Below are 57,671 nucleotides of genomic sequence, written 5' to 3'. Positions count from 1 at the left end.
CGACGATTTCCTTGACAGTCTTGTCTTCGTCCAGCTCCGGTTCCTGTGGCAGGTAACCGACGTTGATGCCCGGCTGAGGGCGGGCTTCGCCGATGTAATCCTGGTCCACGCCCGCCATAATACGCAGCAGGGTGGATTTACCGGCACCGTTCAGACCCAGTACGCCGATCTTGGCGCCCGGGAAGAAGCTCAGGGAAATGTCCTTGAGAATTTCACGCTTGGGCGGAACCACCTTGCCCACGCGGTTCATGGTGTATACGTACTGGGCCATAACTGGCTGTGTCCTCTGTTAAATTCGGAGGTAATAAAAGGTTACTTGCAGATTAGCCACGTAAGGTAGCGAAACAGGCTCGCTATAGCAATTGAGGAGAAACCGAAGATTGCGATGTGACGGTATCTGCGGACGGTTTAAAGGATGATTTTTCACCCGATTTCAAGATAGAATAGCGGCCCAATTTTTCCGGGCCACCGGCATCTTGTCCTCGCGGGCAGGACGCCGGGCCAGCAAAGCACACAGAGGCAGCACATCCATGTTTAATCGTGATATGAAAATCGCCGGCTACGACGACGAACTCTGGACCGCGATGGAAGAGGAGCGCAAGCGTCAGGAAGCGCACATCGAGCTGATCGCATCCGAGAACTATACCAGCCCGCGGGTGATGGAAGCCCAGGGCAGTGTGCTGACCAACAAGTATGCCGAAGGCTATCCCGGCAAGCGCTACTACGGTGGCTGCGAGTTTGTCGACAAGGCCGAGGTGCTGGCCATCGAGCGCGCCAAAGAGCTGTTCGGCGCCGCCTACGCCAACGTGCAGCCGCACTCTGGTTCCCAGGCCAATTCCGCGGTGTTCATGGCTCTGCTCAAGCCGGGCGACACCGTGCTGGGCATGAGCCTGGCCCACGGTGGTCACCTGACCCATGGTGCCAGTGTCAACTTCTCCGGCAAGATCTATAACGCGGTGCAGTATGGCATCAACAACGAAACCGGCCTGATCGATTACGACGAGATCGAGCAACTTGCGGTCGAGCACAAGCCGAAGATGATCATTGCCGGCTTCTCTGCCTACTCACAGGAACTGGACTTTGCCCGCTTCCGCGCGATCGCCGACAAGGTTGGTGCGTACCTGTTCGTGGACATGGCTCACGTGGCTGGCCTGGTCGCCGCTGGCGTCTACCCGGATCCGGTCCCCCATGCCCACGTGGTGGCAACCACAACCCACAAGACCCTGCGTGGTCCCCGTGGCGGCCTGATCCTGGCCTGTGACGACGAAGACCTGCAGAAGAAGCTGAACTCCGCCGTCTTCCCGGGTGGTCAGGGCGGTCCGCTGATGCACGTGATTGCCGCCAAGGCTGTGTGCTTCAAGGAAGCCATGAGCGACGAGTTCAAGGCCTACCAGCAGCAGGTGGTGAAGAATGCCTCCGCCATGGCTGAGGTGTTTGTCGAGCGTGGTTACGACGTGGTTTCCGGCGGCACCAAAAACCATCTGTTCCTGGTCAGCCTGATCAAGCAGGACATCACTGGTAAGGATGCCGATGCAGCGCTGGGCCGTGCCCACATCACCGTTAACAAGAACGCAGTTCCCAACGACCCGCGTTCCCCGTTCGTTACTTCCGGTCTGCGGATCGGCACCCCGGCCGTGACCACCCGTGGTTTCGGTGAGTCCGAGTGCCGTGATCTGGCTGGCTGGATGTGCGACATCCTCGACAACCTGGAAGACGATGCCGTCAATGCCCGTGTGCGCGAGCAGGTCGAAGCCCTGTGCGCCCGCTTCCCGGTCTACGGCTAAACTTCAGGCAAGACCCTGCCGGGCCGGCAGACTGATAACCGGCCCGGCTCCTCTCCGGAGTTCCCGATTATGCATTGTCCTTTCTGTGGTGAAGCAGATACCAAGGTGATTGATTCTCGGCTCGTGGCCGAGGGGGATCAGGTGCGCCGCCGCAGGGAGTGTCTGTCCTGTCACGAGCGTTTCACGACCTTTGAAACCGCCGAGCTGGTGATGCCTCGCGTGGTCAAGCAGGATGGAACCCGTCAGCCTTTTGATGAGGACAAGCTGCGTGCCGGTCTCATGAAGGCGCTGGAGAAACGGCCTGTCTCCATCGAGGAGATCGATGCGGCGCTGAATCGGATTAAATACCGCCTGCGGGCTACCGGCGAGCGGGAAGTCAAGTCCATGCAACTGGGTGAAGAAGTGATGACCGAGCTCCGGCAGCTGGACAAGGTCGCCTATGTTCGGTTTGCGTCGGTCTATCGCAGCTTCCAGGACATCAATGAATTCAAGGAAGAGATTGAGCGGCTCTCCGCCAACAACGGTGAGAACGCCGTGGATGTGGCCAAGGCACTGGCGGACAATCACTCCCGGAAAGGCAAGTCATGACCGACGTCCGTGACCGGGCAATGATGGCCCGCGCCGTTCAGTTGGCTTGGAGGGGGCGTTACTCGACCCATCCGAATCCGCGCGTTGGCTGTGTTATCGCCCAGGGCGATCGTATCGTGGGCGAGGGCTGGCATGAGCGTGCCGGTGAGGCCCATGCGGAAATCCGGGCATTGAGCCAGGCTGGTGCAGAGGCAAGGGATGCAACCGCCTATGTGACCCTGGAGCCCTGTAGTCACTTCGGTCGGACGCCGCCTTGTGCGAGGGCGCTCATCGAGGCCGGGGTGGCCCGTGTTTTTGCCGCTACCAAGGACCCCAATCCGTCGGTTTCCGGGCGCGGCCTGGATATGCTTCGGGAAGCGGGAATCCGGGTAACCGAGGGCCTGCTGGCGGATGAAGCTGCCCGGTTGAACCCTGGCTTCATGAAACGCATGAATACCGGGCGTCCCTGGGTGCGCCTGAAAATGGCGGCAAGCCTGGATGGCCGGACCGCGATGGCCTCCGGCGAAAGCCAGTGGATCACCGGCCCCGCAGCGCGACGGGATGTCCAGCGCCTCAGGGCAATGAGTGATGCCATCCTGACCGGTGTTGGCACCGTGTTGGCGGACGATCCGTCCATGACCGTCCGCCGGGAGGAATTGGGCGACATTGGTGATGCCACCGAGCCGTCCCGTCAGCCACTTCGGGTGATTGCCGACCGGGATGCGCGCACACCGCCGTCTGCCACCATCCTCCGGGGCGGCAACGTCCAGCTGTTCTGTGCATCGTCGGCCTTGCCCTCAGCGCCTGCCCAGGATCTGGCGGCCCTGGGAATCAGTCTCACCGGTGTGGCGTGGAAAGATAACGGCGTGGACGTGGCTGAATTGCTGGAATCGCTGGGTGAACTGGGTATTAACGAGCTGCTGGTTGAGGCAGGCCCAACCCTCGCCGGAACTTTCATCAGCGAGAACCTGGTAGATGAATTGTGGCTCTATCAGGCCCCGGTATTTCTCGGCAGTACCGGACGACCCACGGCAAACCTGCCACTGGAAACCATGGCGGACAAGGTACAATGGAACGTACTGGACCGGCGTCAGGTGGGCGAGGATCAGCGCCTGATCCTTACCCCGCGCTAATTCACTAAATTCATGGCCCGGGCAGGGTGGATGTCTGCCGGGAAGCCAAAAGGGTGCGACACCGTATGGCACTGAACAGCATTGAAGAAATCATCGACGATATCCGTCAGGGCAAGATGGTCATCCTGATGGATGATGAGGACCGGGAAAACGAGGGTGACCTGGTGATGGCGGCCGAACACTGTACCGCCGAAGCCATCAACTTCATGGCACGGTTTGGCCGTGGTCTGATCTGCATGCCGATGACCCGGGACCGCTGCGAACAGCTGGGCCTGCCGCTCATGGTGCAACAGAATGCCTCCGGGTTCGGAACCAAGTTCACCCTGTCCATCGAGGCCCGAGAAGGTGTAACCACCGGCATCTCAGCTGCCGATCGTGCCCGCACCGTACAGGCAGCGGTGGCGAAGAATGCCAAGGCGTCCGATCTGGTCCAGCCCGGCCACATCTTCCCGCTCATGGCGGATCCGGGTGGCGTACTCAGTCGTGCCGGCCACACCGAGGCTTCTTGCGATCTGGCCGCCCTGGCCGGTAGCGAGCCGGCCGGCGTGATCTGCGAGATCATGAACGATGACGGCTCCATGGCCCGCCGGGAGGATCTGGAGCGGTTTGCCGAGGAGCACGACCTCAAGATCGGCACCATTGCCGACCTGATCCATTACCGCACCATGAACGAACGGACCATCGAGTGCGTTGAGGAAAACGAACTCGACACTGAGTACGGTGTGTTCAAGCTGCGTACCTACCGGGACAACATCCAGGGTGCCACCCACCTGGCCATGGTTATGGGAGAGATCAGCCCGGAAGAGCCGGCTTTTGTGCGTGTCCATATCACCGATACGCTGCGGGACCTGCTCGGTGCGAGACGCAAGGATTCCCGGAGTTGGCCGCTGCACCATGCCCTTGAAAAAGTGGCCAACGAGGGGCGGGGCGTTGTGGTCCTGCTCAACAGTGCTGAAGACAGCTATAACCTCGAGGACAGGATTCACGAGTTCTTCGACGAAGGCCAGAAATCTGCCGGCAAAGGCAGCTCTGGCGTCTATTTCACCGTGGGGACCGGATCTCAGATCCTGCGGGACATCGGCGTCGGCAAGATGCGCCTGCTGAGTCCGCCCATCAAGTTCTCCGCTATTTCCGGCTTTGATCTGGAAGTGGTGGAGTACGTTCCCTACACCCCCGAATGAGAAACCCGGTCGTCCTGAAGGCTGGACGGCCAGTGAAGGAGCCATCGATGGCAGATATCAAGGTAATTGAAGGTGATTTTACCCAGTGCAGCGGCCGTTATGCCCTGGTCGTGGGTCGTTTTAACGGTTTTGTTGTGGAAAGCCTGGTGGAGGGCGCAGTGGACACTCTGCGCCGGCACGGAATTTCCGACGACGACATCGCCATTATCCGGGTGCCAGGCGCCTATGAAATGCCACTGGCGGTCAAGCGTGTGGCCGAGACCAGCGAGTATGACGCCATCATCGCGCTTGGCGCGGTCATTCGTGGTGGCACGCCGCATTTCGAATACGTGGCCGGTGAGGCCTCCAGCGGACTGGGGGCAGTCAGCCTGGACACTGACGTGCCGGTAACCTTCGGCGTTCTGACGGTCGATTCCATCGAGCAGGCCATCGAGCGCTCTGGCACCAAGGCTGGCAACAAGGGCGCCGAAGCAGCCATTACCGCGCTGGAAATGGTCAGCCTGTTCAAGAAGCTGGGTGAGTAATGAGCGAAACTGACGGCACCACACCTCAGCAGCCCGCCTCCGGGCAACCCAAGGCCGGTGACCGCCGCCGCGCCCGGGTGCTGGCGATGCAGGGTTTGTATCAGCGCCATTTCAGCAAGAGCTCGATCTCCGACATCGAGGCCGAGTTCATGGTCGATAACGACATGAGCAAGGTGGACCTGCTGTATTTCCGGGACCTGCTGCGTGGCGTGCACCGTGACCAGGGGGAACTCGATGGCTTGCTGGAACCCTACCTCGATCGCCCTCTGGACGAAGTGGATCCTATTGAGTTGGCCATCGTCCGCCTGGGTGCGTACGAGCTCAAGAACCGGCTGGACGTTCCCTATCGGGTTGTCATCAACGAGGGGATTGAGCTGGCCAAGCGGTTCGGAGGTACTGAAGGCCACAAGTTCGTCAACAGCATCCTCGACAAGCTCAGCCGTCGTCTCCGCCTGGCCGAGACGCGTCCTCGCTGAGTAATGGGTGAATTTGACCTGATCCGTCGTTATTTCCTGCCGGTGGCTGAGAAGGGGCACCACCCAGACCTCGTGTTGGCCCTGGGGGATGACTGCGCGATCCAGAGCGTTCCGCCGGATCAGGACCTGGTGTTTTCAATCGACACCCTGGTTGAAGGCGTTCACTTCCCGGCACACTACTACCCTGACTACACTGCCTGGCGGGCGCTGGCGGCCGCCGCCAGTGATCTGGCGGCGATGGGGGCAGCTCCGGTCTGCTTCACGCTGGCGTTGAGCCTGCCAGAGGCCGACGAAGCCTGGCTCGAGGGGTTTGGCCGAGGGCTGGCGCAGGCCGCTTCCCGGTTCGGGTTGGCCCTGGCCGGGGGCGATACCACCCGGGGGCCTCTGACCATCTCCATACAGGTTCACGGCACCGTTGCGAAAGGGCAGGGGCTGACGCGCTCCGGAGCCCGGACCAATGATCTGGTCGCGGTGTCCGGCACCCTGGGCGATGCCGGCGCAGCCCTGGATTTTCTTGATGTTCCCGAACCCGGCGAGGATGGGTGTGCGCTACTGGAGCGTTATCACCACCCCCAGCCCCGATTGGAATTGGGGCAGGCCCTGCGCGGGTTCGCATCCGCCTGCATTGATATCTCGGATGGCCTGCTCGCCGATCTTGGCCACATCCTCGAGCGTTCTGCGGTAGGCGCAACCATCAATCCGGAACTGCTTCCGTTGTCTGTGCCGTTGCAGCATTATGCCGGGGACCGTGCTCAGGACCTGGCGCTTTCGTCCGGCGATGACTACGAGTTGTGTATTACCATCAGCGAGGCCCTCTGGGAAAGGCTGCCAGCGGCAATAAAAAAACAGTTGACGGTAATCGGCTATATCGACCGGGGAGAGGGGATTCGGTTCACCGATGGCAAGGTAGCGGATTCAGGTGCGCAGGGCTTCGATCATTTCGGGAGTACTTCATGAGTCGTGAGCAAGATCTCGGTGAACCGGAACTGACGCAGGCGATTCTGCCGCCGGGTTTCCTCAAGCATCCCGTGCATCTGCTGGCGTTCGGGTTCGGCAGTGGCGCCGCGGCCCGGGCTCCCGGAACCTGGGGCAGCCTGGCTGCTATTCCGCTCTGGTATGGGATTGCCTGGCTTCCCGCAATGGCTTACTGGGCTGTGGTGGCGCTGGCCTTTCTTGTGGGCATCTGGTTGTGCGGAAAAACGGCGCAAGACCTGAAGGTTCACGATCATGGCGGCATTGTCTGGGATGAGTTTGTCGGCATGTGGATCGCACTGGGCTTGTTTCCCGACCAGATCTACGGGGTGCTCATGACCTTCGCGCTGTTCCGGTTATTCGACGTGGTCAAGCCATGGCCTATCGGCTGGCTCGACGAGCGCCTGCCGGGTGGTTTGGGCATCATGGTGGATGACGTCGTCGCCGGCTTTATGGCACTGGGCTGCCTTTATGCCATCGACCGCTGGTTGATGCCCATCATTATCTGACCGGGTCGGTCAGTGCAGTCTCTGCTCTTCCGGCAGCATCCGCACAACGTGCAGAAAACGCTTCAGACCGATTTCAGCCCGCTCCCGAGAGCTGAAAGGACCACTGTCAAAGCCTTCTCGGGTGGTAAAGTACCATTTGCTCCCGACGCAGAAGAATCGACTGCTGCGAAAGGGGACGGGCCCCGCTTCCCCGGACCTGGATTGAGTGTCCATGATATCTCCTGAGCCCGTTTCTGATTTTTTTCTGCCGGGCGCCATATAATTTCAGCCGATTGTTTAAAATTAATCCAATCGGGAACAAATTCAACATTTTTTTACATTTGTGGGTTTCCGCCCGCAGAAGCTGTTTCCGAAGCCCGGCCACTGACCTTATGGCTGTCTTGCGCTTGCAATGGCAGGGGGGCAGAATGCAGGACACCGAGTTCGGAGCCCAAACCCTTTTCTTTTCCCGCGATATCAAGGAGATTACATGAGAGTCGGTCGTTTATCTGCTGTCTTCAAGTCACTGCTGGCCAGTGTGCTTGTCCTTGCCCTTGCGGGCTGCGCGTCGAGCATCAGCCGGGTGGAAACCTGGGAAGGGGAGCCGAACAACGCCGGTGATGCCGCGACCCTGAAGGCACCAGGGGAAATCAAGGTCAGCCGCGTAAACGGGCGGTCGGTAACCAATTTCCTGATGGATGACCTCGCTCTTGATTTTGCCCTTCTGCCGGGTCAGAACGAGGTAGTGTTTACCTACAAGACCATCTGGGCAAAATCCGGTGTGGTCGAGAATGGTGAATCGAAAGTCCACGTTATTGAGAGCGAGCCACAGGTCGTCCGCTTTGAAGCCGCCCCCGGCTCGGTCTATCGGTTTGATTATGCCAAGCCGTCCAGCCTTGCAGAGGCCGAACGGATGATCGAGACATTCTCGGCAGCGGTTGTCACTGACAGTGGGCAGGAAATTGCCGTATCCACTGGCTGGGATCCCGGGCAAAGTGTGGCGGACCGCACTCCACTTCCGGATTCAGGGGCAGAGGGGGCTGCGGAGCCTGCTGCCACCGGCACGGCCCTGGAGCAGCTCAAGTCGATCTGGGCAACCGCCAGTGAGGAGGAGAAGCGCGCTTTCCTGCGCTGGGCGTTCGAGTAAACCCTCCCGCGCAAGACCCTCTCAGGCCCGGAACCGCTTCAGGGTCTTGCGCAGCACGCCCTCCAGAAAGGTCAGCGCCTCATCCGTCAGGCTTTGCCCTGTCACCTCTCCTGGTACCTCTCCATTTTCGGCGGGCTCAACTTGCGGCGCATTGGACTCGATGCTTGCCAGACTTCCTTCGACCAGGTCCGGAAGTGACACCCCGTCTGCCACCACATCAGGGCACAGCGTGAAGTTGAGGGTCAGCTTGCCCTGATAACTCACGGCCACAATCACCAGCCCCATACTGTCAAACAGCGGCGCTGTATTGTATTGACGTACCAGTCTTGCGCCCTGCAGGTACAGTGGTACCTGGGGCCCGGGCACATTGGTGATGGGCAGGTTGAAGACAGGTTGATAACGCTGGGCTATCTGCAATTCCGAGTACAGTCGGGCCGAAAGGGCCAGCATGGTAGACGGAAGCATCTCGGTCAGCCGGTCGGCCGCGATGGCTTCACGGTACGGCTCGGAGGCGACGGCATTCCAGTGAATCTGCCGGATACGCCGGGCCGGATCGGGTTCGTTCGTGGCCAGATCCAGCAGCATGGCAGACATCTGGTTGCCGGTTGCCCTGCGCAGGCTGCTGGAGCGGACTGAAATGGGCGTCATGGCTACCAGTGAAAGTCCGGTATCCGCGCGCTGGGTCACCAGATAGCGTCGCAGTGTCTCGGCGCACAAACCCAGAACAACGTCGTTCAGAGTAACGTCCCCGAGGGTAGCCTTGATTGCTTTCAGCCGGGAGAGCTCGACCGTTGCAGCCACAATCTGCCTGTTTGCGGTGATCTGGCGATTGAATGGACTGTGAGGCGCGGAGAACAGTGGCAGCGGTAAAGGCAGTTTGCGCAATTGCTTCTGGATCACCCCTCTGGCCGTTGCTTCGGCCGCCGTCATCGCCAGGGAGGTAACCTGCAACGGGGTGCGCAGCAGGTTCACACCTGCCTGAAGCATCACGCGTTCCTCCGATGGCTCGGGGCATGGCTGCCAGGGCTGAGGCGGCGTGATGGGGCGAGGCTCCGGTGTGTATTCAAGCAGCTTACCGATGATTTCTTCACCGCTGAAGGCATCGATGGCGGCATGGTGCAGCTTGACGATCAGGGCGAAGCCTTTTTTTCCCCTGGAGCCCTGCTCCTGGCGGTCCAGGTCGGGGTCAGAAGAAACCGTTCTTCTGACTCCATCCTCGTTACCTAGCGTAAAACCATCCACAAACGTGATGTGCCAGAGCGGCCGATCCCGTTTCAGCGGCTCTTCCAGTATCTTCGAAGCCAGCGCCATCAAATCCGACTGATGGCTGTGTTCCGCTAGATTCACATACGCCAGGTGGCGCTCGATGCTGAAATCGGGGTCATCGATCCAGTAGGGTCGCCCGAGCCGGAGCGGGATTTCCTTCAGGCGCTGGCGGAACACGGGAACGACATGCAGGCGGCTGCGCAGGTAGGAAACAAAGGTGCTGAACGGGAGCGGTTCGTCCCGGTTGCTGGCATCGAACAGGTACACCCCGCCAATGTGCATGGGTGCAGTTTCCGATTCCAGATACAGGAACGAGGCATCGAGCTCGGACAGCTGCCGCATTATGAGACTCCCTTCGGCATGTTTTCTCCGCAGTATAAACGAATGGCCGGTCTATCCGGTTGACCATGGTGGCTGCCGCCCGCCGGTTCCGCGGCCCTAACAACGGGGTCAGAAGAAAGCTTTCTTCTGACCCCTTGTTCACCTCCCCCCCAGTTCCGCGACCCGGCACTCGGTCGGCATGCCAGTCTCAGTCCCTGAGCCAGGAGCGGATGTCGGTGTCGTCCTGCAGTCGGTCCCAGAACCACATCAGCGCCTTACCCTGATCTTCAGCATGGCGGGCAAGGTGCAACATGATCGGCTGGCGAGGTTCGTGGACCTCCTTTTCGATCAGGGTGCCGGTTTCCAACTGGCTGCGGATGCGGGCCTTTGGCAACCAGCCCACCCCCAGCCCGGACTCCTGGATCGCGATTTTCTGATCGATGTTGGCCACCGTCAGGGTGCGTTGCCGTCGGAATATACCGGCATGGCCCGGCGGTAAGGCCCGGGAGGTATCGGCGGCGACAGCAGCCGGGAAGCCGGAAATGTCCTCCTCCGAAAGTGGTTCGTCGGCACCCGCGAGAGGGTGGCCCGCGGCTACCGCGAATACGAACTCCATTTCGCCCAGGCTTCTGGTAGTGAAGTTGCCTGCCGGCTTGCTGAAGTGATCGGCGCCCACGACCAGGTCCACCCGCCGGCTTTGCAGTGCATCCCAGGCGCCGGCAAAAACCTCTTCGACAACCTGGACGTCGACGGGCACCCCGAGGTTGTAGAAGTCACGAATGGCGGAGAACAGGCACTGCGCCGGCAGCAACGAATTGAAGCCGATCTTCAGCCGGGTTTCCCAGCCCTGGGCCACCTGTTTCGTGGTGTGGGCCAGGTTCTCCGCGGCTTCCAGCAGCGCCCGGCCTTCCTCCAGCAGGTAGCGACCGGCGGGTGTCAGAATGGCCCGATGGCCGCTGCGATCGTAGACATCCACGTCCAGATCTTCCTCCAGTTTCTGGACGGTATAGCTGATGGCGGATGGAACCCGGAACAGTTCCGCCGCTGCACCGGCGAAGCTGCCCCTTCGGTCAATGGCATCAAGGACTTTCAGGGCGTCTATGGTGATGGCTGTATGCATGTTCGAAATATCTGAGGTAGTTGGCCAGAAATGCTTGTTTGAGAGGGTAGCAGCCGGGGCTTTATTCTTCCTTACAAATTATTGTGAAGGAGTTGATGATGGGGCTTCTGGTTGACGGCAAATGGCAGGACAAGTGGTACGACACCGACAAGACCGGCGGTAAATTCGAACGTGAAGCGGCCCGGTTCCGGAACTGGGTGACGGCAGACGGATCGCCGGGTCCGAGCGGCGAGGGTGGATTCAAGGCAGAAAGCGGCCGGTACCACCTGTACGTGTCCATGGCCTGCCCCTGGGCGCATCGGACGCTGATCTTCCGCAAGCTCAAGGGGCTGGAGAAACACATTTCCGTTTCCGTGGTCCACCCGGACATGGTGGAAAACGGCTGGGAATTCCGGCCCGGAAACGAGCAACATCGGGATCACCTGCACGATTTCCGGTTTATGTACGAGGTCTATACCAAGGCGGCTCCAGACTATACTGGCCGCGTGACCGTGCCGACACTATGGGATAAGAAGCGGGAAACCATTGCCAGCAACGAATCCGCCGAGATCATCCGGATGTTTAACTCGGCCTTCAATGAGCTGGACGGGGTCAATGCCGAGCTGGACTTCTACCCGGAGGCGCTGCGCCCGGAGATCGATGAGGTCAACGAGCGGGTTTACCACACCGTTAACAATGGCGTGTACAAGGCCGGTTTCGCCACCGCCCAGGACAAATATGAGGAAGCCTACCGTGCCTTGTTCGAGTCCCTTGATTGGCTTGAAGAGAGGCTGTCACGGCAGCGTTATCTGGCGGGGGCACAGCTGACCGAAGCTGACTGGCGCCTGTTCACCACCCTGATCCGGTTCGATGCGGTGTACTACAGTCACTTCAAATGCAACCGTCATCCGATCCGGGAATTCCCGAACCTGTCCGCGTACCTGCGGGACCTGTATCAGGTGCCGGGCGTGGCGGAGACAGTGGATATCGGCCAGATCAAGCGCCACTACTACGTGAGCCAGCGCACCATCAACCCGACCCAGATTGTGCCGGTCGGCCCGGAGCTGGATTTCGACGCGCCCCACGGGCGGGATAAATTCGGGGGCTAAGGTCCAGGAAGGGGTCAGATGAAAGCCTTCATCTGACCCCAATTTAAAGTCTAACCACAGGGGTCTGATGAAAACTTTCATCTGACCCCATGTTTACTCTCACTCAAAACCCGGGGTCAGAAGAGCGCGTTCTTCTGCCCCCTTCTTCCGATCAATTCACCCGAGCTACGGCAACCTCGGTCAACAATTCCAGGGCGTCCCTGTGCCCGGAATCCTCGACGCCGTCCAGGCAGCTTCGGGCCAGCTCCGCCTGCTCACGCGCCTTCGCCATGGTGTACTCGATCGCGCCGGAATCCCGCACGATCTGCAGGATGGCCGGCAGATCATCGAGTCCACCCTTACGAATCGCCTGGCGAATCAACTGCCGTTCCTCATCACCGCCATTGGCCATGGCATAAATCAGCGGCAGGGTAGTTTTGCCTTCGGCCAGGTCATCACCCACATTCTTGCCCATGGCTTCGGCATCGCCCTGGTAATCCAGCACGTCATCCACCAGCTGGAACGCCAGTCCCAGGTGCTTGCCATAATCCCGCAGGGCCTTTTCCCGGTTTTCATCCGCGCCGGCCAGCAGAGCACCGGTGTGGGATGCGGCCTCGAACAGCATCGCGGTTTTGTTGTGGATGACCTTCATGTACTGCTCTTCGGTCAGATCCGGGTTCTTCACGTTCATCAGCTGCATCACCTCGCCCTCGGCAATCACTGCCGTGGCGTGGGACAGCACATCCATGATCGCCAGGCTTTTCAGCTCCACCATCATCTCGAACGCGCGGGCGTAGAGGAAATCACCCACCAGAACGCTCGGTGCGTTGCCCCACTTGGCATTGGCGGTGCTTCGGCCCCGGCGCAGGTCAGAAGTGTCCACCACATCGTCATGGAGCAGGGTGGCGGTGTGCAGGAACTCGATCACGGCGGCGAGCTTGAGGTGATTGTCTTCGCCGTAGCCCAGGGCGCGGCTGGAAAGTAACACCAGAAGCGGCCGAAGTCGTTTGCCGCCGCTTTCAATGATGTATTGGGCGATTTTCTCCACCAGGGGGACGTCCGAGGCAAGCCGCTGGATGATCAGGTCATTGACGCGGCTGAAGTCATCCGCCACGGTGTCGTAGATACGCTGGGCTGTCATGGGGCTTGAGGGTCCCTTGCTGGTGTTTCTGTTGATATTTCGGGCAGGTCGCCGCAATGCTAGGTATTGGCGGGTATGGTGTCAACGTTAACGCGGCGAAGACGGGGTCAGAAGAAGGCTTTCTTCTGACCCCAGGTCCAATCTGGCCTCAGGGGCCTGAGGCAAACTCTCGGGGCTGATGCAGGCTCAGGGGTCTGATGAAAGCCGTCATCAGACCCCATCTTATGCCTCACTCCGGACTTGCCTGGTTCCACATCTTCCCGTACAATCACGCGCCCAACTCATCCCAACCTGCGCTCCCTGCTATAGGGTTGCCAGAGCGCTTCCCTTAGAACCAGGTGGATAAGAGCAGGGATGGGTCAATCGCGGAGACTAGTGAATGTACGCAGTTATTGTTAGCGGTGGTAAGCAGCACCGTGTAAAAGAAGGCGAAACTCTGAAGCTGGAAAAGCTGGAAGTTGAAACCGGTGGCACCGTCGATTTCGACCGTGTTCTGCTGGTAGCTGACGGCGATGACGTCAAGGTTGGCGCTCCGGTTGTTGAGGGTGCCAAGGTCACTGGCGAAGTCGTCAGCCACGGCCGTCACGACAAGGTTCAGATCATCAAGTTCCGTCGTCGTAAGCATCACATGAAGCGTCAGGGCCACCGTCAGTGGTTTACTGAAGTCAAGATCACGGGTATCAAGGGCTAAGCCCTGGAATTACCCCCTAGAGAAGGAGGCTGGTAATGGCTCATAAAAAGGCAGCAGGTAGTACCCGTAACGGTCGCGATTCCGAGTCGAAACGACTTGGTGTGAAGCGCTTCGGCGGTCAGACCGTATCTGCAGGCAGCATCATCGTTCGTCAGCGTGGCACCCGTTTCCACGCTGGTTCCAACGTAGGCATTGGCAAGGACCACACCCTGTTTGCGAAAGCAGACGGCCAGGTGAAGTTCGAAACCAAAGGCCCGCAGAGCCGTAAGTTCGTGAGCATCGTTCCGGCTGCGTAAGCAGCGGCGATCCGGTTCTGCAGAACCTTGGGTGGTCCTGATTTCCTGATATAGTCAGAAGTCAGAGCCATCCGGAGCCCCGCAAAGCTTCCTTGAGGCTGCGGGGCTTTTTAGTTTATGCGCAACGCGCAAAGGGTTGATAATGAAATTTGTAGATGAAGCCACCATCATTGTGGAAGCCGGCAAGGGCGGGCACGGTTGCCTGAGTTTCCGGCGCGAGAAATACGTTCCCAAGGGTGGCCCCGACGGCGGTGACGGCGGGGACGGTGGCTCCGTCTATCTGGAGGCGGACGGATCACTGAACACCCTGATCGATTACCGTTTCCAGCGTAAATACAAGGCCCAGAATGGCGAGCCGGGAGCCGGTCGAAACTGCACCGGTACCAAGGGTGAGGATCTGGTGTTGCCGGTACCGGTCGGTACTACCGTTGTCGACATGGATACCCATGAGGTTCTGGGGGATCTGACCCGTGAAGGTCAGCGCCTGAAGGTGGCCCAGGGCGGCTTTCACGGCCTCGGCAATACCCGTTTCAAGTCCTCGGTCAACCGGGCTCCGCGCCAGACCACCAAGGGTTCGGAAGGCGAAGCTCGTAACCTGCGCCTGGAGCTCAAGGTATTGGCCGATGTCGGGTTGCTCGGGATGCCCAATGCCGGCAAGTCCACGTTCATTCGTTCGGTCTCCGCCGCAAAGCCGAAGGTGGCGGATTATCCCTTTACCACGCTTGTGCCGAACCTCGGGGTGGTCAGCGTTCAGGCCCATCAAAGCTTCGTCATAGCCGATATTCCGGGGCTGATCGAAGGGGCCGCAGAAGGTGCTGGCCTGGGCATCCGCTTCCTGAAACACCTGGTGCGCACTCGCCTGTTGTTGCACCTGGTGGATGTGGCGCCGTATGACGGATCATCGCCCGCCGAAGCGGTCCGTGCCATCGCCCACGAACTGGAGAAGTTCAGTGAAACCCTGGCCAACCGCCCGCGCTGGCTGGTGCTGAACAAGGTCGATATGGTTGCGGAAGAGGATCGGGATGCCCATTGCCAGGCGATCATCGATGAGCTTGGCTGGGATGGGCCGGTTTTCCGGGTTTCCGCGATCACGGGTGAGGGCACCAGGCCCCTGGTTCAGGCAGTCATGCGCTGGATCGAGGATCAGGCCCAGGAAGAAGCCGAGAATCCGGAATTCGCCGAAGAAGAGGCGGCCCGCCGTCAGCGGATGGATGAAGAGGCCCGGGCCAAGATCGAGGCAGACCGGAAGGCCCGCCGTGCCGCGAGGCAGGATGAAGACGACGACGATGATTTTGACGACGACGATTATGACGTTGAAATCGTGTACGCACCGGAATAAACCGACAGCACAATCAAGAGACTGATTCACACATCATGAGCGAACGTGCCCAGTTGCGCCAGGCCCGCCGCCTGGTCATCAAGATCGGAAGTGCCCTGCTGACCAATGACGGCAAGGGGCTCGATGAGGTGGCCCTGGAGCGCTGGGTGGACCAGATTGCCGGTCTGATTAGCGATGGCGTTGAAGTGGTCATTGTCTCGTCCGGGGCGGTCGCGGTCGGTATGAGCCGGTTGGGCTGGCTGAAGCGCCCCGATCAGCTTCATGAGTTGCAGGCCGCGGCGGCGGTGGGGCAGATGGGCCTGGTGCAGTCCTGGGAAGCTCAGTTCAAGCGGCATGATATCCATACCGCCCAGATCCTGCTGACCCACGACGATCTCTCCGACCGCAAGCGTTACCTGAACGGCCGCAGCACGCTCCGGGCCTTGCTGGATGTTGGTGTCATTCCCATCGTCAACGAGAACGACACCGTGGTCACCGATGAGATCCGCTTTGGTGACAACGACACTCTCGGAGCCCTGGTGGCGAACCTGATCGAGGCGGACGGGCTGATCATTCTTACCGATCAGCTTGGTCTTTTTGACAAGGACCCCCGCAAGCACGCGGACGCCTGCCTGGTCACCGAGCGCAGGGCCAGTGATCATGAGCTCGATGCCATGGCTGGTGGCGGTGCCGGCGCCCTTGGGCGGGGCGGCATGCAGACCAAGCTTCGGGCAGCACGACTGGCGGCTCGCTCCGGTGCTTTCACGGTCATTGTCGGCGGCCGGATCGAGGGCGTGATGACCCGCCTGCGTCAGGGGGATGTCATCGGCACCCTGTTGTTGCCGGAGCAGGGCAGGGTAGCCGCTCGCAAGCAGTGGATTGCCGGTCACCTGCAGACCCGAGGCAAGCTCACCCTGGATGAGGGGGCGGTGCGGGTGCTGTGTCTGGGTGGTCGAAGCCTTTTGCCGGTGGGAGTAAAGGGCGTGAGCGGCCAGTTTCGGCGCGGCGAGATGGTGTCCTGCGTGGATGAAAAGGGTCGGGAGATTGCCCGGGGCCTGGTGAACTACGATGCTGATGAGGCTCGTGCCATTGCTGGCCGGCCCAGTCACCGGATAACCGAGGTGCTCGGCTACATCTCCGACGAGGAGATGATCCACCGGGATAACCTGGTGATTATCTGACTGATACAGCTGCTGGCGATGATCCAGGCACAAAAAAACCGGCTTGAAAGCCGGTTTTTTCAACTCCGGAGAACGCTTACGCGCTCTTCAGGGCCTTGATCTTGGCATTCAGGCGGGCCTTATGACGGGCTACCTTGCTCTTGGCGAAGATGCCTTTGTTGACCATGCTGTCCATAACAGGCTGCGCCTGCTGGAAAGCGGCCTGGGCTTCTTCGTAGTTGCCAGCTTCAATCTTGGACTGGACCTTCTTCATGTAGGTGCGCGCCATGGAACGCAGGCTGGCGTTGTGCTTGCGGTTCTTCTCGTTCTGACGAGCGCGCTTTTTGGCTTGCGGGGAATTTGCCACCGTAAAACTCCTGAAAATCTGAAATTCGTTACTGAATGAACTCGAGTGAATTCAAGATGAATTCGTACATCGCAGGCGCGCCAACTACCAGCGCGTCGAAATAAATGACGCGGAACTATGCCGCTGTACTCCTGAAATGTCAAGACTAAAACCCATTTCATGCGCTGTTGCCGCGGCCCTGTGCTAAACTCGCCGCTCGCTGACCGGAGCTATACGGGCCTTCCGCCTGTATGCGTAATTTCCGGTATGAATCGGCCCACTTACTGATCAGAGCCAGAATGTCGTCGGAACCGGATTCCCCTGCACCGAAAACCCCTGAATCCACTGCCCCCGGGTTGCTCCGCTCCTCCGGTGTTGTCGGGGTGATGACCATGCTGTCCCGGGTGCTGGGCCTTGTTCGCGATATGGTGATTGCCCGGTACTTCGGGGCAGGCGCCGGCGCGGACGCTTTCTTCGTCGCGTTCAAGATCCCCAATTTTCTTCGGCGTCTGTTTGCCGAGGGCGCCTTCTCTCAGGCGTTTGTGCCCGTATTGTCCTCGTATCGCGAGAACCGTGATATCTCCGAGGTGAAGCGGCTGGTGAATGCCGTGGCCGGCTCCCTCGGGCTGGTGCTACTGGGCGTTACCTTGGTGGCCATGCTCGGTTCGCCGGTGCTGACGGCGGTATTTGCGCCGGGCTTTTTTGACGACGACGTGAAGTTTGCGCTGACCAGTGACATGCTTCGCATCACTTTTCCTTATTTGTTGATGATTTCGTTGACGGCCTTTGCCGGCGGAATCCTTAACAGCTACGACCGTTTTGCGGTGCCGGCCTTCACGCCTGTGCTCTTGAATCTGGCGATGATCGGCGCGGCGATCTGGCTGTCGCCGGTGATGTCCGAACCGGTGATGGCTCTGGCCTGGGGGGTGTTCATTGCCGGTGCACTCCAGTTGTTCTTCCAGTTGCCGTTTCTGATGCAGCTCGGATTGACGCCCCGCCCGAAAGTGGATTACCGACACGAAGGTGTGCGGCGCATCCTCAAGCTGATGGCGCCGGCGCTGTTCGGTGTTTCGGTCAGTCAGATCAACCTGCTACTGGATACTGTGCTGGCGTCGTTCCTGCAGACCGGCAGTGTCTCCTGGCTCTATTACTCGGACCGGCTGTCCGAGTTGCCGCTCGGTGTTTTTGGTATTGCGATTGCCACCGTCATTCTGCCCAGTCTGTCACGCAAGCATGCGGCGGCTTCTGCCGACCAGTTCGCCGCGACCCTGGACTGGGCGGTGCGGGCGGTCCTGCTGATCGGCCTGCCGGCGGCCCTGGCGCTGGCGCTTCTGGCTGAACCGCTGATCGCCACCCTGTTCCACTACGGGGAGGTGACGGATCGGGACGTTACCATGGCTGCGCATAGTCTCCGTGCCTATTCGGCGGGTCTGCTGGCCTTCATGCTGATCAAGGTGCTGGCGCCGGGCTTCTTCGCCCGGGAAGATACCGCCACGCCGGTGAAGATCGGGGTCATCGCCATGGTGGCGAACATGGCCTTCAATCTTGCGCTGATCGTCCCTCTGGCCCACGCGGGGCTGGCGCTGGCGACTTCGCTCTCCGCCTGGCTCAATGGCTTCCTGCTCTGGCGTGGCCTGCGCAAGGAAGGGGCCTGGAAGAGTCAGCCGGGGTGGCCGGTGTTCCTGGTGCGTCTTCTGTTTGCCAACGCTGCGCTGGCCGCTGTGATCCTCTGGCTCAAGGCGCCGGTGGCAGACTGGCTGGCCGCCGGAGGCCTGGCTCGGGCGCGGGACATGGCTATTCTTGTGGCGGCTGGTGTCGGGGTGTATTTCGTCGCGCTGGCGGTGGCGGGTGTGCGGGTAAGACATTTCCGCCAGAGGTAAGGTATAATCGCGCGTTTTCTCACCAGTGCTCCTGTCGCGCAGGGGCGTTGAAAGCCAGCTGGCAACTGAAGGTTCGCATTACATGCGTCTGATTCGAGGCCTGACCAACCTGAAGCTGCTCTCGCGCCGGGCGGATTCGCCGTTGGCGCAGGGGTGCGTGGCAACCATTGGCAATTTTGATGGTGTTCACCTCGGCCACAAGACCATTATTGATCAGGTCCGGAGCAAGGCCCGGGAGCTCGGCGTGCCTTCATTGGTGGTGGTGTTCGAGCCGCAGCCCCGTGAGTTCTTCCAGGGAGATAAGGCGCCTCCCCGGCTGATGGGGTTCCGCCAGAAGTTCGAGGCCCTGCTGGCGGAAGGTGTCGACATCGTCCTGTGCCTTCGTTTCAACCAGGCCTTTCGCAGTTATTCCGCCATGGGCTTCATTGAAGACATCCTGATCCAGGGGCTTGGTGTCCGCCACCTGGTGGTTGGCGACGACTTCCGATTCGGCTGTGATCGTGCCGGCGATTTTGAGTTGTTGCAGAAGGTCGGCCGGGACGCGGGATTCACCGTCGAGAATACCCGGACCGTGACCCTGGATGGCGCACGGGTGAGCAGTACCCGTGTCCGTGACCAGCTTACCGTCAATGGCCTGGAAAAAGCGGAAGTATTGCTGGGCCATCCCTACCGTATCCGGGGGCGGGTGGTCTATGGGCGCCAACTGGGGCGCCAGATCGGTGCTCCGACTGCCAACATCCTGCTGCACAGAATGCCCGCCCTGCGGGGCGTATATGTGGTAAGCGGCAGGCTCGACGATGGCAGCGTCTACGACGGTGTGGCCAACATCGGCGTGCGGCCGACGGTCGACGGCAGGCGGCCATCACTGGAAGTGCACCTGTTTGACTTTGCTGGCACACTTTATGGCCAGCACCTTGAAGTCGTCTTCCGCCACGGCTTGCGGGACGAAGAAAAGTTTGATTCCGTCGAGGCCCTGAAAGATCAGATCGCGCGGGACATGGACAGCGCCCGGGCGTGGATCCGGGCCAACGGTTCGGCTCGCAGCACGCATTGAAAGCGCGGGCCCGAACCCCAAAAGTTTACTGACCAACACTGACCAAAGAGTGCGCACAGAAACCATGAGCGACTACAAGCATACCCTGAATCTGCCGGAAACCGCCTTTCCCATGCGCGGTAACCTGGCCAAGCGTGAGCCGGACATGCTCAAGCGCTGGCAGGACCTCGATGTCTACGGCACCCTGCGCAAGCAGCGCGAAGGCCGGGACAAGTTCATCCTGCACGACGGCCCTCCCTATGCCAACGGCAGCATTCACATTGGTCATGCGGTCAACAAGATTCTCAAGGACATGATCGTCAAGTCCCACAGTTTCAAGGGCTACGACGCTCCCTACGTGCCGGGCTGGGACTGCCACGGCCTGCCCATCGAGCATAAGGTCGAGCAGGAAATCGGCAAGGCCGGTGTCAAGGTGGACTACAAGACCTTTCGTCAGGCCTGCCGGGACTATGCCGCCAAGCAGATCGAAGGCCAGAAGGCCGACTTCATTCGCCTGGGCGTAATGGGTGAGTGGGACAAGCCCTATCTCACCATGGATCCCAAGGTGGAGGCAGGGATCGTCCGTGCCCTGGGCAAGATCGTGGCCAAGGGTCACCTGGTGCGTGGCTACAAGCCCGTCTACTGGAGTGTGGTAGGTCAGTCCGCACTGGCAGAGGCGGAGGTCGAATACCAGGACAAGGTCTCCACCCAGATTGATGTGCGTTTCACTGCGGTTGACCAGGCCCGGGCGCTGGAGTTATTCGGCACCGACAAGGGCGAAGGCGATGTGTCCGTGGTGATCTGGACCACCACCCCCTGGACCATCCCGGCCAACCAGGCGGTTTCTCTCGGCGCTGATCTGGAGTACGCACTGGTGCAGGTGGACGTCGGTCAGGGCCCTGAGCGCCTGATCCTCGCTACCGAAATGGTCGAGGGCATCATGGCACGCTGGGGTGTGGAAGATTACGAGGTTCTGGCGACGGTTGCCGGTTCCGCGCTGGAAAAACTTCAGCTGCACCACCCGATCTACGACAAGCAGGTACCTGTACTCCTTGGCGATCACGTGTCCACCGATGCCGGTACCGGCGCGGTTCATACCGCTCCGGATCACGGTATGGAAGACTTCGAGGTGGGCAAGGAATACGGCATCGACACCCTGAACCTGGTCAAGGCTGACGGCACCTATACCGAGGCTGCTGGTGAGTTTGCCGGGGTGCACGTCTACAAGGCCGACGAGCCGGTGTGTGCCGCCCTGGAACGGGAGGGCAAGCTGGTGCGTTCCGAGAAGTTCAGCCACAGCTATCCCCATTGCTGGCGGACCAAGACTCCGCTGATCTACCGGGCCACCCCGCAGTGGTTCATCAGCATGGACAAGCACAACCTGCGCGCCGACGCCCTGGAAGCGATCAAGGGCGTGCGCTGGGTGCCGGCGTGGGGGCAGAACCGCATTGAAGCCATGTTCGAGCAGAGCCCGGACTGGTGTATCTCCCGTCAGCGCACCTGGGGTGTGCCCATCACGCTGTTCATTCATAAAGAGACGCAGGAGCTGCACCCGGATTCCCAGAATCTGATCGAGAAGGTGGCTCAGGCTGTTGAGACCGGTGGTATTGACGCCTGGTATGAGCTCGACCAGAACGAACTGCTGGGCAGCGATGCTGATCAGTACGAGAAGGTACTGGATACCCTCGATGTCTGGTTCGACTCCGGTGTGACCCACGATTCGGTCCTCCGCGTGCGTGAGGAGCTGGGCCAGTTCCCGGCGGACATGTATCTGGAGGGCTCCGACCAACATCGTGGCTGGTTCCAGTCGTCCCTGAAGACCTCCATCGCCATGAACGGCGTGGCACCCTACAGGCAGGTGCTGACCCACGGCTTCACCGTCGATGGCAAGGGTCGCAAGATGTCCAAGTCCCTGGGCAATGTGATTGCGCCCCAGGAAGTCATGAACGAGCTGGGTGCGGACATCCTTCGCCTGTGGGTCGCCGCCACCGATTACAGCGGCGAGATGACCGTCTCCAAGGACATCCTGCGCCAGACCGCGGACGGCTACCGCCGCATCCGCAACACCGCGCGCTTCCTGCTCAGCAACCTGAACGGTTTCGATCCGGCACAGCACATGGTGGCGCCGGAAGAGATGATTGCTCTCGACCGCTGGATGGTGGACAAGGCCCTGCAGCTGCAGAAGGAGCTGGACGAGGATTATGGCAACTACGCCTTCCTGCGCATCTACCAGAAGGTCTACAACTTCTGTGAGGCGACCCTGGGTGGTTTCTATCTGGACATCATCAAGGATCGCCAGTACACCACCCAGGCCGACAGCCTGGCGCGGCGTTCCTGCCAGACGGCTCTGTATCACGTGGCCGAAGCCCTGGTGCGCTGGATCGCGCCGATCCTGAGCTTCACCGCGGACGAAATCTGGCAGCATCTGCCCGGCGAGCGCGGCGAAACCGTGTTCTATGAAACCTGGTACGACGGACTGACGGAACTGCCGGAGGACTCTGAGCTGGGCCGCGACTACTGGCGCGAGATCTACAGCGTGAAGGAAGCGGTCAATAAGTGCCTGGAAGAAGCCCGTGGCCGTGGCGAGATCAAAGGCTCACTCAGTGCCGAAGTGACCCTGTACTGCGAGGGTGAGCTGGCCGAGCGCCTGAAGCACCTGGGCGAGGAGCTGCGGTTTGTACTGATCACCTCCGAGGCGACCGTCAAGCCGGTGGCCGAGGCCGAGGGTGCGGAACAGACCGGCCATGAGGGCCTGCTGGTGCAAGTCAATCCGGCAACCCACGCCAAGTGCGAGCGCTGCTGGCATCACCGTGAGGACGTGGGCCGCAACGCCAAATACGACGACCTGTGTGGCCGCTGCGTGAGCAACGTGGAAGGCCCCGGCGAAAGCCGATCCTTCGCCTGATGGACGCTGCCATGACAGACAAGGCCGTCGGCTCGAAACTGAAGTGGCTCTGGCTGGCGGCGCTGGTCATTGCCATCGACCTGGGCACCAAGGCCATGGCCAGCGCCATGCTCACCTACGGTGACCCGGTGCCGGTGATGCCCATGTTCAACCTGACACTGCTGCACAACACCGGCGCAGCATTCAGCTTCCTGGCCCAGGCCGATGGCTGGCAGCGCTGGTTCTTTGTGGCCCTGGCGCTGGTAGTGAGTGTGGTGCTGGTGAGCTGGCTGCGAAAACTGCAGGCCCATGAAACCTGGACCGCCGTCGCCATCGTACTCATTCTCGGCGGCGCCCTTGGCAACGTCTATGACCGGGTGGTGCACGGCTATGTGGTGGATTTCCTGCATTTCTACTGGCAGGACTGGCACTTCCCCGCATTCAACCTGGCCGACACCGCCATCACCATCGGCGCCGGCATGATGATCCTGGATATATTCCGCAAACCCGCCGACGGCGGGGATGCCGAAAAGGAGTGAACGACACTCATGAAAGATTTGCCCGTAGACAAGGGAACCCGCGTAAAACTCCACTTCGCGCTCAAGATCAAGGGTGGCGACGTGGTGGATTCCACCTTCGAGAAAGCCCCTGCAACACTCGAAATCGGTGACGAGAACCTGCCGGAGAACTTCGAGGCCCTGATGATGGGCATGAAAGCCGGTGATCGTAAGACCTTTGAGGTCTCCCCCGAGAAGGGCTTCGGCCAGCACAACCCCAGCAACCTGCAGACCTTCAAGCGCCACGAATTCAGCGCCGACATGGTACTGGAGCCGGGCGTGGTGGTGTCCTTCGCGGACGCGCGCCAGCAGGAGCTGCCGGGCGTGATCAGCCGGGTGGAAGGAGATGAAGTGGAAGTGGACTTCAACCATCCGCTGGCAGGGCGTACACTGGAATTCGAAGTTGAAATCCTCGATGTGGAACCGGCTGGACAGACGCACTGACTATGCAAATCCGACTCGCTAACCCCCGTGGCTTCTGCGCCGGCGTCGACCGCGCCATCGAAATCGTCAACCGGGCACTAGATGTGTTCGGTGCGCCTATCTACGTGCGCCACGAAGTGGTCCACAACAAGTTCGTAGTGGACAACCTCCGCAACCGCGGCGCGGTATTCGTGGACGAGTTGGACGAGGTGCCCGACGACACCCTGGTGATCTTCAGCGCCCATGGCGTCTCCCAGGCCGTGCAGAACGAAGCTGCCCGCCGGGGCTTGAAGGTGTTCGACGCTACCTGTCCGCTGGTGACCAAGGTGCACATGGAAGTCATGCGCTACAGCCGCGACGGCCGCGAGTGCATCCTGATCGGCCACCATGGCCATCCGGAGGTGGAAGGCACCATGGGGCAGTACGACCACAGCAACGGTGGCGAAATCTATCTGGTGGAAAACGAGGAAGACGTGGCCAGGCTGGAAGTGAAAGACCCGTCCCGCCTGTCCTACGTCACCCAGACCACCCTCTCCATGGACGACACCGCCCGGGTGATCGACGCCCTGCGCGCCAAATTCCCCAAGATCCAGGGCCCCCGCAAGGACGACATCTGCTACGCCACCCAGAACCGCCAGGACGCCGTCAAACAACTGGCCGGTGACTGCGACCTGATGCTGGTGGTGGGTTCCCCCAACAGCTCCAACTCCAACCGTCTGCGCGAGCTGGCCGAGCGCATGGGCACGCCTGCGTACCTGATCGATGAAGCATCCCAGATTGATCCGCAATGGTTGGAAGGCAAGACCGACATTGGCGTGACCGCCGGTGCTTCCGCCCCGGAAGTGCTGGTGAATGACGTCATCGCCCGCCTGAGAGAGCTGGGTGGGGAAGAGCCTCAGGAAGTTGCCGGGCGGGAGGAGAACATCGTGTTCTCCATGCCCAGAGAGCTCCGGATTGATGCGGTCGAGGTTGAGTGACCTCGGCCTCGTTTGATCTCCGTCACATTTTGCTCGTCCTCCTCGCCGCTCATCTCCCGTAAAAGTCCGCTTGTCGCCAGAGCGTGGAAGCTCTGGTGAACGTTGTTTAATGTGCAGATACGTCATAATGGAAGTGGACTATGCCTGTGCGATCCAGTCGAGGCTTTACCCTCATAGAGCTCATTATCACCCTTGCATTGATTGCGATCATTGCAACCTTTGCCGTTCCATCATTTTCCCAACTGATAGCCAACAACCGGATTACATCTACAACCAATAACTTTATTGGCGTGCTCAATTATGCGCGAGCTGAATCGGTCAAACGGGGGCGATCCGTTGACGTGACGGCTTTGGCGTCTGCAGGAAATGGCGATGAATGGGGTGGCGGATGGAGAGTCTGGGTGGACGTCGGAACGGCCGGTTATCAAGCCGGAGAGGAAATCCGTGTGTTCAGTGACGTTCCTGACTCAGTCACGATTAACGGGCCTGATGGTGTGACCAATTTCCGGTTCCGCGCAAACGGATTTGTCGATCCATCTCCCGCGTCGGGCGCAGAGTATGGATTCCAGGTCTGTGATGACCGAACCGGTGAAACCGGGCGAATGGTTCAGATACATACCTCCGGGCGAATTCGCCATGAAACAGTTACCTGCGGATAGGAGTCGCTCGTGATCAGGTCACCGCACCGAGAAACCGGTTTTACGATGATAGAAGTGCTGGTAGCACTGATAGTTCTCGCTATCGGATTGCTGGGGGTTGCCGGGGTTCAGACTCTGGCGATGAAGCAGACTACCAATTCTCATGTTCGGTCACAGGTCAGCATTCTCGCCTACGACATGGTGGAGAGGATTCGTGCAAACCTCCCGGGGGCCGAGGGTGGTGAGTACAGCAATATTACAGCTGCGCCAACAGCTCCGAGTTGCACGACGTGTACGCCGGCGCAGGTGGCGGACATTGATGCGAGTCAGTGGTATGCCAGCCTCAACGGTTCAATCCCGGGGTTTACAGGAGCCTCGGTGACAGTTGCCAACGGCGTGGCGACTGTGACGATCAATTGGACCGAGCGCGATTTGGGAAACAACTCGGTCGCGCAAACCTATGAACTTGATGCCAGGGTTCTCCAATGAAACGGGTTTTCTCAAATCAAAGTAATCAACTCGGTCTCTCGTTAATTGAGGTGATGATTGCTCTGACTCTCGGGCTGATACTGACCGCGGGGCTAGTGCAGATATTCGTCAGTAATCAGCGCAGCTTTTCTCTGACCGCTGCAAGCGCAAGGGTTCTGGAAAGCGGGAGAATGTCAGCAGAGCTGCTGAACAGGGCTATCAGAAACGCGGACTATTGGGGATGTTCCGGGGGATTGGCTAACGCGGTGAACAACCTCGATCCATCCGGCTCCGGATTCGATACGGCGACCCTGGGTTTTGGTGAGGGGTTGGAAGGTACTGATAACCACAGCGGCTCTCCGACTACCGGAGAACCACCCGCGCTGGCAGGCACCGACAGCTTTATAGTGAGAGGTGTGGGCGGTGCAGCAGATATCAAGATCACCCAGGTTATGGTTCAGCCTTCTGCCGTCCTTCACGTCAATGACTCATCATCCATTGATCCTGGAGATGTCATCTTCATAACCGACTGCACGGGAGGGGATATATTCCAGGCTACAAACGTGAACAACAACGGCACTGTAGTCCACAACACCGGTAGCAATTCACCCGGCAATTACAATCCCGGTAACTGCACTAATAGCAGCGCCAATGCGCACTGTCTGTCCCAGGTCTACGACGAGGGTGCGGCCATCTATGTGCCCTATTATGAACAGTACTATGTGGGTAATGGTGCGAGCGGCGAGCCGGCCCTGTTCTTGAGAACAGGTCTGATGTCTGGTGCCAATGTTGGTCAGGTCTCCGATATTGAGTTGATCGAGGGCATAGAGAATATGCAGATTCTTTATGGGGAGGATTCGGATGGAGACGAGACTGCGGATCAATGGGGCGATGCATCGTCAGTCACGATGGAAGACGTCGTTGCCATGCGAGTGAGCCTACTCAGTCGATCGGTTGATGACAACGTTGCGCCAGATCAGTCCGATATAACGTTTGGTGGTGTCACCTACGGTGGCGATGGGCGTTTACGCCGGGTTTATACATTCACCTCGGCGATACGCAACAGGGTTGGAGGCTAACTGTCGTGACACCAAATATGCGACATCAAAGTGGAGCAGTGCTCCTGACCAGTCTGCTGATCCTGCTTGTCCTCACGCTCCTGGCGCTTTCGGGCATGCAAGGTGCGCAGTTGCAGGAGCGGATGACTTCTGCTGTGCGGGAAGGGCAGGTGGCCCTAGAGGCAGCCGAGTTTGCTGTTCGCGAAGGTGAGCAGTATCTGGAGGATCAAACGGTCACCCTGGGTAATTTCGGCACCAGTGGGGGGCTGTATACCCGCTCCGATGCACCGGATCCCATGGATGATTCGACCTGGGACAGCAATGCCAGCAACAGTATTGCTGTATCCGGTTTTCCGGGAACACTTGCTGAACAGCCTCGATTCTTCGTCGAATATATCGGGATTACGAGTTCCCAGGAGTCTCCAGGCGATCTTCAGATAACCAATTACGACGATTTTACCGGTGGTTCAAAGCCTCTGGGCTTCAGGATTGTAGGTTGGAGTTCCGGCAGAAGCGGTGAAACGCGCCGGATCGTGGAAGCTTACTATGGCACCGCAAAGTAATGCATAAGGAACAGACCATGCGTTTAAAGCTCAAAACTCTCGTCGGCTCGCTTGTTCTGGTGTTACCAACTGCGGGATACACCGCGCCTGTGGTGCCAGCCTCTCAGCCGCTATTTCTGACAGAAGCGGTCAAACACAACATTATGTTGGGCATTGACGACTCCTCCAGCATGGACTCTGAGGTCTTGTTCCCCAGCAACGATGGTGCGTTGTGGCTGAACGCTGATGGATCGTTTTCAAATCTTGACGGCACCTTTGTTAAAGGGCCAGATTTGCCCAAGTATACCTATCTCTTCCCCAATGGCGCTTCGTCGGATTACGTAAATGGTGCTGCTATAGTCGCGAATGATGGTCATTATGCGATTCCGCCGATACGGTCATACGCCTTTGCTCGTAGCTCGAGTTATAACCGCGCGTACTACGATCCGAATGAAACCTACAGGCCATGGCCCTCGTTTGGCAGCATCTCCTATCCAGAGTACCCCGGAACCCAGGCGCCTTTTGATCCAAACGAGTATGATGAAACCAACGCCGACACATACCTGAATTTGGTCGCGTCTGTTGATACCAGTCAGGAAGACACCCAATGGGATTTTGATATTCGCGACGAGGATATGGTTTGTGACAGCGCGGGTAATAGCAATTGCAGCGTTGGCGACAAGGACTACACCTATTGGCCGGCAACATACTGGGTTCTCGATGAAACTTCGGAATTCAGTTTTTCTCCCAGCCTTGTGAACGGCGAGTCCTTTCATGAGGACAACTCACGGCTGTTTGAAGCTGAGAATGCGACTTTCAAATCCAGTGGTAACGATTACTCCAAGGCGAGCACCAACAGTTCGGTAGCCCGGGGAGTCCTGGTTAACTCGGCATCGGCTGAGGATTACATCGCGACCAACGAGGGGGCGGCAAACGATGATCCAAGTCTGAGCTTGAGCTATGGTCAGGCCAGCTTCTCTTTCACCGTTCCCAGCAGCGGTGACTACCACATCTGGATCCGAAAGTTTTCCAAAGACGGCAACTCCGACTCCCTGTGGGTCAATCTGCAGGGGTATGGACCTTCCGATGATGTTGCGGTTAACCCCCTCACGATTTATGACGGGAATTCATTTGTCGAGTCTTCGGGAGAGTACTGGGTAAAGTGGTGGCAAGGTTTAACCCAGACGAATGATTGGTCCTGGGATAGGGTTGCCACAGGTAACCTCAGTGTTTCCACAACCTATACTTTGCGGATCAGGCCCCGAGAGTCCTATGTGCCCGTTGATCAGGTAATGATCACCAAGGTCGCTGACAAGTCGCCATCCGGCGCTTTGGCTCTTTTGCCAGCACCGCAGCCGGTTACACTCTCATGTTCTGGAAGTGCGCCAGGATACTACGACATTTTCAGGCGGTCTCCGGGAGCCTTCGACTTCCCGGGCGATTCTGAATCAGATTTTGCCCTCACTCCAGACGGAAAATGCCTCAAAAAGGTTGAGATAAGGAGCACAGTCACTTCTTATCCCTCTGGAAGAACCTATGCTGAGGAACTGCAGAACTTTTCGAACTGGTTCACCTATTACCGGCGCCGTCATCAGGCGATGCGTGGTGGCCTCGCGAGCGCGTTCCAGGGAATTGGGGGGATTCAAACCGGTGTTTTCTGGATTAATAACCAGAGAACGGTCGATATGTATGATCTTGATACAGTATCGGATCAGCAAGCGTTTCTCGGAGACATCTACAACCACGTGGGGAGCGGAGGCACCGCTCTGCGTTCTACCCTGAACCACGCGCGCACTCAGTTCCAGCGAACTGGCGAGAGCGCGCCAATCCAATACGAGTGCCAGAAGAATTTCACGTTACTCTTCACCGATGGGTATGCGACCGATACCGACTTCACCGGCGTGGCAAACGCCGACGGAAGTGCAGGTGCGCCATACCAGGATGCCTACTCGAATACCCTGGCCGACATTGCGTTCAGCATGTACACCGAAAATCCCAGGACAGATATTACGCCAACAGGGGCAGTTGCTGTCCCAGCCATTTGTGCCGATGAGACCCAAACTCCGCCGGCATCTGTCGACTGTAATGCCGATCTACACATTAACACTTACACTGTCGGTCTGGGCGCAAAAGGTACGATTTTTGGGCAAGACTACAATGTCGATGGGGAGTCGAAGACCTACGACAAGGTATCAGATGCGTATTCTGCAGCACCCTCCTGGCCAGATGTCGGTTTGCCCGCAGATGCTGTTCAGATCGACGATCTTTACCACGCTGCGGTGAATGGCAGGGGTGATATATACAACGCCAATACACCAGCCCAGCTGCAATCAGAGTTGTCTGCGACAATTCGGGATATCGTCTCATCTCTCGGTAGCGCATCAGGTGTTACCTTCAACAGTGCGACTCTGGAATCAGACAGCCTGATATTCAGTGCGCTATTCAACTCCACATCCTGGAGTGGCGATGTCGAGGCCCGCGCTCTTAACCCGTCCACGGGTGCGATTTCTTCGTCTCGGTCCTGGAGTGCTGCTGAGCAGCTTAGCGGCCAACAACCGTCCCAACGCACCATTCTGACTTACAGCAACACGGCCGCTGATGGCGTGCCCTTCCAATGGGCGAGTCTGGATACAGGTCAACAAGCTGATCTTGGTACCGATCCGAATGGTGATTCTGACTCCTTCGGCGAGGAGCGATTGGCCTATCTGCGCGGAGATACCAGTTACGACGGACAACAATTACGCAATCGCGACGGCTTGCTCGGAGACATCGTAAACTCCACGCCTCTGTTTGTCGGCGCACCTCGAATGAATTGGCCGGATGCTGCCCCCTTTGGTACTGAAGCTTTCCGCTACTCCGCGTTCAGGGGAAATGCGACGAATGTTGAGCGGACTCCCATGGTTTATGTGGGGTCGAATGATGGAATGCTGCACGGCTTTAAAGCGGTTGAGAGCTCTAGCAACGGTGGTGGAGATGAACTGTTGGCATATGTACCGCGGTCTATCTTCTCCACATCACAGAACGAGGGCCTTCACTACCTGACAGACCCGGCTTATCGTCACAGGTACTATGTTGACCTCTCACCTCAGGCTGTTGATGTTTATATGCCAGGAACCTCTGGTGGCACTCCCGCCTGGAGAACTGTTCTCATTGGCGGGTTGCGAGGTGGTGGTGCCGGGCTCTTCGCGCTGGACGTGACCAACCCTTCGAATTTCTCAGAGGCGAACGCAAGTGATCTGGTGTTGTGGGAGTTCGATGATACGGATCTCCCCCAGATGAACTACCAGCTTGAGCAGCCTGTTGTTGTTATGATGAATAACAATCGCTGGGCGTTGGTTCTGGGTAACGGATTCAATAACGGTGACGGAAGTAATGCGGCTGATGACGAGACCGGCCTTTTGATCCTGTATATGGACGGTGGGCTGGACGGTGAGTGGACCAGTGGAGCCAACGGAACTCCGAATGATTATGAGTTTCTCAAAGTGGGTGACACCGGCGGGCTAGGGGCTGTTAATGCCATCGATACCAATGGTGATCGAGTCGTCGATCGGATTTATGGGGGCGATCTGCAAGGGAACCTTTGGGTGTTTGATGTGACCGGATCCAATCCCGGCAATTGGGGGTCGGCGTATACCGGAAGCGGTAATCAGGGTAGTGCCGCCCTCCCGCTGTTCCAGACGCTGTCTGCAGATACGGATAGCGACGGGATCGATGACCGTTTCCAGCCGATCTCTCAGCGCCCGCTGGTGTTGAGGAACACTCTGTCGCCCGAAGGGACAGAGGGCGGATCGGGTGAAGACTACCTGGTCTATTTTGGCACCGGTAAATATTTTGAAAACGGGGATTTGACGGATACAAGCGACCAATCGATGTATGCTGTCTGGGACCGCGGCGATTCCCAGTTAACCCGTGATGATCTGCAAGAGCAGCTGATAGCCGAAACTGGTGGTTCTCTGAGAAACATCACTGGGGGTACCATCGACTGGGCCGGGGAAGTGGCGCGGGAGTATGGTTGGTTCATGGACCTTCCCGAGTCCGGGGAGCGGGTGTTGAACCCACCGAAGTTCCGGGGAGAAATCCTGTTCTTCGAAACCTATACTCCGAACAGTGCTGCCTGTGCCTCTGGCGGAACCAGCTGGTTCATGTCCGTTACGATGGATGGTGTTGATCCTCCTTTTGCAGTTTTCGATGCCAATAATGACGGTGTGATCTCCTCGGATGAGGGTATATATGCGGGGCAGAAAATCTCCAATAGCTCAACGGGTGCAACCGGTATCCTCGGAAATAGCCAGTACTATCAAAACCTGAACGGACAACCGGATCAGCGTGAGGTGGATTACGGTGAGGACACCAATCGAGCTGGTCGTCTCGGCTGGCGTGAGTTAATCGACTTTTAAGGGGATGTAGATGTACCGCATGAAGGCCAAGGGTTTTACGTTGATCGAACTGATGATTGTCGTGGCAATTATCGGGATCATTGCGGCGATTGCGTATCCCAGTTATCAGGAACAGGTGAAAAGCACCAGGAGAGGGGATGCTCAGGGTGCATTGATGTCCTTTGGGAGTGCCATGGAGCGCTACTACACACAGAACGGCAGTTACCTGGGTGCAGACGGCGGAACAAACCCAATCACTACGACGGCTACCTCGCCGCCCGCCAGTTTGTTTCCGGACGAGGCGCCTCTCGATGGCAATACCAAGTACTATGATCTGTACATATACGACCTGAAGGCCAATTCATACGTCTTGCGTGCAGTTCCGAAAGGGGCGCAGGCGGGAGATGGATTCCTCCAGTTGTCCTCAACCGGAGCGCGAGCCTGGGACAAGAACAATGCCAGTGGAATAGAGTCAGGTGAGGACACCTGGTCCAAGTAGCCCGGCGTTGATACAAAAGGGGCGCCCGAAGGCGCCCCTTTTTAGTTACATGTAATGGGATGTCCTTTATTGTCCTCCGGAACCCCGTCACCATCATTATCCTCTGACACTCGCACCCTCCCGCCCCGATTAACCACAAGCTGAGCTGCCGAGTTCATTTCCCGGCTCGAAGGGCACCAGACCATATTGCCGATCGCATAATTTGCAATCCCGGTTGGCATGAACCGGAAGTAGGGACGCGAAGCTGTATTCGCGATCCAATCACCGCCCTTGTGGGATTGAGCAACCCGAATCACTTCGGTCGCATCATTGAGTATCTTGTCGGACTCCGGATCCCGGAATACGGTGATTGTGCCGGACCAATCGTGGCCGCACTCACCGTTTTCATCGAGTGGGCATAAGGTGACGGTTTGTTGCTCCATAATCGCCGTATTTCGGGCGAGATTAATCAAGCCGATCATGTCACTGACCGCCGCATGCCGGTTGGATTGGCGGATGAAGTTGTCCATGGAGGGCACCGTAATACTGGCGATTACAGCAACAATGGTGAGCGTGACCAGCAACTCCACAAGCGTGAAGCCGCTGCACGAGATGTTTTGTCGCATCAGACGATTCCTTGTCCAGTTCTATCGATCTACTGGGCTTCCTGCCCACGGCAATCTTAAACCGGTTTCTTACTAATATGAAAGTGGGCTGTATTATTACCTGCTTAGATTCAGTAGTTATAGCAATGTAAAAGTTTAAAAAAATGGCCTTTTAAAAGGTTTAAGGGCACTGCTTTACCTAGCAAACTCATGACAAGGTGGGCTTTATAAAAGGGCATGTGGCTGTCCGCCAGAGTCTTGAGGGTTTTGCATGGCTTACTCACGTTCAGATGGCTTTACTTTGATAGAACTGGTCATCACGCTGGCGGTCCTCGCCATCGTGGTCACCTGGGCCATCCCCTCTTTCCTGACCCTGATCCAGCAAAACCGCCTGACGGCCACGACCAACCAGGTGCTTGGCGTGGTTAGCCAGGCTCGAAGCGAGGCGTTACGGCGATCCGATCGGGTCTGGGTCTCCCCTCTGGAGGGTACTTCCTGGACCTCCGGGGTCGCTATCTGGCGCGACGAAAATAACGATGGGACTCGAGCGGACTCGGAAGTCATTCGGCTGATTCCCGGGCCCGGAAATTCCGTATCGATAGCTGGTGCCTCTACCACGCTTGCGACTGCCCCCTTCGGTTTTGACGGCGGCGGTTTTGCTATCGACGAGCAGGCCTACAGCCTCACGTTTTGCGCAGATGATCTTCCGGAAGGGCAAATCCTCGAAATCAACGGCGGTGGCCAGATCCGGACTGAAAGTGTTGCCTGCGGAGGTGGCGGATGATCAGGCAACAACGTGGTGCCGGGATGATCGAGATCCTGGTCGCGGTACTGATCTTTGCGATCGGCCTGCTTGGGGTGGGGGGCATGCAGATTTTCGCGTTGAAAATGAATACCAATGCGGACATCCGTACCCGGGCTAACCTGTTGGCGGCGGATATGGTGGAGCGGATGCGAGCCAATCCGAGCCAATGGGATGAGTATCCCATGACGTCGGCCCAATGCAGCAGTGCGGTCTCGGCTTCACCCAGCTCGACGGATATTGCGGCCATGGATCGCAGTCTCTGGTGCCAGAAACTGGAACGAGAGCTGCCGGAGGGAAAGGGCGCCGTCGAGATGTCCAGCGGTGTTGTCACCATTACTCTCAATTGGCAGGAGCGAGAAGGTCGAGAGCTAACAGACGCCGATGGCAATGGCACAGGCAGTGAATTGGCTGAGCACGAATTTATATTGAGAGCGAGGCTGACCAATGCCTGACGTGCGGTTGCCTATGTCACCTGATCAGCGCGGCCTGTCGCTGATCGAGCTGATGATCTCCATGACCCTTGGTCTCATCCTCATGGCTGGTCTGACCCAGATATTTGTGACTAACAAGCAGTCGTTTGCCCTCAGTCGCGCCGTTGCCAATGTGCAGGAGTCGGGTCGCGAAGGCGCGATGATTCTCGGGCGGGAGATACGCAACGCCGATTACTGGGGGTGCGTGTCGGCGGCCACGTCGGTACAGAACAACCTCAATGCAGCCTCGGCAGGAGACCTGCTGGATTTCAGCCGTGGGCTGGAAATCTATCCTGATGCGGATACCAACAATGCCATCGTGGATGGCTCCCATGTGGTTCTTCTACGAGGGATTTCCGGAGCGCCTGAAGTCGGGGTGGACAAGGTCCCGGCAGCGGATTCGGCATCGCTGCATGTGACCGATGCCTCATCCTTCGCGGAGGGCGATATTCTGCTGGTTACCGATTGCGAAAATGCCAATATTTTTCAGGCCACCAATGTTAACGATAGTGGCAACGACCTGATCGTGCACAACACCGGAGGCAAGTTTGATCCTGGTAATGCGATCAAGACGATGCCCAAAAAATACACCGAGAATGCGAAGATTTATCGCCCCTCGGTAACGCGCTATTCGATCCAGGCGGACGATCAGGGTCGCCGGTCGCTGGTGGTCGAGAGGGCATTGCTAGCGAATAACAGTGGCAATGCCGATGGCTATGGCAATCCGGTCGAACTGGTCGCCGAGATCCGCGATATGAGAACGCTCATCGGTGTAGACACCAACGACGATCTGGCTGTCGATGAATGGCGTGATCCACCCGCGCCCAGTGATGCCGATGCCGAGGATGTCCTGGCGCAGACCCTCGCTGTTCGCGTCAGCCTGCTGGTTCGCTCGACGGACGACAGTGTGAGCGATGACCCGGTCGATGTCTGTTTCCCGGGCTGGCTGGCCTGCACAAATGCTGCCACCGGTCTTCAGACGCCCGCGGACAGTGCCCTGTATCGCGAGTATTCCTTCACCGCCAGCGTTCGTAACCGAATCTTCGGAGGTAATTGATGGCGCCGTATCCGAAGCAGCGGGGTGTTGCCCTGGTCATGACCCTCCTGATTCTGCTGGTGCTCACCCTGCTGGCTTCCAGCAATCTGGATCGGGTCACCATGCAGGAGCTTATGGTGAACGCCCAGCGGGAAGGCGATGTAAGTCTTGAGCTTACCGAGGAGGTTATCCGGGAAGCCGAACGCCGGATTGATGACGGTCTGGTGGTGTTATCCGATTTTGATACCAACGGCCCACTGTATGAGCCAGGCGCGGCGCCTGATTTTGATGATCCGGATGCCTGGGGAGAGAACAACAGTTTTGCCGCTACGACCACCTACAACGACTGGCTTGAATCGTTTGAGGGCCGGAGTATGCCGGTTCCCCGGTATTTTATTGAGCTTGTGGGTGATGTGGCCGGAGTCAGTCAGGTGACCGATGTGGTGATGGCCGGACGGCAGGATATGGTGACAGGCGCTGCCCGCCCGCTTGGATTCCGGATCGTCGCCATGTCCAGGGGATTCAGCGGAAATGCCCGCCGGATAGTTGAAGTCTATTACGCAGGTGAGCTATGAGCACGCGTTACGCAAGGACCATCCGCAATCTGCTGGTCGCCTTTGGTCTGGTATTGCCGGCCGCTGGGTACAGTGCTGACCTGAATCCGTCTCAAACCCCCTTGTTCATCAGCCAGGGCGTAAAGCACAACGTCGTGTTTTTGATGGACGACTCCCGGTATATGGATATGGAGGTGCTTTTCGGTGGTGCGGCCTATGGGCGCGCCGACGATGAAACGTTGACCACGTGGCTGGGAAACCTTATCCAGGAGACCGCACCGACCTTCGGTAATGAGGAGCTCGCGAGCTTCAAGGATACCGTCACCAACAGCCTCATTGGCAACGCCAATTATGGTTACCTCTTTGAGACCTTTCTTGCACCGGAGTCTGGCGGAACCCGGGAGTACAACGGTCAGCGGCTAAATGACGATTATCTGGTTGTACCGCCGATCAGTGCCTACGGATTCATGAGATCCAGCGCTTACAACCCCCAGTATTACGACCCATCGGTGAATTACGAGCCATGGTCAGGCGTGGGCTATACCGAGGCAGAGCTGGGCAACCCCCTGCTTGACCCCAACTACGAACTGACGTTCGAAGAGGCATCCACCACCGCGGGTGCGGCGTTTCTCGATGGCTTCACCAGTTTCTTCGAAGACAGTTGGTGTGAGTTCGCCGAGTGGTGGGCAAGCCTGGGTCTGGGGGAAGTTCCGGATTACTGCAATGAGAGCTACCCACTGGCAGAAACAAAGATTCTGCCGTTTGCTTTCTCCGGTGCTCTGGGTGAACAGCTTCGTATAGGCAACCAGACCCTGGAGAATGCCAGTACCATCCTGGGTGAAACCGTGAGCGGGAGTATGAGTCTGTCGGAACTGACTCGTGAGGGACTCGGGTGTACCGCTGAACAAATCTCGAGCAACCTGCGGGACCTATTAGGTGATCTGGTTCAGGACGTATTTTATCAGTGCGTGACGTTTACCCCCGCTACGTACTATGTCCCTGTTGAGACGGGTAGCTACAGCCTCTGGTTCGATCCGTTGAATCAAACCGTGGATGGCAGTTGTTCCAATCCGAACCCGGAAAACTTCGCGTCGTTGGTTGAGCAGTGGTCGCTGGAAAACTCACTGGTTTTCGAAGACTCCGACGGCAACTCTTTCCCCGGAGCACTAGCCCCGGATGGCCGATGCCTGAAAAAGGTAACCGTCAACGAAGAGAAAACCTACAACGCGGGAACCGACTACGAGAGAAGTTTCGCCGAAGAGATGCAGAACTTCTCCAACTGGTTCCAGTACCATCGTCGCAGACACCAGTCTGCACGTTTTGCCCTGGCTGAATCCCTGCAGTCCATCAGTGGGGTTCGTGCCGATCTGACCGTGGTGAATGACCAGGCAACCCCTGTTGCCATGCTGGATACCGATGACCGTAGTGCCAACGGTGATTTTGACACCCTGCTGGAGAAAGTCTTCCATGCCTATGACGACGTCCCTGCGACCAATGAATCTCCTCTGAGAGGCGCACTGGACTATGTTGGCACCCAGTATAAGCGCCAGAACACGGGTGCCCCGATACAGTACGAATGCCAGCGCAACTATGCGCTGATGTATACCGACGGGTTCGCCTCGGATTACGGTGCTGGTCAGGAAACCCTGGGAGATATCGCGTCTAACTATTACAGCGGGAACCTCAGGTTGGATCTGCCTGCAGGCCAGGTGAACGTCCCCGGTGCCTGTATAGATGGTGGCGACGATTCATCCCTCGACTGCAACTCGAACCTCCACATGAATACCTTTGGCGTGTTGCTGGGGGCTAAAGGATCGATTTACGGCAGGGAGGTTGATGGCACGCTCTATGATTCCGTTGCCGACGCCTATCAGGCACCCCCCACATGGCCCGATGCCAACGACACCACCGATCCGAACATCTTCAGTTATCAGTTGGATGATGTTTACCGGGCCACGGTGGCAGGCAAGGGTGAGATCTACAATGCCCGCCTACCGGGCGAGATCACGGATGGTCTGAACAAGGCGTTGGAAGATATAGACGATCAGTCCGGTGCGGCCGCGGCGGTGACCTTCAGCAGCGCAACGGTTGAGTCGGACTCACTGATCTTTAGTGCCATCTTCAACAGCCGCCGCTGGAGCGGCCAGCTGGCGGCCCGGGGCCTGAACAGCAGCAACGGTCGCCTGGTGCAGGACGCCAACGGCTCCTACATCGGCGGTGTGGTATGGGAAGCCGGTGCCGGGCTGGACCAGCGAAGTCTGGATCTGAGCCCCCGGCAAATCATTACCTATGACCCGGTCAATGCACAGGGAGAGGGCTTTGCATGGGCCAACCTGACATCGGCACAGCGCGCCGATCTGTTGGCCGGAACCGAAGCCATGGATTCCAGCGCCGCTGAGACGTTGGCCAAACAGAGATTGGCCTACTTACGGGGAGATCGGCGACGCGAAGTGCCCTCGGGAGAGTTCCGCCCCCGGGACAGCCGCCTCGGGGATATCGTTCACAGCGCTCCGGTGTTTGTGGATCGTCCGTCCATGGGCTGGCCCGACCGGGCTCCTTACGGTCTTGAAGGGGATCGCTATTCGGATTTCCGCAACTCCAGTGCCATCAGCAACCGCACACCCGTAGTGTATGTCGGTGCCAACGATGGCATGTTGCATGCCTTTGAAGGCACCCGTGCAGCCAGTGGCGGGAAGGAGTTGTTTGCCTACGTGCCCAATCTGGTTTTCAGCAGTCAACAGGGCGAGGGATTGCACTATCTGACCGAGCCGGGGTATCTGCACCGGTATTACGTCGATTTGACGCCCACTGTTGCCGATGCCTACATCGATGTCGGTGATGGTACCGGGGACTCGTGGCGTACGGTTCTGATTGGTGGCCTGCGTGCTGGCGGGCGGGGCCTGTTTGCCCTCGATATTACTGATCCCGATGGAGTTGCCGAATCGACAGCGGAAGACCTTGCCATGTGGGAGTTCGTGGATGATGACCTGGGGTATATCACCGAGCCGGTCAACATCATGCTTACCGACCTGGGGACCGGCTACGAGTGGGTCGCCGTTTTCGGCAATGGCCTGGACGCCCCGAGTGGCAGGACGGGGCTTTTTATTCTGCGCCTGGAGGGCGGCCTCGATGGTAACTGGACAGAGAATGCTGATTACTGGTTCCTGGAAATGGACCCGGGGCCGTCCGGCGGCATGAACGCCGATGTGAGACTGATTGACCTTGATGCGGATAACCTGGTCGATCGCATCTACGGTAGCGATCTGGACGGCCGGATCTGGGCCTTTGCCTACGACGCAGACAACGACGAGTGGAATAGCGCCTACGGTGGCAACAGCGGTCCATCGCCGTTGTTTGCCACGCCGGCTGGCCAGCCGGTTACCTCGGCACCGATGGTCGTCAGGAATGCGGATGTCGGCACTTCCGTGCAGAACTATCCGAATCTGCTGGTTCTGTTCGGAACGGGGCGGTATCTGACCCAAAGCGATATTACCAGCGAGCAGGCCACCCAATCGTTCTACGCGATATGGGATTCCGGTGTGGCGCAAGCCAACTGGAAGGGAGCATTGCTGGAGCGTGATATCACGGAAACCTCCACGGAGGACGGTATTGTTCGAAACCTCAGCGATGACGCTATTGTCTGGAATGACAAGAATAATGAGCATCTTGGCTGGTATATCGACTTCGATACCCGCGCCGGAGAGCGAGTGGTGATGATGCCGCAGGTCCGCGGCTCTACCATTCTCTTCAACACCACCATCCCACCCACCAACGACTGCGCATCGAACGGCGCCAGTTTCCGGATGCTGGTCGACCTGGACGGCACCGATCCGGATCGTCAGGTCTTTGATACCAATGGTGATGGTGTCGTGAACAACCAGGACCAGCTGGCGTCGGGCTTCTATTACACCGGAGGGATTCTGTCCATGTCCCGCATACTGGGCAACGTGATGTTCGACAACACGGCGGGCGGAACCGGGCAGCTGGACGACTTCACCAACGAGAATGTTGTCGATTTCGGTGACCAGACACTGAGGGGCAGGCTGGGCTGGCGCGAGTTGATCAGCCGATAGGGTATCGCCCCTGTCCGCTGTTCACTCCATCCCCAACTTCTTCAACCGGTACCGCAACGCCCGGAAACTGATCCCCAACCGCTTGGCCGCCGCTGTCTTGTTCCAGCGCGTGGCCTCAAGCGCCTTCTCAATGGCCTGGCGCTCAATGGTTTCCAGGAATCCTTCAAGGTCAATCTCCCCCTCCGGCACGTTGGGCGCATCGGTGGCCGCGTTGGCCGAACCAGAGGCTGAGCTTCCGGGCTGCACGCCGTTGCCCAAATGCAGGTCGTCGGCGCTGATCCGATCCTCATCGCACAGGGTAAAGGCCCGCTCCAGGATGTTCTCCAGCTCCCGCACGTTGCCGGGGAAACTGTAGGCCTTGAGCCGTTCGATCGCATCGGGGGTGAGGGCGGCCGGGTCGCACTCGTATTCCCGGGCGATACGCCCGAGGATGTGGTTGGCGAGCAGGGGGATGTCGTCGGCCCGCTCCCTGAGTGGAGGGACCGCCAGTTCGATCACATTGATCCGGTAGAACAGGTCCTGGCGGAAGTCTCCCTCCTGCACCAGATCCGGGAGGTTCTTGTGGGTGGCACTGAGTACCCGGACGTCCACGGGGATCTCTTTGGTGTCGCCGACCGGGCGCACGGCCTTTTCCTGGATGGCTCGCAGCAGCTTCACCTGCATCGCCAGGGGCAGGTCCGCCACCTCGTCCAGAAACAGCGTGCCACCACTGGCAGAACGGAACAGACCTTCCTTGTTTTCCGCGGCGCCGGTGAAGCTGCCCTTCTTGTGCCCGAAGAACTCGCTTTCCATCAGCTCGGAAGGAATCGCGCCGCAGTTGACGGCCACGAAGGGGCCTTCCCGCCGCGGTCCCTGCAGGTGGATCATCCGGGCCACCAGTTCCTTACCACTGCCGGACTCGCCGCTGATGAAGACCGGCGCCTGGCTGCGGGCGAGCTTGCGGGTCTGGTTGCGCAGCTTGCGAATCTGGGGGGAGTTGCCCAGCAACAGGCCGGGTTCGTCGGTTTCCGCCTCGGTCTCCGGTCTGGCTTCGGACAGTTTCAGGGCGCTGCTCACCAATTCCCTCAGTCTCGGCAGCTCGACCGGTTTGGAGACAAAGTCAAAGGCGCCGGCCTTCAGGGATTCTATGGCGGTATCCATGTTGCCGTAGGCAGTGATCACCGCGACCGGTGTTGCCGGTGAATGCTGCTGGATCCATTGGACCAGATCGATACCGTTGCCGTCCGGAAGGTTCATATCGGTCAGGCACAGTTGAGGCTGGTGTTGTTCCAGCAACTGACGCGCCGTGGTCAGGTCCGGGGCAGTCAGGGTTTCAATGCCCATCCGGGTCAGGGTGATCTCCAGCAGGTCCCGGATATCCGGCTCGTCATCAACGATCAGTGCGGTATGCGTCGTCATTGTCTCTTGTTGGTTCCATCTCGTTGTGCGCGCCCGGGTGTAAAAAGAGCCTGATCAGATCAGGCGCCCGGGTGGGGCAAAGGTAATGCGGAAACAGCAGCCGGGCTGGTCGTCTTCCACCAGGGACAGGTGGGCCTGGTTAGACTCGCACAGTTCCCTGGCCAGATAAAGGCCCAGGCCGGTGCCACTTTTATCGGTTGTGAAGAACGGCTCAAAGACGGAACTGCGGTGCTCCTTTGCGATGCCGGGGCCGTAGTCCCGGACATCGAGATACGCCCGTTCTCCATCCTCCGTTGTGCCCGCGCTGAGTTTAATATGCTTCTCCCCACACTGTTGCAGGCTGTAGCGAAGCCCGTTGTCACACAGGTTGACCAGCACCTGCTCGATCTGACTCTTGTCGAAGCGGGCGGCAGGCGTTTCCGGATCAATCACAAGGTCGACCCGGACGGGGGCGGACTGGTCATCCTGGGTTTGCAGGAAGTCCTGCCGGAATTCCTGTAACCATGCGGGAATATCCACTAATTCGGCGTTTGCCGCCTTGCGCCGGGACAAATCCAGAACATTTTCGATAATGCCGTTTACCCGCCTGGAATGACGCCGGATGATATCCAGCATGCGCTTGTCGCCATCGTCGAGGGATGGGGACTCCTCCATCAATTGTGCCGCATGGCTGATCGCGCCCAGGGGGTTGCGTATCTCGTGGGCAATACCGGCAGTAAGTCGACCGAGAGAGGCCAGTTTCATCTGCTGGGCTTGCTGGGTGACCTTGCTCATGTCGTCAACGAACACCAGAATCAGGTCGCCCTGTTCCTGGTCCAGTTGGGTGAAATTGGCCTGGAGCAGGGGCGAAGTGGGTGCGGACTGGAAAGGCGCTATCCGTTTGCGCGGGTCCTTGAGCCAGTCTTCCAGGCCCAGCTTGAGCGGCTGGGGTAAGGCGCGGTTGTGATCGACCGATCCGTTCTGCCTACCCGAGGCGCCAAATAACAGCTCTTCCGCCGCTGCGTTGGCCAGGCGGATCTGTCCGAGGCGGTCGAGCACCAGGATTCCGGTCCGCATGCGCTGGATGATCTGTTGATTGATCTGTTCCAGTTCCGCAATACTGCGGGCCCGGCTCGAGGCCAGGGCCTCACTGCGCATCATGCGACGGGAAATGTTCTGCAGGATGAAGGCGGCAGCGAAATACAGGATGCCCAGGGAGCCGGCCCGGACGATGTCATCTCCACTTTCGCCGAGCACCAGAACAGCCCAGCCGGAAATGCCCAGTGAACAGAGAGCCGCCAGAGCAGCATAAAAGGTACCCATCCGGCTCGGGGTCAGGATGTTACCGGCGGCGACGGAAACAATGACCAGGTTGGCCAGGCCGTTGGTGATGCCGGTGCTTGCCACCAGCAGTCCGTGCATGATCAGAATGTCCAGAAGGATGGACAGGGTGATATGCCGCCGGCTGGGCTGAAAGCCGGCCAGCAGAGTCATGCCGATGAAGGCATTCAGGGCCAGATAGGAAATCACGCCCGCCTGGTAGTAATCCTGCCAGCGGAATCGGGTTTCGAAGGCCACCGGATCGACAAACAGCAACCCTACCAGCATCAGACTGACCACCAGCCGGTAATGGTTGTAGATTCGGAACAGCTTCACTTGCTGCCAGTTTCCCGGCTGGTACAGTGCTTGCGCCCTGCCGATGGGTGACGTGCTGTCTGACATGCTTGCCTTTGGTCGGTTGTTGGTCGGAAGAAATTCTTGCCGTTGCGGGGTTATAATAGCCTTTTCATGGCAATGAGTTACAGGAGCCGATTTATGTCCGAGTCCGGGAATGCCCCGTCCTCTCAATCGCCTGCCCGGAAGTTGAGGGTGGTTATGGCCCAGCTGGATTTTCTGGTCGGTGATATTCCCGGCAATGCCCGCTTGGTCATTGAGGCTACTCGTAAGGCGGCCAGAGAGCACCAGGCGGATATTGTGGTCTTCCCGGAACTCTGCCTGACCGGCTATCCGCCAGAGGACCTCCTGCTAAGGCCGAGTCTGGACCTGCGCGTGAATGAGGCGCTCGAACAATTGCAGAGCGCCGATCTGGAGCCCGCCATCGTGATCGGGGCACCGCTGCGCCAGAAAGGGCTTCTATACAACGGGGCCGTGGTGATCGAGAACGGCCAGATCACCGGCCGCTATTTCAAGCGGTTCCCGCCCAACTATCAGGTGTTTGATGAGAAACGCTATTTCGCCGAGGGCAGGGATGTCTTCACCATGGAGATACGTGGCGTTCCGGTTGGCATTACCGTCTGCGAGGATATCTGGAAGGATGGTCCGGTAGAGGATTGTGCCGCAGCGGGTGCCCGGCTGATCCTGAATCTGAACGCCTCGCCCTACGACATCGACAAGCAGGCACGCCGAAAGGCCCTGCTGGAGCGCAAGGCGCGGGAAAATGCAGTCACGATCGTCTACGTGAATCTTATCGGAGGGCAGGACGAGCTGGTGTTCGACGGCGGCTCTGTCGTCTATGACCACTCCGGAGAGCTGATGGCCGAAGCACCGCAGTTCAGCGAGGGTCTATACCCGGTCGACTTTATCTGTGACCACCATTGCCAGCCGGTATCCCAGCCGTTGCCCGAGGAACCTTCTCTGGAAGCCAACGTTTACAGCGCATTGGTCACCGGAGTCAGGGATTACGTGAACAAGAACGGCTTCAAGACCGTGGTGCTGGGCCTGTCCGGCGGTATTGATTCCGCGGTGACCCTCGCCGTCGCCGTGGATGCTCTGGGCAGGGACCGGGTGCGCGCCGTGATGATGCCGTTCCGATATACCTCCAGCATGAGTCTGGAGGATGCCGAGGCAGAAGCCAACGCGCTGGGTGTGCAGTACGACGTGTTCTCCATCGAGCCCATGTACGACGCTTTCATGGCTACCCTGGAAAAGCCGTTCGAGGGGACAAAACCGGACACCACCGAGGAAAACCTCCAGGCGCGACTGCGGGGAGTGTTGCTGATGTCACTGTCCAATAAGTTCGGCTCGCTGGTCCTGACCACCGGCAACAAAAGCGAGATGGCGGTGGGCTATTCCACACTATACGGTGACATGGCCGGTGGTTTTGATGTGCTGAAAGATGTGCCCAAGACCCTGGTGTTCCGCCTGGCACGCTACCGCAACACCCTTTCGCCGGTTATCCCCGAGCGGGTCATCACCCGCCCGCCCTCAGCGGAACTGGCACCGGACCAGAAAGATGAAGACAGCCTGCCTGGATACGACGTGCTGGACCAGATTCTCAATCTATATGTCGAGCGGGACTTCAGTGCCGAAGCCATCGTGGCGGAAGGCTTTGATGCCACCGACGTGGCGCGGGTGGTCCGGCTGGTGGATATCAACGAGTATAAACGCCGTCAGGCGCCGATCGGGGTGCGGATTACCGAGCGTGGATTCGGGAAGGATCGGCGGTACCCGATTACCAATGGCTGGAAGAGCGGGAAGTAGCGGGGATGAGTGAAGATGGGGTCAGGCTCAGGAGTCGGGCTTCCAAGCAGGGGTCAGATGAAAGCTTTCATCTGACCCCAATTTCAGTCCAAGCCTTCATCTGACCCCATCTTCACACCAATCTCACTCGTCGCCCATCAACCCGAACGTCACGGCATTCATCAGTGACCGGTTTTCCCCCTTCAACCGGTCCGCCACAAACTCGCCCTCCTCATTGAAGGCTTCGCTCTTCGGGAAGTTCTCCCGGAGCATGGCTATACTGTCCCGCGCGCCTTTCTTTAGGTCCAGAAACTGGAAGGTCTCGGCCATGATGATCAGCGCCTCTTCCACGGCAGGCGAGGAGGGGTAGTTCTCGACCACGTAACGCGCCCGGTTGTTGGCAGCCAGGTAGGCTTCACGTTTGATGTAATAGCGGGCGGCATGCAGCTCCAGCTCGGCCATGCGGTTACGGATGGCGATCATGCGCTGGCGGGCGTCACTGGCGTAGGCACTGTCCGGGTAGCGGTTCAGCAGTTGCGAGAAATCCCGGAACGCCTGGGTCTGTTCACCCGGGTTGCGGGCGGCCACGTCGATGGGGAAGTAACGGGCCGCCAGGCCGATATCGAGGTTGTAGGAGGCCAGTCCACGCATGTACAGGGCGTAGTCGGCGTGGTCGCTTTGGGGGTTCAGGCGCAGGAAGCGGTCCGCCGCCGCCCGCGCACCTTCCAGGTCCAGGTTCTGGTAGCGGGCGTAGATCAGGTCCAGCTGGGCCTGTTCGGCATAGCGCCCGAACGGGTAATAGGTCTCCAGGGCGTCGAGATTCTGTTCCGCTTCGTTGAAATTGCCGGAGTCCATCGCCTCGCGGGCATTCTCGTAATAGGTCTGCTCCGGCAGGACCTCTTCCTGCTTGTTACTGGCGCAGGCGCTGATCATCACCACCAGGGTGGACAGCAACAGCAAACGAACAACTGATCTCATGCCGGAATCCCGTATAATGTCGAAAAGTTTTTGAGCAGCGGCCATTGTAGCGGGGAAGACGCCCTATGTGCAGAGGTTCCCTTGTCCGATTGCCAGAATCTGATCAAAACGTAACACACCGGCCCCGGGGGCTTGATGTCATCTGAAAACCGAATTACCGCCCGATTTGTTGTTCCACCCGACCTGAGTGACCGAAGGCTCGACCAGGCTGCGGCCGCCCTGATGCCCGAACATTCCCGTTCCCGCCTGCAAGGCTGGATCAAGGATGGCACCCTGACCGTCAACGGCGACGCCAGAAAACCCCGGGACAAGGTCATGCTCGATGACGTCATCGAACTGGACGCCGAGCCGGAAGTCCAGGTGAGCTGGGAGGCTGAAGACATTGAACTGGACATCGTCTACGAGGACGAACACCTGCTGGTGATCAACAAGCCGGCGGGCCTGGTGGTGCATCCTGCGGCGGGCCATGCGGCTGGCACTCTGGTCAACGCCGTCCTCAGTTATGCCCCGGAAGTTGAAAACCTGCCCCGCGCTGGCATCGTGCACCGTCTCGACAAGGACACCTCCGGCATCATGGTGGTGGCCCGCAGCCTGATTGCACACACCTCGCTGGTCGATCAGCTCCAGACCAGAACCATGGGCCGCGAATACGACGCCGTCGTGGTGGGCACGCTCACCGGCGGTGCCACGGTCGATGCTCCCATTGGCCGGCACCCCCGCGAGCGCAAGAAAATGGCTGTGGTCGCCAGTGGCAAGCCGGCGGTGACCCACTACCGTCTGGTGGAACGCTTCGCCGCCCACACCCACATCCGTTGCAAACTGGAGAGCGGCCGTACCCACCAGATCCGGGTCCACATGGCCCACGTGAAGCACCCGCTGGTGGGCGATCAGCTCTACGGCGGCCGTATGCGACTGCCCAAGGGCTCCACTGAAGAGCTGCGGGAAGTACTGTCCGGCTTCAATCGCCAGGCGCTCCACGCCCGGCAATTGACGCTCGAACATCCGGAAACCGGTGAAATCCTCACGTGGGAAGTGCCATTGCCGGAGGACATGGTTCACCTGATTGAAGCCCTGCGCAAACACGTCCGGGAGCTTGAGAGCCATGATTTCTGAACAGGCCGTTCTCCGCCCCGACTGGTCAGTGCCCGGAAATGTCCGGGCGCTGTGCACCACCCGCCAGGGTGGTGTCAGCCAACCTCCCTGGAACAGTCTCAATCTCGGGGGGCATGTCGGCGACAACCCCGACCATGTCCAGACCAACCGACAGCGCCTGGCGGAGTTCGCCGGTCTGGATGACACCCGTATCGCCTGGCTGAATCAGGTCCACGGCACCAACGTGGTCGAGATCACCGCCGACAACGTCGCGACGGTCCCGGAGGCCGATGCCAGCTTTACCCGAGAAAACGGGATTGCCTGCGCCATCCTCACTGCTGACTGCCTGCCGGTGGTCCTGTGCGACCGGAAAGGACGCGTAGTCGGTGCCGCCCACGCCGGTTGGCGTAGCCTGTGCGGCGGCGTACTGGAAAACCTGATCGGCGCCATGGCCGTGCCCGGCGATGAACTGATGGCCTGGCTGGGGCCGGCCATCGGCCCGAAACAGTTCGAGGTCGGCCCGGAAGTTCGCGAGGCGTTTCTGTCCCGCGATCCTGACGCGGCCCAAGCGTTCTCGGAAGAGGGCGCACGGCCGGGGCATTACCTGGCCGACATCTACCAATTGGCCAGTCAACGCCTGGCCAGTGCGGGTGTAAGCTCCGTCTCCGGCGGCAGCCTCTGCACCGTTCGCGACCGGGACTGGTTTTTCTCCTACCGGCGAGATGGCCGGACCGGACGTATGGCGACCCTGATCTGGCTGAGTTAAGCCGGAATTGTATTTCCCGCAAATGCCCGGGCGATGGGCTGGCTTGTCCTCCCATCGCGTGCCCCCAAAATACAACTGACCGTGGTCAATTTAGCGCCAAAATCAAATCATCGCAGCTTGAAGTCCCTCCACCCGCCCCTACATTTAAAACCAAAGCAATTTGGATATAACCGAACCGCCAAAAGGTTCGCCAGATATCCGCTAACTGATTTGGGGAAACGGAACCATGAGAATCGACAAGCTCACGAGCAAGCTGCAGACCGCGCTGGCAGACGCGCAGTCGCTGGCGGTTGGCAAGGACCACAACTTCATTGAGCCGCTGCACCTGATGCAGGCGCTGCTCGACCAGGACGGCAGCTCCATCAAGCCGCTGCTGAAGCAGGCCGGCGCGGACCCTGCGCGCATTCGCCAGGCCATCGCCCAGGAAATCGAGAATCTGCCGGAGGTCAAAGGTTCCGCCGGCGACGTGTCCATGTCCAACGATATGGGCCGTCTGCTTAATATGGCGGACAAGCTGTCCCAGAAGCGCAAGGATCAGTTTATCTCGAGCGAACTCATGCTGCTGGCGGCCCTCGAAGACCGGGGCACACTCGGTCGGGTATTGCGGGAGCAGGGCGTGGACAAGGCTGCCCTTGAAAAGGCCATCGACGAAGTTCGCGGTGGTGAAGCCGTGACCGATCCCGGTGCCGAGGAAAACCGTCAGGCCCTGTCCAAGTACACCATCGACCTGACCGAGCGTGCCGCTGAAGGCAAACTCGACCCGGTCATCGGCCGTGACGACGAAATCCGCCGCACCATCCAGGTCCTGCAGCGCCGGCGCAAGAACAACCCGGTGCTGATTGGTGAGCCCGGCGTGGGCAAAACCGCCATCGTCGAAGGCCTGGCCCAGCGCATCGTCAACGGCGAAGTGCCCGACGGCCTGAAAGACAAGAAAGTGCTGTCTCTGGACATGGGTTCCCTGATCGCCGGGGCGAAGTTCCGGGGCGAATTCGAGGAGCGCCTGAAGGCTCTGCTGAACGAACTGTCCAAGCAGGAAGGGCAGATCATCCTGTTCATCGACGAGATCCACACCATGGTAGGCGCCGGCAAGGCCGAGGGCTCCATGGACGCCGGCAACATGCTCAAGCCGGCCCTGGCCCGGGGTGAGCTGCACTGCGTGGGTGCTACCACCCTGGACGAATACCGCGAGAACATCGAGAAGGATGCTGCCCTTGAGCGACGGTTCCAGAAGGTGCTGGTCAGCGAGCCAACCGAGGAAGACACCATCGCCATCCTGCGCGGCCTGAAAGAGCGTTACGAGGTGCATCACGGCGTCGAGGTCACCGACGGTGCCATCATCGCGGCCGCAAAGCTTTCCCATCGGTATATCACCGACCGGCAACTGCCGGATAAGGCCATCGACCTGGTGGACGAAGCGGCCAGTCAGATCCGCATGGAAATGGATTCCAAGCCGGAGGCACTGGATCGTCTGGAGCGTCGACTGATTCAGCTGAAGATTGAACGGGAGGCGCTCAAAAAAGAGAAGGACGAGGCGTCCAAGAAGCGGCTTTCAGAGCTTTCCGAGGTAATTACCGGTGTCGAGCGGGAATACGCCGACCTGGAAGAGGTCTGGAACTCCGAGAAAGCGGCGCTGCACGGCTCCCAGAAGATCAAGAGCGACCTTGAGCAGGCGCGCATCGATCTGGAAAACGCCCGGCGTGCAGGGGATCTTGGCCGGATGTCCGAGCTGCAGTATGGCAAGATTCCGGAGCTGGAGCGCCAGCTTGAAATGGCCGGCCAGGCCGAGATGAAAAAGATGGAGCTGCTGCGTAATCGCGTCACCGATGAGGAGATCGCTGAAGTCGTCTCCAAGTGGACCGGCATCCCGGTATCGAAGATGCTGGAGGGTGAGCGCGACAAACTGATGCGTATGGAAGAGGCCCTTCATGACCGGGTGATCGGTCAGGATGAAGCGGTGGAAGCGGTTTCCAACGCGGTGCGCCGTTCCCGCGCCGGTCTTTCCGATCCCCATCGACCCAACGGCTCGTTCCTGTTCCTTGGCCCGACCGGGGTGGGTAAGACCGAGCTGTGCAAGTCGCTGGCTTCCTTCCTGTTCGATACCGAGGAGGCCATGGTTCGCATCGACATGTCCGAGTTCATGGAGAAACATTCGGTAGCCCGCCTGATTGGTGCGCCTCCCGGCTATGTTGGCTATGAGGAGGGGGGGTACCTCACCGAAGCGGTGCGCCGCCGCCCGTATTCCGTGCTATTGCTCGACGAGGTCGAGAAAGCGCACCCGGATGTGTTCAACATCCTCCTGCAGGTGCTCGAGGACGGCCGCCTCACTGACGGCCAGGGGCGCACGGTGGATTTTCGCAACACCGTTATCGTGATGACCTCGAACCTGGGCTCCGACATCATCCAGCAGAAAGCGGGAGAGGAGAACTACGAGTCCATGAAGAGCGCGGTCATGGAAGTGGTCGGTACTCACTTCCGTCCGGAATTCATCAACCGCGTGGACGAAGTGGTGGTGTTCCATCCGCTGGCGGAAGATCAGATCCGAGGCATCGCGAAGATCCAGATCGCTGGCCTCAGCAAGCGCCTGAAGGAACAGGATATGAAGCTGGAGCTGGACGACGGAGCGATGGACCTGCTGGCGGAAGTGGGTTATGACCCGGTGTATGGTGCCCGGCCGCTGAAGCGGGCGATCCAGCGGAACATCGAGAACCCGCTGGCACAGAAGTTGTTGCAGGGAGAGTTTGTGCCGGGCGATACCATCCTTGGCACGGTGAAGGATCACCAGCTGGTGTTCGAGAAGGCCTGATCGGTATCAGGCAGAGCCGGGGTTTAAAGTCGGGGTCAGAAGAACGCTTTCTTCTGACCCCATTTTACGTCAAGCCCGGCGGTCAGCCCTCCAGGCCGGGGTCAGATGAAAGCGTTCATCTGACCCCACTTTCACACCCAATCCGAGCCGTTAACCCGGGGTCAGATGAAGGCCTTCATCTGACCCCAACTTCACTTCCTACTCTTCCATCGGCCCGCAATTCTCTTCGGCGATTTTCTCAAACCGCAACCGCTGCTCGGCAATCTCCTCCGGTGACAGATACCGCCGCTCACCGTCTTCCTCCACCTGGATCCGCGCATTGCTGTCGATAATCTTCAGGTTGGCCTCGGCGGTGGCGCAGTTGGCCTCGCGTTGCTTGCGAATGGCTTCCATCTCGGCCCGTTCGCGCTCGGTGAGCTCGCGTTTTTCGGTTTCCTCCTCCATGGCCTGCACCTGCTCCTGGGGGCTGGTGCGGCTGGATGCGTTGCTCGATCCCTTGCCGGAACGGACGCTGACCTGTTCGGCCTTACTGCCGGTGGGCTGGCGGTCGCCAAAGTGGGTGACACCATTCTCGTCCGTCCATTTGTAGACAGAGCCGCTGTGGGCAATGCCCGGTACTAAAGCCATTAACAGGGCCAACATCAGGATTTTTCTGCTCATGGATCTACTCGCCGTGGTTTGCTCCCGGTCAGATTCCGCTGCCGGTTGGAGTTATTGGTGAAGTCTATCATGCCATCCGGGACGCCGATTTTCTTTCGTCTGGTTCAAATCTCGGGGACCGGATTCGTCAAGTATGGCAGACCTTCGGCCAGATTGGGCGGATTAACTGTCAGCGCCTATTGACAGGGAGTTTCGCGCTGTCAGAATTGGCGATTGCCTGAAACTGGGGTTAATTCGGCAGGCAATCCCGAGCGAGTATCCCCCGTTAATCACCACACTGAACACGTCGGGTCCCGATGTGTGCTGGTTGTTGCTTACGTGCAACCCGTTGATTGGTCGTTCTCCGCAACCCTCAGGAGAGCGACTGGCCAGGAGACAACCTCTTATTTTGCAGGTGTGGAGGAGCAAGCCGGTTCCGCTTTCACAAGAAGCAGGGAGACCGTGAATCCAGGCAACCGGGGCGAAACCCGGCTCATTCACTCGTAGAAGAGGGTAGAAAATCGTGGAGTTATTGTCTGGCGCCGATATGCTGATCCGGTCCCTTCAGGACGAAGGCATCGAGTACATATACGGCTATCCGGGTGGTGCAGCCCTTCATATTTATGATGCGCTGTTCAGGCAGGACAAAGTCAAGCATATTCTGGTACGGCACGAGCAGGCGGCGGTCCATATGGCCGACGGCTATGCCCGCGCGACCGGAAAACCAGGTACCGTACTGGTGACCTCGGGTCCTGGAGCCACCAACACCATTACCGGCATTGCCACCGCTTTCATGGATTCCATCCCCATGGTGGTTCTGTGCGGTCAGGTTGCCTCCCATCTCATTGGTGAGGATGCCTTCCAGGAAACCGACATGATCGGTGTCTCCCGTCCCGTGGTGAAGCACAACCTGAGTGTGCGGCACCCCGAGGAAATTCCTGAAGTCATTCGCAAGGCGTACTACATCGCCGCAACCGGTCGTCCCGGTCCGGTCGTCGTGGACATCCCCAAGGATATGACCACGCCGAACGAGCGCTATGAGTATTCCTATCCCAAGAAGGTCAAGCTGCGGTCCTATAACCCGGCCATTCGTGGCCACGCCGGCCAGATCAAGAAAGCGGTCGATATGCTGCTGGCAGCCAAGCGACCGGTGATTTATGCCGGCGGGGGCGTCATCCTCGGCAAGGCCTCCAATCAGCTGACCGAGCTGACCCGTATGCTGGGTTACCCGCTCACCAATACCCTGATGGGTATCGGCTGTTACCCGGCTTCCGATAAGCAGCACCTGGGCTGGCTGGGCATGCATGGCACCTACGAAGCCAACATGGCCATGCACCACTCGGATCTGATCCTGGCCGTGGGCGCCCGTTTCGACGACCGGGTAACCAACGCCACCGAGAAGTTCTGTCCGGGTGCGCGGATCATCCACATCGATATTGATCCGGCCTCCATCTCCAAGACCGTGGAAGCGGATGTGCCCATCGTGGGTCCCGTGGATGCGGTGCTGAAGGAGATGCTTGCCCTGGTCAAGGAAAGCAAGGACAAGCCGGATGCCAGCGCCCTTGCCTCCTGGTGGAAGCAGATCGAGGAGTGGCGGGCGTTCCACGGCATGCGCTACGAGACCAGCCCGGACGTGATCAAGCCGCAGGAAGTGATCGAGCTGCTGTGCAAGCTGACCAACGGCGAGGCGTTTGTCACCTCGGATGTTGGCCAGCACCAGATGTTTGCTGCCCAGTACTACAAGTTCGACAAGCCCAATCGCTGGATCAACTCCGGTGGCCTGGGCACCATGGGCTTCGGCCTGCCGGCCGCGATGGGGGTAAAGCTCACCCATCCGGACGACGAGGTGCTGTGCATCACCGGTGAGGGTAGTATCCAGATGAACATCCAGGAGCTGTCCACCTGCAAGCAGTACAATCTGCCGGTCAAGATCATCAACCTGAACAACCAGGCCCTGGGCATGGTGAAGCAGTGGCAGGACATGAACTACGAGTCCCGCCATTCCCAGTCCTACATGGAGTCCCTGCCGGACTTCATCGCGCTGGCGGAAGCCTATGGTCACGTGGGCGTGCGTATCGAAAAGAAGGAAGATCTGGAGACGAAGCTCAAGGAAGTGTTGGCGATGAAGGACAAACTGGTCTTTGTCGACATCTATGTTGATCGCTTCGAGCATGTCTACCCGATGCAGGTGGCCCGCGGTTCCATGAAAGACATGTGGCTCAGCAAGACGGAGAGGGTGTGATCATGCGTCGAATCATTTCTGTTTTGCTGGAAAACGAGCCGGGTGCGCTGTCACGGGTGGTTGGCCTGTTCTCGCAGCGTAACTACAACATCGAAACACTGACCGTGGCCCCGACCGAGGACGAGACCCTGTCGCGTCTGACCGTCACCACCACGGGTTCCGACAAGGTCATCGAGCAGATCACCAAACAGCTGAACAAGCTGATTGAAGTGGTGAAACTGGTAGATCTGACTGAGGGCTCCCACATCGAGCGCGAGCTGATGTTGGTGAAGCTCAAGGCAACCGGGTCCCAGCGCGCTGAGATCAAACGCACTGTGGATATCTTCCGGGGCCAGATCGTGGACGTCACCAGTTCGGTGTACACGGTTCAGCTGGCGGGTGACAGTGAAAAGCTTGATGGCTTCATTCAGGCAGTAGGTACTGCCGGTGTCCTGGAAGTGGTTCGTACCGGTGTGTCGGGTATCGCCCGCGGTGAAAAGGTACTGAGCCTGTAACGGCCAGGGTTAACGAGTTCGAACATCGTGGCCCTGAGGGGCCACCACAAACAACAGAGGTTTCTCATGCAGGTTTATTACGATAAGGATTGCGATCTTTCCATCATCCAGGGCAAGAAAGTTGCCATCATCGGTTTCGGTTCCCAGGGCCACGCCCACGCGTGCAACCTGAAAGAGTCCGGTGTTGACGTGACTGTCGGTCTGCGTCCGGGTTCTTCTTCCATTGCCAAGGCCGAAGCCTATGGCCTGAAAACCAGCGACGTGCCGTCCGCCGTTGCTGCCTCTGATGTGGTCATGATCCTGACCCCGGACGAGTATCAGGCCCAGCTGTACAAGGCCGAAATCGAGCCGAACCTGAAAGAGGGAGCAACCCTGGCCTTCGCCCACGGCTTTGCCATCCACTACAACCAGATCGTTCCGCGCAAGGATCTGGATGTGATCATGGTCGCTCCGAAGGCTCCGGGCCACACCGTTCGCACCGAATTTGCCAACGGCGGTGGTATCCCTGATCTGATCGCCATCTTCCAGGATGCGTCCGGCAACGCCAAGAACCTGGCGCTGTCCTACGCCAGCGGTATCGGCGGCGGCCGTACCGGCATCATCGAAACCAGCTTCAAGGACGAGACCGAAACCGACCTGTTCGGTGAACAGGCTGTTCTGTGTGGCGGTACCGTTGAGCTGGTCAAAGCCGGTTTCGAGACCCTGGTTGAAGCGGGTTACGCGCCGGAAATGGCTTACTTCGAGTGTCTGCACGAGCTGAAGCTGATCGTCGATCTGATGTACGAGGGTGGTATCGCCAACATGAACTACTCCATCTCCAACAACGCGGAGTATGGTGAGTACGTGACGGGTCCGGAAATCATCAACGAGCAGTCCCGCGAAGCCATGCGCAACGCACTGAAGCGCATCCAGAGCGGTGAGTACGCCAAGATGTTCATCTCCGAAGGTAGCCTGAACTATCCCTCCATGACGGCACGCCGTCGTGACAACGCGGCTCACCAGATTGAAGTGGTCGGTGAGAAGCTGCGTTCCATGATGCCGTGGATCACAGCGAACAAGATTGTGGACAAGGACAAGAACTGATCCGGATTTCCGGCACAGTTTTCGAAAACGCGGCCCGGGTGGCCGCGTTTTTCGTATATACTCCGCCCAAATGCTTTCCGGAGTTCCAGGAATGACTGACGAGAAAAAATCTGCCGACCCAGAAGCTACCTTCAAGAATGAGCAGCCAGAAGCCCCGGATCCGGAGATCGACTCCGGTGAGGTTGTGGAAGAGGAGCTGGTCGAAGGGGCTCCTGTCCGTCGCAAGGGCATTTACCTGCTGCCCAATGCCCTGACAACCGCCTCCCTGTTTTCAGGCTTTTACGCCATCGTGTCCGCAGCCAACGGCGTCTTTGACAATGCCGCGATCGCGGTCTTTGTTTCCATGATCCTCGATGGGCTGGATGGTCGCGTGGCCCGGATGACCAACACCCAGAGCAAGTTCGGTGAGGAATACGACAGTCTTGCGGATATGGTGGCATTCGGCGTGGCTCCGGGACTGGTTGCGTTCTTCTGGTCCCTGAACGGCCTCGGCAAATTTGGCTGGGCCATTACCTTCATCTATGTTGCCGGCGCGGCCTTGCGGCTGGCCCGGTTCAATACCCAGATCGGCTCGGTGGACAAGAAGTTCTTTGTCGGTCTCGCAAGTCCGTCTGCAGCGGCCTGTGTTGCCGGCCTGGTCTGGTGTTTTCACCAGTTCGAACCGTCCACCTGGCTGACGATGCTGACGGTTATCGTGGTTGGTGGTACTGGTGTGTTGATGGTGAGCAACATTCTGTATCGCAGTTTCAAGGATCTTGATCTTCGCGGCCGTGTGCCGTTTGCCGCCATACTGCTGGTGGTTCTGATCCTGGTTGTGATCGCTCTGGATCCTGCCACCGTACTGTTCACAGTGTTCCTGCTTTATGCGTTGTCCGGACCTGCCCGTGCTCTGTTTCGTGGCAAACCCCGCCGTCAGTAGGGTGTTGCGGTAATTGCCCCGGGCGCCAGCGCCCGGGGAATTCCTACGGGATCCTCCGGTCAACCAGTCAGGCTTCTGGTTAACGGAGATTACCGATGCTTATCAAGAAACGCCCGTCCTGGGCTCTTTCCCACTCAGACGTCACGCCCGAATCCGTTTATCTTGATCGCCGCCGTTTCATGGGTGGGGTGGTTGCGGCCGCCCTGGCAGGCACCGGCTTGCCCCGCCTTGTGGATGCCGCAGCCGTACCGGTGCAGGGAGAGTCCCTCAGCTATACCGCCATGCCGGGGTTTTCGACCGACGAGGAGAAAACGCCCTATGAAGATGTCACCCGGTATAACAACTTCTATGAGTTCGGAACCGGAAAGGACGACCCCGCGCGGTATGCGGAGGAAATGTCGGTCGACCCCTGGTCGGTGACGGTCGAAGGGGAGTGTGGCAGGCCGGGCACCTATTCATTTGAGGATCTGGTTAAACCGCACGAGTACCAGGAGCGCATCTACCGGTTGCGTTGTGTTGAGGCGTGGTCGATGGTGATTCCCTGGATCGGGATTCCTTTGGCAGACATGCTCAAGCGTTTTGAACCTAACTCCCGGGCGAAATACGTCTATTTCGAAACGCTCTACGATCCTGATCAGATGAGAGGGCAGCGCTCGCTGTTCAGCACCATCGATTGGCCCTATCAGGAGGGGTTGAGAATGGACGAGGCCATGAACGAGCTCAGTTTCATGGCGGTCGGACTCTACGGGAAAACCGTTCCGAAACAGAATGGGGCACCCATGCGACTGGTTGTACCCTGGAAGTACGGCTTCAAGAGTATCAAGTCCATCGTCAAGATCCGTTTCCAGGAGGAGCGGCCGAAGAGCACCTGGGAAATGATTGCTCCCCAGGAATATGGTTTCTATGCCAACGTGAATCCCGAGGTGGATCATCCCCGCTGGAGCCAGAAGCGCGAACGACGTCTACCCTCCGGACTGCTCTCGCCCAACTGGATTGAAACCCGAAAGTTCAATGGGTATGGCGAGCAGGTTGCGCACCTCTACAAGGGCATGGATCTGACCAAATATTACTGACGGGAGCGGGAAGGAGTTCCTATGGCATTACCCATGCCTGCATTCAAGGGGCTGGTTTTCCTGCTGGCGTTGATTCCTCTGCTTTGGTTGGTTGTCCGCATTGTGACCGGTAGCCTGGGACCGGATCCGGGTCAGGAAGTGACTGAGGCGTTGGGCCTTGCTGCGTTCCAGTTGCTGATTGTCACCCTGGGAATGACGCCACTTTCCCGATTGTTCAAATGGCAGGGGTGGATCCGGGTGCGTCGGATGCTGGGCCTGTTTGCCTTCTTCTACGCCTGCCTGCACCTGATGGCATTTCTCCAGTTCATACTGGGCTGGACCGATTTGTGGGCTACGTTCACCAGGCGCCCCTATATTATCTTGGGAAGTCTGGCGTTCCTTTTGCTGTTGCCTATGGCGATTACTTCCACCCGAGGAATGATGCAGCGCCTCGGAAAGCGATGGAAGCCTCTGCATAGGCTGGTGTATCCGGCCGTTCTTCTCGCATGGCTGCATTTCCTCTGGCAGTCGAGAAGTGACATCACCGAAATGCTGGTTTACGGACTTGTGATTGCGTTCCTGCTGGCGCTGCGGGTGAGATGGTTTGGGTGGCGCTCTCTGATTCCTCTCCGAAAGCCCGGGGCATAGCGAAAAGTGCTCGTTTTTCGACCTGTTTGGTTGTATTCTGATCGGCCGCGTAGGTGGAAACCGAAGTCCGGGAAAATAATTGAAAATTGGTCGTTGACAGTTTTCCTGAGGGCTGTAGAATGCGCACCACTTCTGAGGGACAAGCCACTGAGACAGAGGCAGCCGGAGGAAGTAACTGCTTGAAAGCTTTGAAGAAAAACGATTTCAAATTTCTTCAGAAAGCGGTTGACAAGGTGGCGGTTCAGTGTAGAATGCGCGCCTCGT

The 57,671-nt window shown here is 58.8% G+C and carries 52 protein-coding genes (1 of these 52 running past the window's edge); 41 read left to right on the top strand and 11 right to left on the bottom strand.

The window, feature by feature from the left end:
- Window positions 1-271, bottom strand: the beginning of a protein-coding gene (gene ettA / locus MD273_RS16410; protein ID WP_239038891.1) for an energy-dependent translational throttle protein EttA. Its footprint begins 1,391 nt before the window's first position; only the first 271 of its 1,662 coding nucleotides appear in the window; it begins with the start codon at window positions 269-271; the stop codon falls past the left edge of the window.
- 259 nt (window positions 272-530) lie between these two features.
- On the opposite strand from ettA, the gene glyA reads away from it, so the two are divergent.
- The 8 genes from glyA (at window position 531) to MD273_RS16370 (ending at window position 7,146) form a co-directional block, all read left to right on the top strand.
- Entirely contained in the window at window positions 531-1,784 is a 1,254-nt protein-coding gene (gene glyA / locus MD273_RS16405) for a serine hydroxymethyltransferase (RefSeq protein WP_239038890.1), read from the top strand.
- A 69-nt stretch (window positions 1,785-1,853) separates the two neighbouring features.
- The gene (gene nrdR, locus MD273_RS16400) at window positions 1,854-2,372 is read left to right on the top strand and encodes a transcriptional regulator NrdR (RefSeq protein WP_092005696.1); all 519 of its coding nucleotides are present in this window, start codon (window positions 1,854-1,856) and stop codon (window positions 2,370-2,372) included.
- A complete protein-coding gene (gene ribD / locus MD273_RS16395; protein WP_239038889.1) occupies window positions 2,369-3,484 on the top strand; it encodes a bifunctional diaminohydroxyphosphoribosylaminopyrimidine deaminase/5-amino-6-(5-phosphoribosylamino)uracil reductase RibD in 1,116 nt (371 codons plus the stop codon). Before nrdR ends, ribD begins: the two co-directional genes overlap by 4 nt.
- 65 nt (window positions 3,485-3,549) lie before the next feature.
- Window positions 3,550-4,665, top strand: coding sequence for a bifunctional 3,4-dihydroxy-2-butanone-4-phosphate synthase/GTP cyclohydrolase II (ribBA, locus tag MD273_RS16390; RefSeq protein ID WP_239038888.1), 1,116 nt, complete (start codon window positions 3,550-3,552; stop codon window positions 4,663-4,665).
- Between the two features lie 47 nt (window positions 4,666-4,712).
- A complete protein-coding gene (gene ribH / locus MD273_RS16385) occupies window positions 4,713-5,189 on the top strand; it encodes a 6,7-dimethyl-8-ribityllumazine synthase (protein WP_239038887.1) in 477 nt (158 codons plus the stop codon).
- Complete coding sequence (gene nusB / locus MD273_RS16380) at window positions 5,189-5,665, top strand: transcription antitermination factor NusB (RefSeq protein ID WP_239038886.1); 477 nt, start codon at window positions 5,189-5,191, stop codon at window positions 5,663-5,665. The genes ribH and nusB overlap by 1 nt, the downstream gene beginning before the upstream one ends.
- 3 nt (window positions 5,666-5,668) lie before the next feature.
- Window positions 5,669-6,622 carry a thiamine-phosphate kinase gene (thiL, locus tag MD273_RS16375; protein WP_239038885.1) on the top strand — a complete coding sequence of 318 codons (954 nt, stop codon included), beginning with the start codon at window positions 5,669-5,671 and terminating at the stop codon, window positions 6,620-6,622.
- A complete protein-coding gene (locus MD273_RS16370; RefSeq protein ID WP_239038884.1) occupies window positions 6,619-7,146 on the top strand; it encodes a phosphatidylglycerophosphatase A family protein in 528 nt (175 codons plus the stop codon). Before thiL ends, MD273_RS16370 begins: the two co-directional genes overlap by 4 nt.
- Window positions 7,147-7,155: 9 nt before the next feature.
- Here the strand turns inward: MD273_RS16370 and MD273_RS16365 are convergent, their stop codons facing one another.
- On the bottom strand, window positions 7,156-7,359 hold the full coding sequence (locus MD273_RS16365; RefSeq protein WP_239038883.1) for a DUF6316 family protein: 204 nt from the start codon (window positions 7,357-7,359) through the stop codon (window positions 7,156-7,158).
- Between the two features lie 256 nt (window positions 7,360-7,615).
- On the opposite strand from MD273_RS16365, the gene MD273_RS16360 reads away from it, so the two are divergent.
- Entirely contained in the window at window positions 7,616-8,272 is a 657-nt protein-coding gene (locus MD273_RS16360) for a DUF2057 family protein (RefSeq protein ID WP_239038882.1), read from the top strand.
- 21 nt (window positions 8,273-8,293) lie between these two features.
- Here MD273_RS16360 and MD273_RS16355 read toward each other — a convergent pair whose 3' ends face one another.
- Together MD273_RS16355 and MD273_RS16350 are read right to left on the bottom strand one after the other, a co-directional pair.
- Entirely contained in the window at window positions 8,294-9,880 is a 1,587-nt protein-coding gene (locus MD273_RS16355) for a wax ester/triacylglycerol synthase family O-acyltransferase (RefSeq protein ID WP_239038881.1), read from the bottom strand.
- Between the two features lie 187 nt (window positions 9,881-10,067).
- Entirely contained in the window at window positions 10,068-10,979 is a 912-nt protein-coding gene (locus tag MD273_RS16350; RefSeq protein WP_239038880.1) for a LysR substrate-binding domain-containing protein, read from the bottom strand.
- 98 nt (window positions 10,980-11,077) lie between these two features.
- Between MD273_RS16350 and MD273_RS16345 the strand changes: the two genes are divergently transcribed.
- Window positions 11,078-12,067, top strand: coding sequence for a glutathione S-transferase family protein (locus MD273_RS16345; RefSeq protein WP_239038879.1), 990 nt, complete (start codon window positions 11,078-11,080; stop codon window positions 12,065-12,067).
- Between the two features lie 151 nt (window positions 12,068-12,218).
- Here MD273_RS16345 and ispB read toward each other — a convergent pair whose 3' ends face one another.
- Window positions 12,219-13,187, bottom strand: a complete 969-nt coding sequence (gene ispB, locus MD273_RS16340; protein ID WP_239038878.1) for an octaprenyl diphosphate synthase — start codon at window positions 13,185-13,187, stop codon at window positions 12,219-12,221.
- Between the two features lie 379 nt (window positions 13,188-13,566).
- Here ispB and rplU point away from each other — a divergent pair, with 379 nt between their 5' ends.
- The 4 genes from rplU (at window position 13,567) to proB (ending at window position 16,673) form a co-directional block, all read left to right on the top strand.
- Window positions 13,567-13,878 carry a 50S ribosomal protein L21 gene (rplU, locus tag MD273_RS16335; protein ID WP_239038877.1) on the top strand — a complete coding sequence of 104 codons (312 nt, stop codon included), beginning with the start codon at window positions 13,567-13,569 and terminating at the stop codon, window positions 13,876-13,878.
- A 35-nt stretch (window positions 13,879-13,913) separates the two neighbouring features.
- Complete coding sequence (gene rpmA / locus MD273_RS16330; protein WP_239038876.1) at window positions 13,914-14,174, top strand: 50S ribosomal protein L27; 261 nt, start codon at window positions 13,914-13,916, stop codon at window positions 14,172-14,174.
- A 142-nt stretch (window positions 14,175-14,316) separates the two neighbouring features.
- The gene (gene cgtA, locus MD273_RS16325) at window positions 14,317-15,513 is read left to right on the top strand and encodes an Obg family GTPase CgtA (RefSeq protein ID WP_239038875.1); all 1,197 of its coding nucleotides are present in this window, start codon (window positions 14,317-14,319) and stop codon (window positions 15,511-15,513) included.
- Window positions 15,514-15,548: 35 nt separating this feature from the next.
- Window positions 15,549-16,673, top strand: a complete 1,125-nt coding sequence (gene proB, locus MD273_RS16320) for a glutamate 5-kinase (protein WP_239038874.1) — start codon at window positions 15,549-15,551, stop codon at window positions 16,671-16,673.
- 76 nt (window positions 16,674-16,749) lie between these two features.
- Here proB and rpsT read toward each other — a convergent pair whose 3' ends face one another.
- Window positions 16,750-17,019: a 30S ribosomal protein S20 gene (gene rpsT / locus MD273_RS16315; RefSeq protein ID WP_239038873.1), complete on the bottom strand. Its 270-nt coding sequence runs from the start codon at window positions 17,017-17,019 to the stop codon at window positions 16,750-16,752.
- A 278-nt stretch (window positions 17,020-17,297) separates the two neighbouring features.
- On the opposite strand from rpsT, the gene murJ reads away from it, so the two are divergent.
- The 12 genes from murJ to MD273_RS16255 all read left to right on the top strand — a co-directional run bounded on the left by murJ (window position 17,298) and on the right by MD273_RS16255 (window position 32,333).
- Complete coding sequence (gene murJ, locus MD273_RS16310) at window positions 17,298-18,878, top strand: murein biosynthesis integral membrane protein MurJ (RefSeq protein ID WP_239038872.1); 1,581 nt, start codon at window positions 17,298-17,300, stop codon at window positions 18,876-18,878.
- A gap of 82 nt (window positions 18,879-18,960) precedes the next feature.
- The gene (gene ribF / locus MD273_RS16305) at window positions 18,961-19,932 is read left to right on the top strand and encodes a bifunctional riboflavin kinase/FAD synthetase (protein ID WP_239038871.1); all 972 of its coding nucleotides are present in this window, start codon (window positions 18,961-18,963) and stop codon (window positions 19,930-19,932) included.
- Window positions 19,933-19,996: 64 nt separating this feature from the next.
- A complete protein-coding gene (ileS, locus tag MD273_RS16300; RefSeq protein WP_239038870.1) occupies window positions 19,997-22,816 on the top strand; it encodes an isoleucine--tRNA ligase in 2,820 nt (939 codons plus the stop codon).
- Entirely contained in the window at window positions 22,816-23,334 is a 519-nt protein-coding gene (lspA, locus tag MD273_RS16295; protein WP_239038869.1) for a signal peptidase II, read from the top strand. The genes ileS and lspA overlap by 1 nt, the downstream gene beginning before the upstream one ends.
- A gap of 9 nt (window positions 23,335-23,343) precedes the next feature.
- Window positions 23,344-23,796: an FKBP-type peptidyl-prolyl cis-trans isomerase gene (gene fkpB / locus MD273_RS16290; protein ID WP_239038868.1), complete on the top strand. Its 453-nt coding sequence runs from the start codon at window positions 23,344-23,346 to the stop codon at window positions 23,794-23,796.
- Window positions 23,797-23,798: 2 nt separating this feature from the next.
- The gene (gene ispH, locus MD273_RS16285) at window positions 23,799-24,752 is read left to right on the top strand and encodes a 4-hydroxy-3-methylbut-2-enyl diphosphate reductase (RefSeq protein ID WP_239038867.1); all 954 of its coding nucleotides are present in this window, start codon (window positions 23,799-23,801) and stop codon (window positions 24,750-24,752) included.
- A 140-nt stretch (window positions 24,753-24,892) separates the two neighbouring features.
- On the top strand, window positions 24,893-25,411 hold the full coding sequence (locus tag MD273_RS16280) for a GspH/FimT family pseudopilin (RefSeq protein ID WP_239038866.1): 519 nt from the start codon (window positions 24,893-24,895) through the stop codon (window positions 25,409-25,411).
- 9 nt (window positions 25,412-25,420) lie between these two features.
- Entirely contained in the window at window positions 25,421-25,879 is a 459-nt protein-coding gene (pilV, locus tag MD273_RS16275; protein ID WP_239038865.1) for a type IV pilus modification protein PilV, read from the top strand.
- Complete coding sequence (locus tag MD273_RS16270) at window positions 25,876-26,937, top strand: PilW family protein (RefSeq protein ID WP_239038864.1); 1,062 nt, start codon at window positions 25,876-25,878, stop codon at window positions 26,935-26,937. The genes pilV (MD273_RS16275) and MD273_RS16270 overlap by 4 nt, the downstream gene beginning before the upstream one ends.
- Before the next feature lie 5 nt (window positions 26,938-26,942).
- Window positions 26,943-27,479, top strand: a complete 537-nt coding sequence (locus MD273_RS16265; RefSeq protein ID WP_239038863.1) for a pilus assembly PilX family protein — start codon at window positions 26,943-26,945, stop codon at window positions 27,477-27,479.
- Window positions 27,480-27,496: 17 nt separating this feature from the next.
- Window positions 27,497-31,855: a pilus assembly protein gene (locus MD273_RS16260; protein WP_239038862.1), complete on the top strand. Its 4,359-nt coding sequence runs from the start codon at window positions 27,497-27,499 to the stop codon at window positions 31,853-31,855.
- 10 nt (window positions 31,856-31,865) lie between these two features.
- Window positions 31,866-32,333: a type IV pilin protein gene (locus MD273_RS16255; protein ID WP_502846069.1), complete on the top strand. Its 468-nt coding sequence runs from the start codon at window positions 31,866-31,868 to the stop codon at window positions 32,331-32,333.
- Window positions 32,334-32,374: 41 nt separating this feature from the next.
- On the opposite strand, the gene MD273_RS16250 is transcribed toward MD273_RS16255, so the two are convergent.
- A complete protein-coding gene (locus MD273_RS16250; protein WP_239038861.1) occupies window positions 32,375-32,938 on the bottom strand; it encodes a GspH/FimT family pseudopilin in 564 nt (187 codons plus the stop codon).
- Window positions 32,939-33,188: 250 nt separating this feature from the next.
- Between MD273_RS16250 and MD273_RS16245 the strand changes: the two genes are divergently transcribed.
- The 5 genes from MD273_RS16245 to MD273_RS16225 are packed head-to-tail and all read left to right on the top strand — an operon-like array spanning window position 33,189 to window position 39,855.
- Entirely contained in the window at window positions 33,189-33,701 is a 513-nt protein-coding gene (locus MD273_RS16245; protein ID WP_239038860.1) for a GspH/FimT family pseudopilin, read from the top strand.
- Complete coding sequence (gene pilV / locus MD273_RS16240) at window positions 33,698-34,174, top strand: type IV pilus modification protein PilV (RefSeq protein WP_239038859.1); 477 nt, start codon at window positions 33,698-33,700, stop codon at window positions 34,172-34,174. Before MD273_RS16245 ends, pilV (MD273_RS16240) begins: the two co-directional genes overlap by 4 nt.
- Before the next feature lie 13 nt (window positions 34,175-34,187).
- A complete protein-coding gene (locus tag MD273_RS16235; protein WP_239038858.1) occupies window positions 34,188-35,249 on the top strand; it encodes a PilW family protein in 1,062 nt (353 codons plus the stop codon).
- The gene (locus MD273_RS16230) at window positions 35,249-35,803 is read left to right on the top strand and encodes a pilus assembly PilX family protein (RefSeq protein WP_239038857.1); all 555 of its coding nucleotides are present in this window, start codon (window positions 35,249-35,251) and stop codon (window positions 35,801-35,803) included. The genes MD273_RS16235 and MD273_RS16230 overlap by 1 nt, the downstream gene beginning before the upstream one ends.
- Window positions 35,800-39,855, top strand: a complete 4,056-nt coding sequence (locus tag MD273_RS16225) for a pilus assembly protein (protein WP_239038856.1) — start codon at window positions 35,800-35,802, stop codon at window positions 39,853-39,855. Before MD273_RS16230 ends, MD273_RS16225 begins: the two co-directional genes overlap by 4 nt.
- 21 nt (window positions 39,856-39,876) lie before the next feature.
- Here MD273_RS16225 and MD273_RS16220 read toward each other — a convergent pair whose 3' ends face one another.
- Together MD273_RS16220 and MD273_RS16215 are read right to left on the bottom strand one after the other, a co-directional pair.
- On the bottom strand, window positions 39,877-41,253 hold the full coding sequence (locus tag MD273_RS16220) for a sigma-54-dependent transcriptional regulator (protein ID WP_239038855.1): 1,377 nt from the start codon (window positions 41,251-41,253) through the stop codon (window positions 39,877-39,879).
- A gap of 54 nt (window positions 41,254-41,307) precedes the next feature.
- Window positions 41,308-42,954, bottom strand: a complete 1,647-nt coding sequence (locus MD273_RS16215; protein ID WP_239038854.1) for a sensor histidine kinase — start codon at window positions 42,952-42,954, stop codon at window positions 41,308-41,310.
- A 93-nt stretch (window positions 42,955-43,047) separates the two neighbouring features.
- Here MD273_RS16215 and MD273_RS16210 point away from each other — a divergent pair, with 93 nt between their 5' ends.
- Window positions 43,048-44,712, top strand: coding sequence for an NAD+ synthase (locus tag MD273_RS16210; RefSeq protein ID WP_239038853.1), 1,665 nt, complete (start codon window positions 43,048-43,050; stop codon window positions 44,710-44,712).
- Between the two features lie 123 nt (window positions 44,713-44,835).
- Here the strand turns inward: MD273_RS16210 and MD273_RS16205 are convergent, their stop codons facing one another.
- Entirely contained in the window at window positions 44,836-45,669 is an 834-nt protein-coding gene (locus MD273_RS16205) for an outer membrane protein assembly factor BamD (protein ID WP_239038852.1), read from the bottom strand.
- Window positions 45,670-45,804: 135 nt separating this feature from the next.
- On the opposite strand from MD273_RS16205, the gene rluD reads away from it, so the two are divergent.
- From rluD to clpB, 3 genes are all read left to right on the top strand, one after another.
- The gene (gene rluD / locus MD273_RS16200; protein WP_239038851.1) at window positions 45,805-46,782 is read left to right on the top strand and encodes a 23S rRNA pseudouridine(1911/1915/1917) synthase RluD; all 978 of its coding nucleotides are present in this window, start codon (window positions 45,805-45,807) and stop codon (window positions 46,780-46,782) included.
- Window positions 46,772-47,527, top strand: coding sequence for a peptidoglycan editing factor PgeF (gene pgeF, locus MD273_RS16195; protein WP_239038850.1), 756 nt, complete (start codon window positions 46,772-46,774; stop codon window positions 47,525-47,527). Before rluD ends, pgeF begins: the two co-directional genes overlap by 11 nt.
- Before the next feature lie 226 nt (window positions 47,528-47,753).
- Entirely contained in the window at window positions 47,754-50,330 is a 2,577-nt protein-coding gene (gene clpB, locus MD273_RS16190; RefSeq protein WP_239038849.1) for an ATP-dependent chaperone ClpB, read from the top strand.
- Between the two features lie 198 nt (window positions 50,331-50,528).
- Here the strand turns inward: clpB and MD273_RS16185 are convergent, their stop codons facing one another.
- Complete coding sequence (locus MD273_RS16185; RefSeq protein ID WP_239038848.1) at window positions 50,529-50,990, bottom strand: DUF4124 domain-containing protein; 462 nt, start codon at window positions 50,988-50,990, stop codon at window positions 50,529-50,531.
- Between the two features lie 502 nt (window positions 50,991-51,492).
- Between MD273_RS16185 and MD273_RS16180 the strand changes: the two genes are divergently transcribed.
- From MD273_RS16180 to msrQ, 6 genes are all read left to right on the top strand, one after another.
- Complete coding sequence (locus MD273_RS16180) at window positions 51,493-53,211, top strand: acetolactate synthase 3 large subunit (RefSeq protein ID WP_239038847.1); 1,719 nt, start codon at window positions 51,493-51,495, stop codon at window positions 53,209-53,211.
- A 2-nt stretch (window positions 53,212-53,213) separates the two neighbouring features.
- Window positions 53,214-53,705 (top strand): acetolactate synthase small subunit, encoded by a 492-nt coding sequence (ilvN, locus tag MD273_RS16175; RefSeq protein WP_239038846.1) that lies wholly within the window; start codon window positions 53,214-53,216, stop codon window positions 53,703-53,705.
- Between the two features lie 33 nt (window positions 53,706-53,738).
- Window positions 53,739-54,788 carry a ketol-acid reductoisomerase gene (gene ilvC, locus MD273_RS16170; protein WP_285229173.1) on the top strand — a complete coding sequence of 350 codons (1,050 nt, stop codon included), beginning with the start codon at window positions 53,739-53,741 and terminating at the stop codon, window positions 54,786-54,788.
- 91 nt (window positions 54,789-54,879) lie between these two features.
- Window positions 54,880-55,707 (top strand): CDP-diacylglycerol--serine O-phosphatidyltransferase, encoded by an 828-nt coding sequence (pssA, locus tag MD273_RS16165; RefSeq protein ID WP_239038844.1) that lies wholly within the window; start codon window positions 54,880-54,882, stop codon window positions 55,705-55,707.
- Between the two features lie 95 nt (window positions 55,708-55,802).
- Window positions 55,803-56,780 carry a protein-methionine-sulfoxide reductase catalytic subunit MsrP gene (msrP, locus tag MD273_RS16160; RefSeq protein WP_239038843.1) on the top strand — a complete coding sequence of 326 codons (978 nt, stop codon included), beginning with the start codon at window positions 55,803-55,805 and terminating at the stop codon, window positions 56,778-56,780.
- Between the two features lie 21 nt (window positions 56,781-56,801).
- Window positions 56,802-57,407, top strand: a complete 606-nt coding sequence (gene msrQ / locus MD273_RS16155) for a protein-methionine-sulfoxide reductase heme-binding subunit MsrQ (RefSeq protein WP_239038842.1) — start codon at window positions 56,802-56,804, stop codon at window positions 57,405-57,407.
- Window positions 57,408-57,671: the final 264 nt, after the last annotated feature.

It is taken from the genome of Marinobacter sp. C7 (assembly GCF_022343555.1).
GTDB lineage: Bacteria > Pseudomonadota > Gammaproteobacteria > Pseudomonadales > Oleiphilaceae > Marinobacter.
Note: the sequence above shows the minus strand (reverse complement) of the source record. Positions and strands in the feature narration are given on the sequence as shown.

Coding starts and splice junctions, on each gene's coding strand:
- glyA (WP_239038890.1), top strand. CDS start 531: ATGTTTAATCGTGATATGAAAATCGCCGGCTACGACGACGAACTCTGG.
- nrdR (WP_092005696.1), top strand. CDS start 1,854: ATGCATTGTCCTTTCTGTGGTGAAGCAGATACCAAGGTGATTGATTCT.
- ribD (WP_239038889.1), top strand. CDS start 2,369: ATGACCGACGTCCGTGACCGGGCAATGATGGCCCGCGCCGTTCAGTTG.
- ribBA (WP_239038888.1), top strand. CDS start 3,550: ATGGCACTGAACAGCATTGAAGAAATCATCGACGATATCCGTCAGGGC.
- ribH (WP_239038887.1), top strand. CDS start 4,713: ATGGCAGATATCAAGGTAATTGAAGGTGATTTTACCCAGTGCAGCGGC.
- nusB (WP_239038886.1), top strand. CDS start 5,189: ATGAGCGAAACTGACGGCACCACACCTCAGCAGCCCGCCTCCGGGCAA.
- thiL (WP_239038885.1), top strand. CDS start 5,669: ATGGGTGAATTTGACCTGATCCGTCGTTATTTCCTGCCGGTGGCTGAG.
- MD273_RS16370 (WP_239038884.1), top strand. CDS start 6,619: ATGAGTCGTGAGCAAGATCTCGGTGAACCGGAACTGACGCAGGCGATT.
- MD273_RS16365 (WP_239038883.1), bottom strand. CDS start 7,359: ATGGACACTCAATCCAGGTCCGGGGAAGCGGGGCCCGTCCCCTTTCGC.
- MD273_RS16360 (WP_239038882.1), top strand. CDS start 7,616: ATGAGAGTCGGTCGTTTATCTGCTGTCTTCAAGTCACTGCTGGCCAGT.
- MD273_RS16355 (WP_239038881.1), bottom strand. CDS start 9,880: ATGCGGCAGCTGTCCGAGCTCGATGCCTCGTTCCTGTATCTGGAATCG.
- MD273_RS16350 (WP_239038880.1), bottom strand. CDS start 10,979: ATGCATACAGCCATCACCATAGACGCCCTGAAAGTCCTTGATGCCATT.
- MD273_RS16345 (WP_239038879.1), top strand. CDS start 11,078: ATGGGGCTTCTGGTTGACGGCAAATGGCAGGACAAGTGGTACGACACC.
- ispB (WP_239038878.1), bottom strand. CDS start 13,187: ATGACAGCCCAGCGTATCTACGACACCGTGGCGGATGACTTCAGCCGC.
- rplU (WP_239038877.1), top strand. CDS start 13,567: ATGTACGCAGTTATTGTTAGCGGTGGTAAGCAGCACCGTGTAAAAGAA.
- rpmA (WP_239038876.1), top strand. CDS start 13,914: ATGGCTCATAAAAAGGCAGCAGGTAGTACCCGTAACGGTCGCGATTCC.
- cgtA (WP_239038875.1), top strand. CDS start 14,317: ATGAAATTTGTAGATGAAGCCACCATCATTGTGGAAGCCGGCAAGGGC.
- proB (WP_239038874.1), top strand. CDS start 15,549: ATGAGCGAACGTGCCCAGTTGCGCCAGGCCCGCCGCCTGGTCATCAAG.
- murJ (WP_239038872.1), top strand. CDS start 17,298: ATGTCGTCGGAACCGGATTCCCCTGCACCGAAAACCCCTGAATCCACT.
- ribF (WP_239038871.1), top strand. CDS start 18,961: ATGCGTCTGATTCGAGGCCTGACCAACCTGAAGCTGCTCTCGCGCCGG.
- ileS (WP_239038870.1), top strand. CDS start 19,997: ATGAGCGACTACAAGCATACCCTGAATCTGCCGGAAACCGCCTTTCCC.
- lspA (WP_239038869.1), top strand. CDS start 22,816: ATGGACGCTGCCATGACAGACAAGGCCGTCGGCTCGAAACTGAAGTGG.
- fkpB (WP_239038868.1), top strand. CDS start 23,344: ATGAAAGATTTGCCCGTAGACAAGGGAACCCGCGTAAAACTCCACTTC.
- ispH (WP_239038867.1), top strand. CDS start 23,799: ATGCAAATCCGACTCGCTAACCCCCGTGGCTTCTGCGCCGGCGTCGAC.
- MD273_RS16280 (WP_239038866.1), top strand. CDS start 24,893: ATGCCTGTGCGATCCAGTCGAGGCTTTACCCTCATAGAGCTCATTATC.
- MD273_RS16270 (WP_239038864.1), top strand. CDS start 25,876: ATGAAACGGGTTTTCTCAAATCAAAGTAATCAACTCGGTCTCTCGTTA.
- MD273_RS16260 (WP_239038862.1), top strand. CDS start 27,497: ATGCGTTTAAAGCTCAAAACTCTCGTCGGCTCGCTTGTTCTGGTGTTA.
- MD273_RS16255 (WP_502846069.1), top strand. CDS start 31,866: ATGTACCGCATGAAGGCCAAGGGTTTTACGTTGATCGAACTGATGATT.
- MD273_RS16250 (WP_239038861.1), bottom strand. CDS start 32,938: ATGCGACAAAACATCTCGTGCAGCGGCTTCACGCTTGTGGAGTTGCTG.
- MD273_RS16245 (WP_239038860.1), top strand. CDS start 33,189: ATGGCTTACTCACGTTCAGATGGCTTTACTTTGATAGAACTGGTCATC.
- pilV (WP_239038859.1), top strand. CDS start 33,698: ATGATCAGGCAACAACGTGGTGCCGGGATGATCGAGATCCTGGTCGCG.
- MD273_RS16235 (WP_239038858.1), top strand. CDS start 34,188: ATGTCACCTGATCAGCGCGGCCTGTCGCTGATCGAGCTGATGATCTCC.
- MD273_RS16230 (WP_239038857.1), top strand. CDS start 35,249: ATGGCGCCGTATCCGAAGCAGCGGGGTGTTGCCCTGGTCATGACCCTC.
- MD273_RS16225 (WP_239038856.1), top strand. CDS start 35,800: ATGAGCACGCGTTACGCAAGGACCATCCGCAATCTGCTGGTCGCCTTT.
- MD273_RS16220 (WP_239038855.1), bottom strand. CDS start 41,253: ATGACGACGCATACCGCACTGATCGTTGATGACGAGCCGGATATCCGG.
- MD273_RS16215 (WP_239038854.1), bottom strand. CDS start 42,954: ATGTCAGACAGCACGTCACCCATCGGCAGGGCGCAAGCACTGTACCAG.
- MD273_RS16210 (WP_239038853.1), top strand. CDS start 43,048: ATGTCCGAGTCCGGGAATGCCCCGTCCTCTCAATCGCCTGCCCGGAAG.
- MD273_RS16205 (WP_239038852.1), bottom strand. CDS start 45,669: ATGAGATCAGTTGTTCGTTTGCTGTTGCTGTCCACCCTGGTGGTGATG.
- rluD (WP_239038851.1), top strand. CDS start 45,805: ATGTCATCTGAAAACCGAATTACCGCCCGATTTGTTGTTCCACCCGAC.
- pgeF (WP_239038850.1), top strand. CDS start 46,772: ATGATTTCTGAACAGGCCGTTCTCCGCCCCGACTGGTCAGTGCCCGGA.
- clpB (WP_239038849.1), top strand. CDS start 47,754: ATGAGAATCGACAAGCTCACGAGCAAGCTGCAGACCGCGCTGGCAGAC.
- MD273_RS16185 (WP_239038848.1), bottom strand. CDS start 50,990: ATGAGCAGAAAAATCCTGATGTTGGCCCTGTTAATGGCTTTAGTACCG.
- ilvN (WP_239038846.1), top strand. CDS start 53,214: ATGCGTCGAATCATTTCTGTTTTGCTGGAAAACGAGCCGGGTGCGCTG.
- pssA (WP_239038844.1), top strand. CDS start 54,880: ATGACTGACGAGAAAAAATCTGCCGACCCAGAAGCTACCTTCAAGAAT.
- msrP (WP_239038843.1), top strand. CDS start 55,803: ATGCTTATCAAGAAACGCCCGTCCTGGGCTCTTTCCCACTCAGACGTC.
- msrQ (WP_239038842.1), top strand. CDS start 56,802: ATGGCATTACCCATGCCTGCATTCAAGGGGCTGGTTTTCCTGCTGGCG.